Annotated in this window: 40 protein-coding genes, 1 tRNA gene, 1 pseudogene and 2 riboswitches (1 of these 44 running past the window's edge); of the genes and pseudogenes, 16 read left to right on the top strand and 26 right to left on the bottom strand. The window is 59.8% G+C overall.

Features of this window, described 5'->3' with window-relative positions:
- The 5 genes from CRI93_RS10985 to CRI93_RS10965 form a co-directional block, all read left to right on the top strand.
- Nucleotides 1-694 carry the 3' portion of a DUF6503 family protein gene (locus tag CRI93_RS10985; protein ID WP_098062688.1) on the top strand. It extends 146 nt beyond the left edge of the window, so only the last 694 of its 840 coding nucleotides appear in the window; its start codon lies off the left edge, out of view; it ends in the stop codon at nucleotides 692-694.
- 116 nt (nucleotides 695-810) lie between these two features.
- Complete coding sequence (locus tag CRI93_RS10980; RefSeq protein ID WP_098062687.1) at nucleotides 811-1,329, top strand: type 1 glutamine amidotransferase domain-containing protein; 519 nt, start codon at nucleotides 811-813, stop codon at nucleotides 1,327-1,329.
- 365 nt (nucleotides 1,330-1,694) lie between these two features.
- Nucleotides 1,695-3,482 carry an SLC13 family permease gene (locus CRI93_RS10975; protein WP_098062686.1) on the top strand — a complete coding sequence of 596 codons (1,788 nt, stop codon included), beginning with the start codon at nucleotides 1,695-1,697 and terminating at the stop codon, nucleotides 3,480-3,482.
- A 105-nt stretch (nucleotides 3,483-3,587) separates the two neighbouring features.
- Complete coding sequence (locus tag CRI93_RS10970) at nucleotides 3,588-4,574, top strand: ion transporter (protein WP_217992531.1); 987 nt, start codon at nucleotides 3,588-3,590, stop codon at nucleotides 4,572-4,574.
- A gap of 77 nt (nucleotides 4,575-4,651) precedes the next feature.
- Nucleotides 4,652-5,410, top strand: a complete 759-nt coding sequence (locus CRI93_RS10965; protein WP_098062685.1) for an ATP-binding protein — start codon at nucleotides 4,652-4,654, stop codon at nucleotides 5,408-5,410.
- Between the two features lie 41 nt (nucleotides 5,411-5,451).
- Here CRI93_RS10965 and yihA read toward each other — a convergent pair whose 3' ends face one another.
- From yihA to CRI93_RS10945, 4 genes are all read right to left on the bottom strand, one after another.
- Entirely contained in the window at nucleotides 5,452-6,036 is a 585-nt protein-coding gene (gene yihA / locus CRI93_RS10960) for a ribosome biogenesis GTP-binding protein YihA/YsxC (RefSeq protein ID WP_098062684.1), read from the bottom strand.
- A gap of 123 nt (nucleotides 6,037-6,159) precedes the next feature.
- The gene (gene sucD, locus CRI93_RS10955) at nucleotides 6,160-7,029 is read right to left on the bottom strand and encodes a succinate--CoA ligase subunit alpha (RefSeq protein ID WP_098062772.1); all 870 of its coding nucleotides are present in this window, start codon (nucleotides 7,027-7,029) and stop codon (nucleotides 6,160-6,162) included.
- A 119-nt stretch (nucleotides 7,030-7,148) separates the two neighbouring features.
- Nucleotides 7,149-8,705 (bottom strand): amidase family protein, encoded by a 1,557-nt coding sequence (locus CRI93_RS10950; RefSeq protein WP_098062683.1) that lies wholly within the window; start codon nucleotides 8,703-8,705, stop codon nucleotides 7,149-7,151.
- Between the two features lie 137 nt (nucleotides 8,706-8,842).
- The gene (locus CRI93_RS10945) at nucleotides 8,843-9,139 is read right to left on the bottom strand and encodes a Sec-independent protein translocase subunit TatA/TatB (protein WP_098062682.1); all 297 of its coding nucleotides are present in this window, start codon (nucleotides 9,137-9,139) and stop codon (nucleotides 8,843-8,845) included.
- 358 nt (nucleotides 9,140-9,497) lie between these two features.
- On the opposite strand from CRI93_RS10945, the gene add reads away from it, so the two are divergent.
- Together add and aroA are read left to right on the top strand one after the other, a co-directional pair.
- Nucleotides 9,498-10,580: an adenosine deaminase gene (add, locus tag CRI93_RS10940; RefSeq protein ID WP_098062681.1), complete on the top strand. Its 1,083-nt coding sequence runs from the start codon at nucleotides 9,498-9,500 to the stop codon at nucleotides 10,578-10,580.
- A gap of 47 nt (nucleotides 10,581-10,627) precedes the next feature.
- Nucleotides 10,628-11,920: a 3-phosphoshikimate 1-carboxyvinyltransferase gene (aroA, locus tag CRI93_RS10935; protein ID WP_098062680.1), complete on the top strand. Its 1,293-nt coding sequence runs from the start codon at nucleotides 10,628-10,630 to the stop codon at nucleotides 11,918-11,920.
- Here aroA and CRI93_RS10930 read toward each other — a convergent pair.
- A complete protein-coding gene (locus CRI93_RS10930; RefSeq protein ID WP_098062679.1) occupies nucleotides 11,876-12,259 on the bottom strand; it encodes an MGMT family protein in 384 nt (127 codons plus the stop codon). The two genes, aroA and CRI93_RS10930, sit on opposite strands and share 45 nt — an antisense overlap.
- Before the next feature lie 98 nt (nucleotides 12,260-12,357).
- Here CRI93_RS10930 and CRI93_RS10925 point away from each other — a divergent pair, with 98 nt between their 5' ends.
- Nucleotides 12,358-13,137, top strand: coding sequence for a hypothetical protein (locus CRI93_RS10925; protein ID WP_098062678.1), 780 nt, complete (start codon nucleotides 12,358-12,360; stop codon nucleotides 13,135-13,137).
- 6 nt (nucleotides 13,138-13,143) lie between these two features.
- On the opposite strand, the gene CRI93_RS10920 is transcribed toward CRI93_RS10925, so the two are convergent.
- The 4 genes from CRI93_RS10920 to CRI93_RS10905 all read right to left on the bottom strand — a co-directional run bounded on the left by CRI93_RS10920 (nucleotide 13,144) and on the right by CRI93_RS10905 (nucleotide 17,574).
- On the bottom strand, nucleotides 13,144-13,776 hold the full coding sequence (locus CRI93_RS10920) for a hypothetical protein (RefSeq protein ID WP_098062677.1): 633 nt from the start codon (nucleotides 13,774-13,776) through the stop codon (nucleotides 13,144-13,146).
- A gap of 142 nt (nucleotides 13,777-13,918) precedes the next feature.
- Nucleotides 13,919-15,016, bottom strand: coding sequence for a homoserine dehydrogenase family protein (locus CRI93_RS10915; RefSeq protein ID WP_098062676.1), 1,098 nt, complete (start codon nucleotides 15,014-15,016; stop codon nucleotides 13,919-13,921).
- Between the two features lie 33 nt (nucleotides 15,017-15,049).
- Nucleotides 15,050-16,132 (bottom strand): homoserine O-acetyltransferase MetX, encoded by a 1,083-nt coding sequence (gene metX, locus CRI93_RS10910; protein ID WP_098062675.1) that lies wholly within the window; start codon nucleotides 16,130-16,132, stop codon nucleotides 15,050-15,052.
- Nucleotides 16,133-16,212: 80 nt separating this feature from the next.
- Entirely contained in the window at nucleotides 16,213-17,574 is a 1,362-nt protein-coding gene (locus CRI93_RS10905; protein WP_098062674.1) for an O-acetylhomoserine aminocarboxypropyltransferase/cysteine synthase family protein, read from the bottom strand.
- 192 nt (nucleotides 17,575-17,766) lie between these two features.
- A riboswitch (SAM riboswitch) is annotated at nucleotides 17,767-17,880 on the bottom strand.
- 244 nt (nucleotides 17,881-18,124) lie between these two features.
- Between CRI93_RS10905 and CRI93_RS10900 the strand changes: the two genes are divergently transcribed.
- Together CRI93_RS10900 and CRI93_RS10895 are read left to right on the top strand one after the other, a co-directional pair.
- Nucleotides 18,125-18,197, top strand: a tRNA-Gln gene (locus CRI93_RS10900).
- 934 nt (nucleotides 18,198-19,131) lie between these two features.
- A complete protein-coding gene (locus CRI93_RS10895) occupies nucleotides 19,132-19,623 on the top strand; it encodes a GNAT family N-acetyltransferase (protein WP_098062673.1) in 492 nt (163 codons plus the stop codon).
- A gap of 4 nt (nucleotides 19,624-19,627) precedes the next feature.
- Here the strand turns inward: CRI93_RS10895 and CRI93_RS10890 are convergent, their stop codons facing one another.
- The 3 genes from CRI93_RS10890 to CRI93_RS10880 all read right to left on the bottom strand — a co-directional run bounded on the left by CRI93_RS10890 (nucleotide 19,628) and on the right by CRI93_RS10880 (nucleotide 24,199).
- The gene (locus tag CRI93_RS10890) at nucleotides 19,628-20,686 is read right to left on the bottom strand and encodes a peptidylprolyl isomerase (protein WP_098062672.1); all 1,059 of its coding nucleotides are present in this window, start codon (nucleotides 20,684-20,686) and stop codon (nucleotides 19,628-19,630) included.
- Nucleotides 20,687-20,874: 188 nt separating this feature from the next.
- A complete protein-coding gene (locus tag CRI93_RS10885) occupies nucleotides 20,875-22,062 on the bottom strand; it encodes an FG-GAP repeat protein (protein ID WP_176521834.1) in 1,188 nt (395 codons plus the stop codon).
- 139 nt (nucleotides 22,063-22,201) lie between these two features.
- On the bottom strand, nucleotides 22,202-24,199 hold the full coding sequence (locus CRI93_RS10880; protein WP_098062670.1) for an ABC-F family ATP-binding cassette domain-containing protein: 1,998 nt from the start codon (nucleotides 24,197-24,199) through the stop codon (nucleotides 22,202-22,204).
- Between the two features lie 498 nt (nucleotides 24,200-24,697).
- On the opposite strand from CRI93_RS10880, the gene CRI93_RS10875 reads away from it, so the two are divergent.
- Entirely contained in the window at nucleotides 24,698-25,594 is an 897-nt protein-coding gene (locus CRI93_RS10875; RefSeq protein WP_098062669.1) for a M50 family metallopeptidase, read from the top strand.
- Between the two features lie 130 nt (nucleotides 25,595-25,724).
- Nucleotides 25,725-26,729, top strand: a complete 1,005-nt coding sequence (gene lplA, locus CRI93_RS10870) for a lipoate--protein ligase (protein ID WP_098062668.1) — start codon at nucleotides 25,725-25,727, stop codon at nucleotides 26,727-26,729.
- Nucleotides 26,730-26,998: 269 nt separating this feature from the next.
- Here the strand turns inward: lplA and CRI93_RS10865 are convergent, their stop codons facing one another.
- A complete protein-coding gene (locus CRI93_RS10865) occupies nucleotides 26,999-29,005 on the bottom strand; it encodes a M1 family metallopeptidase (RefSeq protein ID WP_245850473.1) in 2,007 nt (668 codons plus the stop codon).
- 347 nt (nucleotides 29,006-29,352) lie between these two features.
- Here CRI93_RS10865 and CRI93_RS10860 point away from each other — a divergent pair, with 347 nt between their 5' ends.
- Together CRI93_RS10860 and CRI93_RS10855 are read left to right on the top strand one after the other, a co-directional pair.
- Nucleotides 29,353-30,096, top strand: a complete 744-nt coding sequence (locus CRI93_RS10860) for a hypothetical protein (RefSeq protein WP_098062666.1) — start codon at nucleotides 29,353-29,355, stop codon at nucleotides 30,094-30,096.
- 480 nt (nucleotides 30,097-30,576) lie between these two features.
- The gene (locus CRI93_RS10855) at nucleotides 30,577-31,122 is read left to right on the top strand and encodes a hypothetical protein (protein WP_098062665.1); all 546 of its coding nucleotides are present in this window, start codon (nucleotides 30,577-30,579) and stop codon (nucleotides 31,120-31,122) included.
- A 95-nt stretch (nucleotides 31,123-31,217) separates the two neighbouring features.
- Here CRI93_RS10855 and tenA read toward each other — a convergent pair whose 3' ends face one another.
- The 4 genes from tenA to CRI93_RS10835 all read right to left on the bottom strand — a co-directional run bounded on the left by tenA (nucleotide 31,218) and on the right by CRI93_RS10835 (nucleotide 36,205).
- Entirely contained in the window at nucleotides 31,218-31,949 is a 732-nt protein-coding gene (gene tenA / locus CRI93_RS10850; protein WP_098062664.1) for a thiaminase II, read from the bottom strand.
- A gap of 76 nt (nucleotides 31,950-32,025) precedes the next feature.
- A riboswitch (TPP riboswitch) is annotated at nucleotides 32,026-32,158 on the bottom strand.
- 45 nt (nucleotides 32,159-32,203) lie between these two features.
- Entirely contained in the window at nucleotides 32,204-33,787 is a 1,584-nt protein-coding gene (locus CRI93_RS10845) for an amidohydrolase family protein (RefSeq protein ID WP_217992530.1), read from the bottom strand.
- 138 nt (nucleotides 33,788-33,925) lie between these two features.
- Nucleotides 33,926-35,221, bottom strand: a complete 1,296-nt coding sequence (locus CRI93_RS10840; protein ID WP_098062662.1) for an ABC transporter permease — start codon at nucleotides 35,219-35,221, stop codon at nucleotides 33,926-33,928.
- Nucleotides 35,222-35,272: 51 nt separating this feature from the next.
- Nucleotides 35,273-36,205 carry an ABC transporter ATP-binding protein gene (locus CRI93_RS10835; RefSeq protein ID WP_098062661.1) on the bottom strand — a complete coding sequence of 311 codons (933 nt, stop codon included), beginning with the start codon at nucleotides 36,203-36,205 and terminating at the stop codon, nucleotides 35,273-35,275.
- A gap of 317 nt (nucleotides 36,206-36,522) precedes the next feature.
- On the opposite strand from CRI93_RS10835, the gene CRI93_RS10830 reads away from it, so the two are divergent.
- The gene (locus tag CRI93_RS10830; RefSeq protein ID WP_141491673.1) at nucleotides 36,523-37,203 is read left to right on the top strand and encodes a hypothetical protein; all 681 of its coding nucleotides are present in this window, start codon (nucleotides 36,523-36,525) and stop codon (nucleotides 37,201-37,203) included.
- A gap of 155 nt (nucleotides 37,204-37,358) precedes the next feature.
- Here the strand turns inward: CRI93_RS10830 and CRI93_RS10825 are convergent, their stop codons facing one another.
- The 9 genes from CRI93_RS10825 to CRI93_RS10785 all read right to left on the bottom strand — a co-directional run bounded on the left by CRI93_RS10825 (nucleotide 37,359) and on the right by CRI93_RS10785 (nucleotide 56,909).
- Nucleotides 37,359-39,461: a hypothetical protein gene (locus CRI93_RS10825; protein WP_098062659.1), complete on the bottom strand. Its 2,103-nt coding sequence runs from the start codon at nucleotides 39,459-39,461 to the stop codon at nucleotides 37,359-37,361.
- A gap of 482 nt (nucleotides 39,462-39,943) precedes the next feature.
- Complete coding sequence (locus tag CRI93_RS10820; protein WP_141491672.1) at nucleotides 39,944-41,416, bottom strand: RagB/SusD family nutrient uptake outer membrane protein; 1,473 nt, start codon at nucleotides 41,414-41,416, stop codon at nucleotides 39,944-39,946.
- Nucleotides 41,417-41,529: 113 nt separating this feature from the next.
- On the bottom strand, nucleotides 41,530-44,337 hold the full coding sequence (locus CRI93_RS10815; protein WP_176521833.1) for a TonB-dependent receptor domain-containing protein: 2,808 nt from the start codon (nucleotides 44,335-44,337) through the stop codon (nucleotides 41,530-41,532).
- A 1,207-nt stretch (nucleotides 44,338-45,544) separates the two neighbouring features.
- Nucleotides 45,545-47,032, bottom strand: a complete 1,488-nt coding sequence (locus CRI93_RS10810) for a hypothetical protein (RefSeq protein ID WP_098062656.1) — start codon at nucleotides 47,030-47,032, stop codon at nucleotides 45,545-45,547.
- A gap of 158 nt (nucleotides 47,033-47,190) precedes the next feature.
- On the bottom strand, nucleotides 47,191-50,088 hold the full coding sequence (locus CRI93_RS10805; RefSeq protein WP_098062655.1) for a carboxypeptidase-like regulatory domain-containing protein: 2,898 nt from the start codon (nucleotides 50,086-50,088) through the stop codon (nucleotides 47,191-47,193).
- Between the two features lie 709 nt (nucleotides 50,089-50,797).
- On the bottom strand, nucleotides 50,798-52,168 hold the full coding sequence (gene mgtE, locus CRI93_RS10800) for a magnesium transporter (RefSeq protein ID WP_098062654.1): 1,371 nt from the start codon (nucleotides 52,166-52,168) through the stop codon (nucleotides 50,798-50,800).
- A gap of 30 nt (nucleotides 52,169-52,198) precedes the next feature.
- Nucleotides 52,199-53,008 (bottom strand): 16S rRNA (adenine(1518)-N(6)/adenine(1519)-N(6))-dimethyltransferase RsmA, encoded by an 810-nt coding sequence (rsmA, locus tag CRI93_RS10795; RefSeq protein WP_098062653.1) that lies wholly within the window; start codon nucleotides 53,006-53,008, stop codon nucleotides 52,199-52,201.
- 57 nt (nucleotides 53,009-53,065) lie between these two features.
- Nucleotides 53,066-54,178, bottom strand: a complete 1,113-nt coding sequence (locus tag CRI93_RS10790; protein ID WP_098062652.1) for a vWA domain-containing protein — start codon at nucleotides 54,176-54,178, stop codon at nucleotides 53,066-53,068.
- A gap of 301 nt (nucleotides 54,179-54,479) precedes the next feature.
- Nucleotides 54,480-56,909, bottom strand: a complete 2,430-nt coding sequence (locus tag CRI93_RS10785) for a TonB family protein (protein ID WP_098062651.1) — start codon at nucleotides 56,907-56,909, stop codon at nucleotides 54,480-54,482.
- 409 nt (nucleotides 56,910-57,318) lie between these two features.
- On the opposite strand from CRI93_RS10785, the pseudogene CRI93_RS10780 reads away from it, so the two are divergent.
- Nucleotides 57,319-57,671 (top strand): annotated as a pseudogene (locus tag CRI93_RS10780) (hypothetical protein); the annotation flags it as partial.

Genomic DNA, 57,671 nt, shown 5'->3' with positions numbered 1-57,671 from the left:
TGCCCATGGCGGACTCGACACCTGGCGCAATCAGCGACAGATGCGGTATACGCTTGCGCGCATTGCCGGAAGCGACACCACGCGCGACGACCACCTCATTGATCTGCAGACGCGCAACGTGCGCATTACCAACGGCGATTTTGTGCTTGGCTTCGACGGCAGCGATGCATGGGTGCAGCCCTCGCTGGAGGCATTCCCGTACGACTACAGTCCACGCTTCTACACCAGCACGTACTTCTATTTCTTTGCAATGCCGTTTGTCTTGGCCGACGACGGCGTCATTGCCAGCGATGCAGGCACCGCCACGATCAACGGCACCGACTACCGCGTCACCGAAATCCGCTACGAAGACAATGTGGGCGACTCCCCCGACGACGTGTACATCGTCTACACCGAAGCCGACACCGGTGCGTTGGGCCTGGTGCGCTTCTCCGTAACCTACGGCGACCGTCCGCCCGATGCGCCGAACACTGCCCTCGTGTACAACGAGTTTGCTACCAACAGCGGCCTCACGCTACCCGTAGAAGGCCGCTACCACGCCTGGGCCGACAGTACGCTTGGCGACCCGCTCGGCCCGCAGTTTGCTCTGTCGGACCTTACGTTTGAGACCGAGGCTCCAGACTCTGCCCTGTTTGCCAAACCCGACAGCGCCGAAGTCGACCCGCTTCCCGGTTCTCGCGCCGATTCGGAATAGCATCGCCCCTGTCAGCATTGTTGCAGATGCGCGTTGCATTCGCCCTGTGCTGTGGCGTACGTTGCACCATAGACTGTTATTATCCTGCTGCTTCTCTCATTCAATCCACTGATGTTATGCGACTTCAAGGCAAACGTGTCGTTGTACTGCTGGAGCGCTCCTTCGAAGACCTGGAGTTCTGGGTTCCTACCATGCGCCTCCGCGAAGAAGGCGCCGAGGTCACCATTGCCGCCCCCGAAGCCAAGCGCACCTATACCGGCAAGAACGGCGTGCCCGCCACCAGTGAGGTCGCTGCGCGCGACCTGAGTGCCGACGACTTCGATGGCATCGTAGTCCCCGGCGGCTGGGCGCCCGACAAGCTGCGCCGCTACGAGGGCGTCACCTCGCTGGTTGCCAATCTGTACGCCCAAGAGAAACCCGTAGGACTCATCTGCCACGCCGGACTCGTGGGCATCTCCGCTGGCATTGTGGAGGGCCACCGGTCGACCGGTAGCCTTGGCATCAAAGATGACCTGGTGAATGCCGGTGCCACCTGGGTCGACGAGGCCGCCTTCCAAGACGGAGCCATCGTCTGGGGCCGCGTGGTGAAAGACATCCCCGATTTCTGCCGCGAACTGGTGGATGCGCTCGCCTAACACGCATCCACAACCCCTAACACGAACGAGCCGACCGGACAGGCGTCTGGTCGGCTTTTTCTGTGGAGGCTCAGGCTACCGATGAAATCACCACTCCAATGCGCGGCCTGACCTTGCTGGCAGCATGAAAGCGCGCCGGGCAATACGGAGATGCTCGCCTCAACATGAGAATATCGTCGTGAGAATGCCCCTGTGCCACGGATGCGCTCCGAGATGATAGGTAACGACCCTGCGCATTCGGCACACGCGTCCCAGCCCGTCGTGTACGTACATCAAGAATCATCGACCCGCCCACGGCACGTCCCCACGACACGTCCACCAAGGCGTCTGGCTGTTTTTCAGTTTCATCCACGAACCACACCCGTATGGACCCCCAGCTCCTCATCGTTCTCGGCATTCTGGCCGTCACTGTCGTTCTTATCGTCACCGAGTGGCTGCGGATCGACATTGTTGCCATTCTGGCGATGCTGGCCCTGGTATGGACGGGGAGCCTGTCTCCGGAAGACGCCCGCTCTGGCTTTTCCAGCAACGCCGTCCTGGCGATTATCGGGGTGATGATCATGGGCCGTGGCCTGTTTGCATCGGGCGTCACGGATAAAATTGCCGACTTCATCTTGCGCGTTGCCGGATCGGGGCGAAGGCGCATTCTGTCTACGGTGTCGGTCACTGTGGGCGTGATGTCTGGATTCATGCAGAACATTGGGGCCGCCGCGCTCTTTCTGCCGGTTCTGACAGGCATTTCCAAACGGGAAAACATACCCATATCGGGCCTACTGATGCCGATGGGGTTTGCCGCATTGATCGGAGGAACGCTCACGATGATCGGAACGAGCTCGTTGATCGTGCTCAACGACTTGCTCGCGAGCCGCGGAATCGAGGCGTTTTCGTTCTTTAGTGTGACGCCCATCGGCATCGTGCTCCTGATCGTCGGCGTAGCTTACTTTCTGCTCTTCAGCTCGTCACTGCTCCCAACAGGCCAGGCAACAGATCCGGAAATGACAGCAGGGGCAAAGATGCTCAACGTCTGGGGGCTTTCGGACTCCATTTACACGTTCCGCATTCCGGAGGAGAGTCTTCTGGTTGGGAAGTCTGTCGAAGAATCGCAGATGGGGGCCGCATACAACGTCAACCTGTTGCGCGCTTACGACAAGGACGCCGACGAGTACAAAATCTGGGATGACCTGCAGTTTGAAACCGATCAGCAACTGCTGGTGCAGGGCCAAAAAGAAGACATAGGAGAGTTTGCGCACGACAACGACCTTCGGCTCCTGGAGAAGGGCGAGAAGTCGGCACAAGATGCTGAGGTCGGCTACCTGGAGGTCGTTATCCCGGCACGATCGAGCCTGGTTGGCAAAACAATTCGCGACGTGGCCCTGCGCGATATGTACGATGCGCAGGTGATTCTCGTCTTTAGCGAAAGCCAGGTGATCGATAAAGATGTGGCGGACCATCTCATCCGTGCTGGGGACACGATCGTCTTGCAGGGACCATGGGAGAGCTTGCAGTTTTTCGAGGAAAGCGAAGACTTCATCACCGTCACGCCGCTGAAGAAGCGTGAAGAGCGCCGTCCCGAAAAAGCCATCTTTGCTGTCAGCAGCTTTGCCGCTGCCCTTGGGGCCGTGCTACTGCTCGACCTTCCGATCTCGATCGGCTTTCTCACCGGGGCCGTGGCAATGGTCCTGGGGGGCGTGCTCTCCATCGAGGATGCCTATCGGGCCGTTGAATGGAAGGTCATTTTTCTCATCTCCGGCCTCATCCCCATTGGCCTCGCCATGGAGTCGTCGGGCGCGGCCGCGTTCATCGCCGAGACGCTGGTGCAGAGTATTGAAGGGATCCACCCGTTTGTGATTCTGCTGTCGCTAGGTGTACTTACAACACTGTTCTCGCTCATGATGTCGAATGTTGCCGCCACCGTGCTGCTGGTGCCGTTGGTGCTTGAGTTAACGGGCATCGGCGGACTTCCTGCCAAGGTGCTCGTGCTTCAAGTGGGCATTTGTGCCGCGAACTCGTTCATCATCCCCACGCACCACGTCAATGCCCTGTTGATGACGCCAGGCGGCTATCGCGTCGCCGACTACTTGCGCGCTGGGAGCGTACTGTCGGTTCTGTTTGTCCTCGTGACTACCGCCATGCTCTATTTCTTTTACGTGTAGCTTTGTCTACGGGTAACCGTCTGGAGGTGCTGGGGAACCGGCTGCTTCGTTGGTTTCGTTTGCCGTCCCAACGTCCGCATTCTGTCTCGCTTTGCCCGCACGTTCATGGCTTCCACTTCTGATGCCGTTCAGCCCGGCGCCCGGCGCATCGTCTACGAACTCCTCTACCCTGCGCATGCCAAAACCGACGGCCTGCCACCGCTCGTAGACGACACCGAGGAGTGGCTGTCTGCCTGGAGCGCTCGTGCTGACGTGTTTATCATGACGCTCATCGTGCTGAGCGTGCTGGGTGTCATTTTGGAGTCGGTGGGCTCGCTGCACGAAACGTATAACACGCTGTTCTCGACGTTTGAGGCAATAGCAGTGGTCATCTTTACGGTGGAGTACGCGGGGCGACTGTGGGCGTGTACGCTCATTCCCCGCTTTCAGAATCCCGTTACCGGACGCCTGCGCTGGGCGATCACTCCACTGGCGCTGATCGACCTCATTTCTATTCTTCCGTTTTACTTGCCATTTCTGGGGGCCGATGCGCGCTTCCTCCGCCTCTTCCGGCTGATGCGTATCCTACGCCTCGCCAAACTCCGGCGCTACATGTACACGCTGCGGCTGTTTGGACGCGTATGGCACAGCAAGCGCCACGAAATCATCTTTACCACTGCGCTGATGCTGATGATGCTGCTCGTATCGTCATCGCTGATGTACTACGCTGAACGCGCATATCAGCCTGATACATTTGGCAGCATCCCGCAGGCCATGTGGTGGGCGGTGGCCACGCTTACCACAGTGGGATATGGGGACGTAACACCCGTTAGCGGGCTCGGACGCATCTTGGCCGCCGTCGTAGCTATGATCGGAATCGGGCTGTTCGCCCTGCCGACCAGCATTCTCGGATCTGGGTTTGTCGAGGAACTGGAGAAGGACCGCGAAATCGAAGATGAAATCGAATCGGAACTGGGGGAGTCCAGTCCGGTGAATGAGCCCGCATCGCCCCCGCGCCCGTCTTCCACATGTACCTGCCCGCATTGCGGCGAGTCATTTCGCATCACGTTACAGACCAGTTCTACGGATACTGAGGGGCCTACGTCTCCATAACCCCCCTGGGCAGATGCAACGTTTGTGCAGATATGACGTAGATGATTTGCACGCTTTCCCAGCCCTGCGCACGCCCCATGCCGCCTATCGACACCCTCAAGGCCGCGCGTCGTCTGCAAGAAGACGGCACATTCAGCCCCGAACAGGCTGAACGCATCGCTGAGGTATTGGCCGATGCCGACGCCATCAGCGTCACTAAAGCCGATCTCAATGAAGCTGAGTCGCGCTTGAGTGCACAGATTGAAGAGACGGACGAGCGCCTTACTGCACAGATCAAGGAAACCGACGAACGCCTCACTGCGCAGATCGAGGAAACCGAGGCGCGCCTGAATACGCGCATCGACAATCTGGGCGCCCGTCTCGATGCTCGTATCGGCAACCTGGAGGCACGATTTGAGGAGCGGTTTGCCTCTGTTGAGTCGCGCATCGATAACCTGGAGGCACGGTTTGAGGAGCGGTTTACCTCTGTTGAGTCGCGCATCGATAACCTGGAGGCACGGTTTGAGGAGCGGTTTACCTCTGTTGAGTCGCGCATCGATAACCTGGAGACGCAACTCAACGCTCGTATTGACAGCCTGGAGGCGCAGTTTGAAGAACGGTTTGCCTCCATTGAATCACGTATTGACAGCTTGGAGGCGCGCTTTGAGGAACGATTTGCCATGATCGACCGGCGGTTCGAGAGCCTGGAGGCCACGTTCGATGCGCGCTTGCAGGCCCAAAGCGAACAGCTCTCCAAACAGCTGGAGCAGATGCAAACGCGCCTCTTACAGTGGATGCTCGGCGGATTCGGGGCCGTGGCCGCGACTGTGTCGCTGCTCAACTATCTCTTTGGATAGCTGCTGTTTGCGGGCGTCAATCCGTTCACGCACCTACGATCTTACGTGAGCGTGTCAATCCACCGGAGCAACTCGCCCAGTCCGTCGCCTTTCTCGGCAGAGGTGAGCATCAGCGGCACATGCAGCCCAACTTCTTCAAGCTGTGCTTCGACCTCTCCCTTCCGCGCCCGGCGCTCATTGCCCGAGAGCTTGTCGGCTTTGGTGAGCACCACCAGTAGCGGAGCCGCTCCATCACGTATCATGTCGATAAGCTCGCGGTCGAGGTCGGTGAGCGGATGGCGGCTGTCCATCAGATGCACGACTGCTTTCAGCGGCTTACGCTCGCTCACATACCGAGCAATAAACTCGGCCCACCGTACCCGCTTTTTCTTCGGGACTTTTGCGTAGCCATAGCCCGGCATGTCAACCCAGTACTGCCGGTTGTTGATGCGGAAGATATTGTATTCCTGCGTCTTCCCCGGACGCTTACTGGTGCGCGCCAGCTTCTTCCGGCGCGTAAGCGCGTTCAGCATGGTGCTCTTGCCCACATTCGAACGTCCCAAGAACACCACCTCGGGCCGCCCATCTTTCGGGAGGCCGTCCCAACTGACCGCGCCCTTCACAAACTCGGCTGATTTCACTTTCATGGTGCGGTACGTGGCAAATTATAGGGGATGCGACGTCATGTATGATGACATATAAAAGCCCCGCACAATCCCACCGGGAGTGCACGGGGCGCGTGTTGCGTTTTCGTAGCGTGGGGAAGATGCTTAACCCAGGTGCTCGCTCACCGTCTCGCCAATGAGCGCAGGGTTCTTCACCACGACCGCGCCGGCTTTTTCGAGCGCGGCGAACTTTGCCTCGGCCGTGCCCGATCCGCCCGACACAATGGCTCCGGCGTGGCCCATGCGGCGCCCAGGAGGCGCGGTGCGTCCGGCAATGAAGCTAAAGACGGGCTTGCTCATGTGCGCCTGAATGTACTCGGCGGCTTCTTCCTCGGCGCTTCCGCCGATTTCGCCAATCAGAACGACCGCTTCGGTGTCGGGGTCGTCTTCAAAGAGCTTCAGCGCATCAACAAAGCGCGTGCCAATGACCGGGTCGCCGCCAATGCCCACAGCGGTGCTCTGTCCGTATCCGGCGCGCGTGAGCTGGTCCACAGCCTCGTAGGTTAGGGTACCTGAGCGCGAGATGACCCCGACCGATCCCGGCTCAAAGATCATAGCGGGCATAATGCCGATCTTGGCTTGGCCCGGCGTAATCACGCCCGGACAGTTTGGCCCGATCAGGTGTGCGCCGTGGCGCTGCACGTAGTGGTAGGTGGACTTCATGTCTTTCACCGGAATGCCCTCTGTGATGCAGATGATCACTTCAATCCCGGCTTCAACCGACTCTTGAATGGCGTCGGCGGCAAAGGGCGGCGGCACAAAAATGACGGAGGTGTTTGCACCTTCCTGTTCCACGGCTTCAGCGACCGTGTTGAAGACAGGGCGGTCGAGATGCGTTTGGCCGCCTTTTCCGGGCGTAACACCGGCCACCACATTGGTGCCGTAATCGATCATTTGCTCGGCGTGGAAGGTGCCTTCCTGGCCCGTAAAGCCCTGAACGACCAGGCGAGTGTCAGAATCTACGAGAATGCTCATGCGATCAGTGCGGCGTCGATGGTCGGTAACGGCGGAGATGCCTCGCGGAGCGGCGCGGGGCATCGTGAAGGGATATGCACAGGGTACAAGGCCAACGGGCAAACCGCAACGCTGCGCGCTTACGCGGGCACGTTTTTCATCAAGGCATCGCCCACGTGCAGTAGGCCGGCTTCGTCGAAGGGGGCGGCCAAAAGCTGTGCGCCGACGGGCAGATGCGGAGCGTCGGGATGTGTGCCAATGGGCACCGACAGCCCCGGCACGCCCGCCAGGTTGGCCGGCACGGTGTATACGTCGCTCAGGTACATCTGGAGCGGATCGGCTGTCTTTTCGCCACGCTGAAACGCGGGCGTGGGGGTCGCGGGCGTAAGCAGCACATCGACATCCTCGAACGCTTGCAAGAAGTCGTGGCGGATGAGCGTACGCACGCGCTGGGCTTTCTCGTAGTACTTGTCGTAGTGGCCCGCCGATAGCGCGTAGGTGCCCAGCATAATGCGACGCTTGACCTCATCGCCAAAGCCCTCGGTGCGCGACTGCACGTACAGCGCCCGAAGCAGATCGCTCTGGGTGTCGAGTTGATCTTGCAACTGGGCCACCCGCTCGGCATCTCCATTCGACTGTGCCGTACCCAACTGCTCGTGCAGCGCCTCGTGCTCTTCTTTGATGGCGGCCTGCATGGTCTCAAGATCGGCGCGGTGGCCGTAGCGCACGCCGTCGTAACGCGATAGGTTGCTGGAGGCTTCGGCGGTTGCCAGCACATAGTACGTGGCGATGCCATACTCGGTATGCGGCAGCGACACCGACTGCACCTCGGCGCCCTGATCGCGCAACTGCTCAACCTGCGCCTCAATCATACGGCGGATGTCGGGGTCGAGGCCCTCGGCAAAATATTCTTCGGGGAGGCCAATGCGCACGCCCTCAACCGAGCGACCCAACGCACGCGTGTAGTCGGGCACCTGCACCTCGGCACTGGTCGCATCGCGCGTGTCGGGACCGGCCAGCGCATTCAGGAGCAGTGCTACATCCTCGACCGAGCGGCCCATTGGGCCAATCGTGTCGAACGAGGAGGCGTACGACACGAGTCCATAGCGGCTGACGCGCCCATACGTCGGCTTCAAGCCAACCACACCGCAGAACGCTGCGGGCTGTCGTACCGAGCCACCGGTGTCGGTACCAAGCGCGGCGTGGCACATGCCATCGGCCACCGCGGCGGCCGAGCCGCCCGAGGAGCCGCCGGGTACGTAGTCTTCGTGCTCGGGGTGCTGCACCGGGCCAAAGTACGAGGTTTCGTTCGAGGAGCCCATCCCGAACTCGTCGCAGTTGGTCTTGCCTACGAAGATCGCCCCCGCCTCCCGCAGCTGCTCAATGACGTGGGCATCATAGAGCGAAGTAAAGTCCTCCAGCATCCGCGACCCACAGGTGAGCGCCTGGTTCTTGATCGCGATCATGTCCTTCACCCCCAGCACGAGCCCGGCCAGCGGACGATCATTGCCGCGCTCCAGCTGGCTGTCGAGGTAGCGCGCATGGTTGAGTGCGCCATCGCGGTCGACCGTCAGAAACGCATTCACCGCGTCGTTGCGCGCCTCAATCCGCTCTAAATACGAAGAGACCAGCGCTTCACAGCTGGTCTCGTCATTGGACAGGGCCGCGCGGGCCTCCGCAAAGGTGGAGTAGCTCATGTAGGGCAGTAGTCAGGCAGTAGGAGGGATGCGAACAGGCGAGGTGCACAAGCACAGCGAACATACACAGCGAAACGCGTGGACTGCACCGTACCCAGTCCTACAGATCGATGCACATGTCCACGCGCTCCGTGCCGTTACGATGCTGACTCAGACGACGAGCGTGCTTCGCTGTCGGCATTGCCCTGCGACGAGGGCTGCGCCGACGATTGCTGGCGGGGCTGCGGCTGGCCCTGGCTTGGGCGGCGGGGTCCGTCGATGCGGTCACGGCGCTCTTCCACGTCGAGCTCGCGGCTGAATTCGCTGGTGGCATCCTTAAACTCGCGGATGCCTTTGCCGACGCCACGAGCGATTTCGGGAATGCGCTTGGCGCCAAAGATCAGCAACACCACCAGGAAGATGAGAATCATTTCAAAGGGTCCGGGCATGCCCATGGCAGTGTAGGGGGTTGGGGTACAGCAGAAGATCCGTTGCCAAAGCCCACCTGCCTGCGCATCGCCAAACGATGTATCGCCAAACAGTGCATGGCAACAACTGAGTGTCGGGCGGAGGTCTGCGAACAGACGACAGGCTGGGAAGCTTGGGATTCGGCTAAACAGGGGCTCTGTTTTTCAGTTCCCCCTGCATCCGGCTCCGGGGGCGGTAACGGGGTAATTCCCCGCAAATGATCACGCGCTCATCACAGGACAAGCCATTTAAGCCCGAAACAGATCCGGAAAGGCCCGTGTTGATTGCGGCAACCGGTTTGCGCCGGGCCTCTTCGCCGCTTTTCCTGTGTCTTCTTCCCACCGTATGCCTACCGCTTCGACATCCGAATCTACGCTCTCGCGCAATGACATCGCTGCCTGGCCCAAGGCCGAGCTCCACTGCCACCTCGACGGCTCGCTCCGGCTGGCCACCATGCTCGACCTGGCCAAGACGCAGGGCAAGATGAACGTGCTGCCTGCCGACTCCGTCGAGGGCCTGCGCGAGATTCTGCGCTCCATCGACGACTCGGAGACGCTGGAAGCGTTTCTGGCGTGGTTCCGCTACACCATTCCCCTGATGCAGACGAAAGAGGCGCTGCATCGCATTGCGTACGAGTTGGTCGAGGACAACGCGCAGGAGAACGTGCGCTATCTGGAGGTCCGCTACGGGCCTATCTTGCACACCGAGGAGGGACTCTCGCTCGAAGCGGTCAACGAGGCCGTGCTTGCCGGTATGAAGGAGGCCGAGCGCGACTACAACATCAAGACGTCGCTGATTATCTGCGGATTGCGCGACCGATACGAAAGCGCCTCCATGCGTCAGGCGGAGCTCGCGGTGGCGCACCGACACAAGGGCGTGGCCGCGTTTGATCTGGCCGGGGGCGAGGCTGGGAATCCGCCCAAAGGCCATGTGCATGCGTTCTATCATGCGCGCAACCACATGATGAACCTCACAATTCATGCGGGGGAGTCGTGGGGCCCCGATTCCATCCATCAGGCGCTGTTCTACTGCGGCGCGCATCGCATTGGGCACGGCATTACGCTCCAGCAGGATCCGGAGCTGATGCAGTATGTGATTGACCATCGCATCCCCCTGGAAATCTGCCCCACGAGCAATGTACAAACGCATGTTGTGCCGGGATACGAAGCCCATCCGGTGGCGTACTATGCAGAGAACGATGTAGCAGTGACCATCAACACCGATAACCGGTTGTTTAGCCGCACGAGCATGACCGAGGAGCTGTGGCGCACGCACGACCGCTGCGGCGTGCCCGCCGACCAGCTGCGCGAGATTGCACTGAACGGCTTCCGCTATGCCTTCTTGCCGCACGCCGAGCGCCAGGCACTGCTCGAAACCGTGCTCAACGACTTTCCCATGCCGCCCACCGACGAAACGCCGGTGTGGTAGCGCAGTGTGCTTCCTCCCTTTATATTCTGCTTTCCCCGCTCGTTGATATGTCCACGCACACCGTTTCGCAGGTCACTTCGCTACAGGGCACCGCCTCGGTGCCCGCCGACAAGTCGGTGAGCCACCGCGCGGCGCTGATGGCGGCGCTGGCTGACGGACGCTCTACCCTGCATGGCTTCCCCCAAGCTGCTGATCCGCAGTCAACCCTTTCCTGCCTGCGCCAGCTTGGCGTATCCATTGAAACCGAGGGCGACACGGTACACATCGAGGGCGTAGGGCTGCACGGGCTGCAAGCGCCTGCCAACCCCATCGACTGCGGCAACTCGGGCACCACCATGCGGCTCCTGGCGGGCATTCTGGCCGGGCAGCCGTTTGAGAGCACGCTCACGGGCGATGACTCGCTGCGGGCACGGCCCATGGCACGCATCGCCAACCCACTGCGCCAGATGGATGCCGAGGTCACCCTCACGGGCGGCACGGCTCCCATCCACCTGGGCGGACGCTCGGAGCCACTGCATGCGATGACCTACCGCCTGCCGATGGCGTCGGCCCAGGTCAAGTCGTGTGTGCTACTGGCCGGGCTCTACGCCGAGGGCACCACCACGGTCATTCAGCCTGTGCCATGCCGCGACCACACCGAACGGATGTTGAATTTGCCCATCGAGGTGGATGATGAGGGCGTGCAGCACATTCACATCACATCTGACGACGACCCCAAGGCGAGCGTGTGGAATCCGCTGCCCGGCGATTTCTCATCAGCGGCGTTTCTGCTCGTGGCGGCTACGCTTGTACCCGACAGCGAGGTGACTATATCCAATGTGGGCCTGAACCCGACCCGCACCGGACTGCTCGATGTGCTGCAGGCCATGGGGGCCGACCTTACCGTGACCGACCGCACCGAAACCAACGGCGAGCCGATGGGCACCATTACCGCCCGCCATGCCCCGCTGAACGGCGTAACGGTAGAAGGCGACGCCATCCCCAACCTGATCGACGAGATTCCGGTGCTTGCCGTGGCTGCCGCCGCCTCCAACGGACAGACGGTCATTCGGGATGCGGCGGAGTTGCGGGTGAAAGAGACGGATCGACTCACGGCCATTGCCGAGGTGCTTACCCGCCTGGGCATTGGCGTGAGCGAGCAGGAAGACGGCCTCACCATCAGCGGCGATCGCGACGCGCTACGTGGCACCACGGTGCGCAGCTTCCACGACCACCGCATTGCTATGGCCGCCGGGGTAGCTGGATGCGTAGCTCGCGGCGAAACCACGATTAAAGGCGCCGACAGCGCCCGCATCTCATTTCCCGGATTCTGGGACGTCCTCGACCGACTCCAGCGGTAGTGGCGTGCCGGGCGGCGGCAGTTCGTCGAGCGGCACCCAGCGGTGGGCATCGAGCGCGACCTGATCATCTCCTGTAAACTGCACATCCTCGCTGCGCAGGCGCTCCTCCATTACGGTCGGCGTCTCGAAGAAGCGCTTGCCCGTGAGCACCCCGTTGCGATTTACGACCCGATGGCACGGTACAGCCGTTCCGGCAGCGGCGTTCAGGGCCCAGCCTACCGTGCGGGCAGCGCTGCGACGGCCCAGGTACTCAGCAATGTCGCCGTACGTGGCCACGCATCCGGCTGGAATGCGCTCTACGACCGCCCAAACACGTCGGTAGAAATCCGAATCCGCCATATGTACGGTATAGGGTTGATGATCGGAGGACGCATGCGTTTATTGGATGTCCACGCCGGATACGACATCCACCGTGCCGAAGTTGTCTGCCCTCTGCTATGCCGCATCGCCCCTTTGTCTCCCCTGTCTTTGCCCGCGGCCTGTGGGTCGCGCTCGTGCTTACGATGAGTGCCGGATGCGCAGGTCTGCTCGGCTCCAGCGAACGGGCCCCGATCGACATTGCCACGCGCTTTTTGCCCGTACCGGCAACCGTGCCGCCTGTGGATTCGCTGCACCATGTGCAGTTGCAGCCTGAGGCAGAGCGGATTCGAATTCAATCGGATACGCCGCTGGGACACCTCAAGCAGGTCTGGTCCTCTGGCTACCGGGCGCGGCGCGGGAACGATGGACTCCTCGAAGCCGGACGCATGCGCAGCTTCGCCACGCTGTGGAGCCGCGAACTCCGGCTGTTGGCCCTCAATGGGCAGATGTCCATCGGGGCGTATCCACGAGAGGACGCCGAGCAGTTGATTGCACGCCGCGTAGATGCACCGCACGCCACCTCCATCCTGATCGACGTGCATGTGTATATGGACCGGGCGCGGCAGAACAACTACGGCGCCACGAATCTGCGCAGTGCGCGCTGGGATATCTTCTTGCGTACAGACAGCGGGGTCGAGATCGCTCCCGATAGCATCGATGCAACATGGGCGCGTCCCATGACGTGGTCAAACGACGAGCGTGCCCAGTACCGCCATAACACGCTCTACTTCCCACGCACTAAAAACGACACCGCGGATGTGCTGCACAGCGTAGAGACGCTGGAGCTGCACATCCGCGATGCTACGCTCGCTACCGACCTGCTCTTCGGCTGGCGGTTCAAGGAAACGCGTTCTTAACGCCTCCTAAAAGTCTACATCGTCGGGGATGAAGAACGGCGCGCTCGCTGCGTCAAAGTTGCCCTCGATCGACACCTCTTCTTCATTTGCCCCTGTCCCGCTGAAGGTAAGGGCTGTGCCAGTTATATCAAACGAACCAGCGACCCGACTGCTGTTTGATGTGGTGAGTTCGATCGTGCCTCCACTTGAGAGCACAATGCGCTGATCTTGGGTGCCAACCCCTTCGAAGTAGACGAACCCGAACTGATCTCGCAGTACGTCATCACTGTCGTTAAGCTCAAGGTCGGCAAAGGTATATGTACCCGTCTCTGGGCGGGGACTGAGGCGTCCGATAATCCCAAATGCGTTGCCTGTTTGGAACGACCCACTTCCTGAAAGGTCGTCAGCCTCCGTAAGATAGATCAAAAACCCTTCCTCGTTAGTCTCTGGATCGGTACCTGTCGCGAAGAAGGCATTGAGCTCAACATCGGTGCCCCCAATCGACATGTTGACTGTTTCTGGAGGCGTGCTGCCGTTGTCGTCATCATTGCTACCGCTTGAGTCGCAGGCGGTCAGTCCCAGAACGAGCGCCAGCGCCAGAAGGAGTGTGCCGAATGCTCGTTTGCTGTGATATGAGGGTACAGAGAGAAGCTGTTGCATGGTGCTCACCCGGAGTTATAACACAAACACGAAGTAAGGGATGCGACATGCATCACCGTCGTGTTGTGTAATGCGCAAGTCCCCGGCATAGGCGGACACCAACGCGTCGTGTTTTTTCTGGACTGCACATCCGGACTGCACATTAGGCCTCCGTGGCCAGCACATCGGCCAGGACGCCTGCCGCCGTCACTTCCGGGCCGGCTCCCGGCCCACGAATGGTAAGCGGCGATTCTGCATAGCGATTGGTCGTAACCTCGAACAGGTTATCCTGCCCCTGCAGGCGCCCAAAGTCAGAATCAGCAGGCACGACCTCGACCCCGACCCGAATTCCCGACCCGGGCGTCCACCGGCCTACGTACTGCAGCACCGCATCCTGGGAGGCTGCCGTCTCGGCGCGCTCGCGCCAGGCGTCGTTGGCCTTGTGGACATACCGGCGAAACGCCAGGTGCGGCAGGTCACGGAGCGACTCGGGCACGAGCGACTCCACCTCAATCTCATCGCGCTCGATAGACGCCCCCGCCGTGCGCGCCAGAATCAGAAACTTGCGGGCCACGTCCTCCCCCGACAGGTCGTCGCGTACATCTGGCTCGGTGTAGCCTGCTTTAATAGCTGTCTGCACGGCCTCACCGAAGGAATCGCCCTGGCGCATCCGGCTAAATACGAAGGTGAGCGTGCCCGACACCGCTCCACGAATGGTATGGATGCCGTCGCCGGTAGCTCGCAGATCGCGCACGGTGCGCACGACAGGCAGTCCAGCCCCAACGGTTGTTTCGTAGCGATACTGGACGTTGTGCTCTGCGGCAATTGCATGCAGCCGGTCGAAGTGCTGCTGCGAGCGGGTGTTGGCCAGCTTGCTCGGCGTGACGACGTGAATGCCCGCATCCAGCAACGTCGTGTAGTGGTCAGCCACATCTGGATGCCCCGTAGCATCAACGAAGACAAGCGGGCGCGGCGCGTGCTCGATGAGTCGCTCCAGCACGGCGGGCCAGTGCAGTGTGCTCCCGTGCTCAAGATGGTGCTTTACCGCGCCGGGCGTGGGGTGCGGCGGCGTCCAGGCCGCATGGGTCGAGGTGCAGGCCCCAATCAGACGGGGACGCTTCGCATCTCCCTGAAACTCACTAAGCTGGTAGAGCAGCGCCGTGCCTACCGACCCCACACCGGCCAGGTAGAGCGAGAGCGATGGGACAGCAGAGCGTGAAGTAGTTGGGTTGGGCGAAAGAGTAGCCTGAGATACGGACATAAGAATGTGGAGATAAGTCAGGTAAAATGAGAGTCAGCGGGCGGTGGCAGAAGCAACATGCGTGTTCTTCCACTGAACGATGATGGCGTTGAGGGCCTCCTGCTCAATCAAGAACGCGTCGTGGCCGTGCGGCGACGCCAGCACTTGCAAGTCGGCATTCGGCAGATGCGCGGCAAGCTCGTCCTGTTCGGCCAGCGGATACAACACGTCCGAGTCGATGCCGATGACCAGCGCAGGTTGCGTAATCTGTCGTAGCACATCGGAATAGGCCCCACGATTGCGGCTCACGTCGTGTGTGTCCATCTGCTCCGAAAGCTGCACGTAGCAGTTCGCATCAAAGCGGTCGACAAGCTTCTGCCCGTGGTAGCGCAGGTAGCTTTCGACCGCAAAAGGCGCATTCGCAGTGCCGTTCTGGGACGTGCCATTCTCCGACTGACGTTCGCGCCCAAACCGCTCCTGAAACGACGCATGCGAGCGGTACGATACCATCGCCATGGTGCGGGCCGCGGCGAGTCCGTCGGCGGGCGGATCATCGGGGGGATAGGCCCCGCCACGCCACTTCGCATCGGCATAGATAGCCTGGCGCTGCGCCTCGCTCCAGCCAATCTGCCACGGCGTATGGCGCCCGCCCACCGCAATGGGCACAAGGCGCTCCACCAGCGGCGCGCCCGTATCGGTGCGTTCGAAAGCCCACTCCAGCACCTGCATTCCGCCCATCGACCCGCCGATGGCACAGCGCACGCGGCGCACGCCCAAATGATTGAGCAAATGGCGGTGCAGCGCCACCGTATCGCGCGGCGTGAAAGCCGGAAAGTCCGCTCCATAGGGTGCCCCCGTCTCCGGGTTCGTGGTTATGGGGGATACCGAGCCATACGGCGATCCGGGCACATTGGCGCAGATTATAAAGTCTTCTTCCGTATTGAGCGCCCGTCCGGGACCGAGTAGGTCCGTCCACCAGGCACGAACATTCGCATCTCCCGTAAGCGCATGGCCCACCAGCACGGCGTTCGTGCCATCGGGGTTGAGGCGGCCCCACGTACGATACGTAATGGGGACGTCATGAATCGTGACCCCGCCTTCAGTGGTGAAAGCGGGCTGCATGTAGGTTGAAGGCATGGGGGTAGTGTGCATGAAGGGAAACAACACCACAGCGGAGCAGCCCAATTGTGGCAGAGCCGCCCCGCTGCGTCTGCGCGTTACGCCGAGACAGGGAGCTTAGCCAGCGCCTGCTCAAAGTCGGCAGTGATGTCGTCGATGTGCTCGATGCCCACCGACACGCGCACCAGGTCGGGCTCCACGCCCGAGGCTTTCTGCTCTTCCTCGGTAAGCTGCTGATGCGTGGTCGACGCGGGGTGGATGACGAGTGTCTTTGCATCCCCCACGTTGGCAAGGTGACTGGCCAGTTCCACGTTCTCGACAAAGGTTTTGCCCGCTTCGGCACCGCCCTTTACGCCAAAGCTGAGGACCGCGCCGTATCCGTTTTGCAGATAGCGGTTGGCGCGCTCGTGGTACGGGTGGTCTTCAAGTCCGGGATAGCTGACCCAGTCCACGGCGTCGTGGTCTTGGAGCCAGCGGGCCAGCGCCAGAGCGTTGTCGGCGCTACGCTGCACACGAAGCGAGAGGGTTTCGAGGCCTTGAAGCAGCAAGAAGGAGCCAAACGGGTTCTGCGCCGGACCAAAGTCGCGCAGCCCCTCCACACGAGCGCGGATGGCAAACGCGACGTTCTCGCCGAGCACGCCGTCGGGGCCGAACGTCTCCCAGAACTTGAGTCCGTGGTAGTTTGGGTTGGGTTCGGTGAACTCGGGAAACCGCCCGTTATCCCACGGAAAGGTGCCCGCATCCACAATAACGCCGCCAATGGTAGTGCCGTGACCGCCGATCCACTTGGTGGCGCTTTCGGTGACGATGTCGGCGCCATGGTCGATGGGACGGCACAGGTAACCGGCTGCGCCAAAGGTGTTATCGACCACGAGCGGCACGCCATGGTCATGGGCGATGTCGGCGATGCGCTCGAAGTCGGGGATATTGAAGCGTGGGTTGCCGATTGCTTCGAGGTAGACCGCCTTCGTGTTCTCGTCGATCAGCGCGGCGATGGACTCGGGGTCGTCGCCCTCGGCAAAGCGCCCTTCAATGCCCAGCCGCGGCAGCGCGTTCTTGAGCTGGTTGTACGTGCCGCCGTAGAGATAGCTGGTGGCTACGATGTTGTCGCCTGCCTTGGCGAGCGCATTGAACGTCAGGAACTGCGCCGACTGTCCGCTGGCCGTAGCCACGGCAGCAACACCTCCTTCAAGCGCCGCCACGCGCTTCTCGAACACATCGTTTGTGGGATTCATGATGCGCGTGTAGATGTTGCCGAACTCTTTGAGAGCAAAGAGATCGGCACCGTGCTCCGCATCGTCGAAGGTGTATGACGTGGTGGCGTAGATGGGGACGGCACGGGCGTTTGTGGCCGGGTCGGGCTCCTGCCCGGCGTGCAATTGCAGCGTTTCAAAGCGCGGCGTGCGCTTGGGAGTAGATTCAGCGTTGGATTCGGGGGTAGAACGTCCGTTCGAACTCATGGCTCTGGAAGTTAGGGTCGAGAAAACGAGCCATCCAGAAGGCCAGAGCGAGCGGTACGGGCACGTTAGGTGCCGGGGTTGGAATCGGATTCGGGATCTGCCGATGCGGCGGGAACTGAAAAATCCCCAACCGCACAAGGCAGATGGGGAATCGCACGCATCTCTGTCACAGGTATGCAGAGAAGCGCATTCCACTCATCTTCCCTCGCGGTATGCGAGGTAGGAGGTAGCACCTTTCCGCAGCCGAAGCTGTGGCGGTTGCCAGGGTTTCGCAGGGCCTACTCCCTCCACCCTTCTGGATGAATGTGCTAACAACAACAGTATGTCATAGTGCTTCATACAGTACCTTACGCGATGTGGCAATGTCAAGCTGTACAGTGTGAAGAAACTGACACGGATCAGCGTGTCAGATGGTACCGGGCATGCATGAATCTGGTGGATGCAAAGCGCAGGAGCATCGCCCCATGAAACATCCATCAACCCCACGGGCCAGGGCATGGCTCCGGAACCGTGTGTGGGCCCTGTGCTTACGGTACTCTTGCAAAAACACTGCCCCGTGGCTCAATTGGCAGAGCATCTGGTTCTGGTCCAGAGGGTTGATGGTTCGAGTCCATCCGGGGCAGCACGCTTTTCTCTTTTCGCGGATCGCTCGTCCGCGCACCGCACGCACTGTCACAGCGTGCTTCTATGCCCCCCTTGTGTCCTACAGCATTGCTGTAAATTGCGCGGGATGCCGTTAGCCGGTACGCGCTTCGCCGCGTCATCCGCCATTTCCTGCGTAAAGAACGGGCGGCGTGTCGAGACGAGATGCCGGGTGTGCCCCCAACTGCATCTGTCCTCCCCACAATGCTGTAACCGTATTTTGATATAAGAACCTGTTTTGATTTCTTATTTTGGGCTCCGAGCGGCTCCGCTGGGCTGGGGCCGAAGGTCATGCACCTGGTGCAAATTGCCCCTAATCTCGGCCCGTAGCCCCGGGGGCCTTTAGGTCATGCCTCTGGTGCTACGAACCTCGATTGGGGGCTAATTTTCGCCTCAGCGGCCCTCGCTCTCGCCGTCAAACCAAAACCCAAACAGGTTCTAAGGCTACGCGTGGAAGGTCTGGCTACTCACCCCAGCCCATCCGATCACCAATGCTATGGCAGCAGCTCCCCTTCCACGCGTAATTTCGTCGTTCTTTATGTATTCACTTTGCATCTGTCAGACGGTGAATCGATAGGAAAAAAGACGTCCAGAAGCCGCGTCCAATACGGTGCTTTGGAGATTTCTGCCTACGATCCGTATCTAACATACCGCCTTATTTAGACCTATTCCAGATAAGGTCGTGTAAAAGCGGTGAAAGCTTCCCCCAAATGCTATGCATCTGCCGGTAGTGGTTCAATGCGAAGTGATGGAAGGAATGGGCCTGTAGCCGGAGACAGGGGGCACCCGCGCACGGACGTCTCCGGAAGAGACGAACAGGGGATCGTTCGCCTCAAGGTTTTATCAAGAGAGCTATCACTTAACGTCTATCCACTACCCCCCGCTCCTTTTGACCGTTTTGTCTCCCGTTTTGCTATGTCTGTAACCATCCGCCCGATTGCCGACAGCGACGCTATGGCTGCGGCGCGGGCCATTCGCAAAGCCGTGTTCATTGAAGAGCAAGACTGTCCGCCCGAAGAGGAGTGGGACGGCCATGACGCCACTGCGCGGCATCTGCTGGCGCGGATCGGCGACGGCACAGCGGTGGGCACCGCCCGATGGCGGGCAACGCTGCACAACGAAATGCCGGTAGCCAAGCTGGAGCGCTTTGCTGTGCGCAAGGCGTACCGTGGGGACGGCATTGGCACCGAACTCGTGCACGCCGCCATCGCCGATGCGGAGCAGGCCGGGTTCAGCACACAGAAGCTCCATGCGCAGGCGCACCTTGAAACGTACTATGCCCGCTTCGGCTTTGGCTCGACGGGCGAGCACTTTACCGAAGCGGGCATACCACACGTAGCAATGGTGCGATCGTCAGATGCGCCGGGCGCACCCTTGGATCGCACCGATGAAGCTGCTGGTGCGTAAGGGCTTAGCCCTCATCCGATTCGCTCTCGGTGTCGCTTTCCTCAGCAGATAGCGTAACCACATCGGGGTTGATGCTCACAGTCACTTGCTGTGTAAGGTCGCTGAGCGCGTTCTGGTACGCCTCCTGCTGACTTTCTTCGACGAGGGCGCTCCGGGCTTGCTCAGTGTCCATCGGTTCGCCGTAGTCGGTTAGCTGGATGACGTGGTAGCCGAACTGCGTGCGTACGGGTTCCTGTACGATCTGGCCATCTTCTTCCAATGCGAACACCGCATCGGCGAAGGGTTCGACCATGCGGTCGCGGGTGAAGGAGCCCAGGTCGCCACCGCGATCTGCCGTCGGACCGTCGCTATATTCGCGAGCCAGCTCGGCAAAGTCGGCACCGTCATTCAGCTGGGTGATGAGCTCTTCCGCCTGTTCACGGGCTGCGGTGGCGGTGCTGTCGTCAGCGTTCTCGCCTACCTGAAGCAGGATGTGGCGAGCACTCACGCTACGCTGCTCTGCAGCATACTCGTCGACCTCGGTATCGGTGGGCTCTTCAACAGCGTCGGAACCGATCTCGTCGCGGAGCTGCTGTACGCGTACCTGCTCGGCGATCAGCGTGCGTAGGGAGTCGAGCGTGAGCCCGGCGTTCCCCAGTGCGTCTTGGAACTCTTCTTCGCTGGAGAACTGGCCACGCTGCTGCTGTAGCTGCTGCGCCACCGTCGCCGTGTCGGCTTGCACATCGCGCGCCTCAGCTTCACCTCGCAGCACGTGGTTGTTTACATACTGGTCAAGCATCATCTGGTGGATGCGGGCCATGCCGCCTTGCTGGTTCGGCGGCATGGACTGTCTCGCAAACTGCAGTTGCTGCTGAAACTCAGCGGTGCGCAGCGTATCGGTACCGTAGTCCGACGATACCACCGCGGCTACGTTTTCATCGCTGATGTCGCGCTGCACGGTGTATGAGTCGTCACCGTCGTCGTCTTCGCCGTTGGCTCCACCGCATCCAGCAAACACCAGAAGCACGGCCAGCAGGGCGCCATATAGGCTCCACGAGCGATGTAAGGAACGTAAAGTAGTCATAGATTGATCGTTGCAACAAAAGAGTACGAACCGGGCGTGTGCGGCATGGCACACGGATTACAAAACAGTTGCATGCACGCCAGGAGGGGCCCAGTGTTTCTATGCGGCGCCCCTTGCATGCTCTATCGTGCAACGATGTATCGATTGGAGACTGCGCACTCACCGAGCGGACGTGAGCGCCAGCCCAGCTACTGAAGTGTAACGGCGTACACCAGGCCGTTGCCTTGCGCTCCCACCCAGCTAACCAGCGCTATATCTTGGTCGAGGTCCAGGGCCGTGCCAAAGCCTACACGCCCCACATCGATGATGGTGTGCTGCTGCCAGGTCCCTGCGTCGTTGCGGCGGAAGACATACACCACGCGGTCGATGTTTACGTCTTGCTGCAGTTGCTCATCGTATCCGGTTACGAGGGCCCACGGGCCGTGCACCGCAACGGCTGAGCCAAAGGCCCCATCGGCAAAGGGGCGGCGTGGCACAAGCGTGGTGCCCTCTGTCCAGGCGCCTGCCTCGGCACGTGTGTACAACGTGGCCTGCCCCGATTCGTCGTCTCCTGCACGGCGCTCGCCCACCAACAGTTGGTCGTTATCCAGCGACAGGGGGATGAAGAAGTCGTCGAACCCGGTAAGCACGGTGGTCGCATGCCAACGAGCCTCTGCATCCCGCTCAAACACGTACACCGATCCGGGGGTGCGCTCAAAATATGTAGGCGCGGCCGCCACAATGCGTGTGTTGGTGGCTTCAAGCTGCCCCCCAAGACGTCCGGGGCCCGAGCCGTTAGCACTGGTGAGGCGTGCCTCGCGGCCCCACGTGTCGGCCTGCGCATCATACCGAAACACGTATACGGCCCCGCCAAATTGGCCCTGAAAATCGCCCGTGGTGGATACGAAGGCGCGTGTGTCGGTAAGGACCAGATCGGCACCAAAGGGACCTTCTTGCTGGTCCAGATCGCCAGTGAGCGTGGCCGTTTGCGCCCAGGTGGTGTCGGTCGTCTGCTCAAAGACGAAGGCCGCGTTCGACTCGGGCGTAGCGAAGAACTCGCTGCTTGCGCTGATGAGCACGCGGCTGCCGCGTATATCTACTGCGCTGCCAAAGAACGCATTTTCGCGGCAGGGCTCGGGCGTCAGGCGCGCTGTGGCCGTCCACTGCCCCCATTCGGGGTCACGCTCATAGATGTAGGCGGCGCCGGACTGTGGACCGCACACGTCTTCGCCCGGTGCGCCGACGATAGCGCGATTGCCATCCAGGGCCAGCGCTGTGCCAAAGGAACGGGCGTCGACCGAGTCGGGCGGAGCGAGCGTGGTGATCTGTGCGGCCAGTGGTGGCCCAGCGTGCAGGCTCAGCACGATGACCAGCAGCGCGACCCTCTGGAGATGCATTCTGAACATGCTACGTGGGGTTTAGCTTAACGAAAAGAGGGCGTGCCGCATTGACAACTCTTTGCTTCTACGTTGCTGCCGCGCTCAAACGCTGCATCGATACGCTGTATCCCTCTGTATCCCGATTCGTGCTGCCCGCTTACGCGTCCTCAAGAGCCATGACGTGCTCGGTGAGCGCCTCCCAGGTGGGATAGAGCTCGGCCAGCTCCGCTTCGAGGGCCTGGTAGTCTTTGGTGAGCGATCGCATGGCGCCGTCTTCGAGTGCAGCGGGATCGGCCATGTCGGATTCGAGCTCCTCTTTCTGCGCCTCCAGCTCCATGATTTTCTCTTCGGTGGCCTCCATCTTCTGGCGCACCTCGTACGAGTTCAGATCAGCAAAGGCGTCGTCGGGGCGAGGCGCGGTGCCGTTTGTGGGTGTCGTATCGGACTCCGACGTTTCATGGGCGGTGCTGGCCGTGCCATTTGAGTTGTTCGACGATGCATCGGGCTCAGGGTCCAACGCAGCAGCGGTGCCGTGCTCGACCTGCCACTGCATTTCGGAGTAGGGGCCGTGAAAGATGCGCACGTCGCCGTTGCCCACGCGCCACGTGTGGGTGCTCACTTCGTCTAAGAAGTAGCGGTCGTGGCTCACGATGATGCAGGTGCCGGTGTACTGCTGGATGGCTTCGATGAGGACGTCTTTCGACTGGATGTCGAGGTGGTTTGTGGGCTCATCGAGAATGAGCACGTTGGCGGGCGAGAGCAGCGTGCAGGCCAGCGCCACGCGGCTTTTCTCGCCACCTGAGAGCACCCGAATCTCTTTGAACACGTCGTCTCCGGTGAAGAGGAACGCGCCCAGCAGGGTGCGGAGCGTGGTGTCGGGCGTGCTGGGAGAGACGCCGCGCACGGTCTGCATGATGGTCGCATCCATAGGTAGTGCGTCGGCCTGGTGCTGGGCAAAGTGGGCCAGCTGCACGTTGTGCCCTTCGCTCCGCTCGCCCTCGAAGGCTTCGGTGCCCCGCAGCATGCGCGCCAGCGTCGACTTCCCGGCGCCGTTGGGGCCGACCAGCGCAATGGTATCGCCGCGTTCTACGGCCAGCGGACCCGCGTTGTCGAACACCTGCACGGGGCCGTTCTCGCCTGCGTAAGTCTTCGAAAACGACGACAGTTCCAGCACCACGCGTCCAGAGCGTGGCGGGTCGGGGAAGCGAAAGGAGATGCGGTCTTCGGCATCGGGGGGCGGCGGGATGCGCTCCATCTTCTCCAGCTTCTTGATGCGGCTCTGCACCTGGGCCGCCTTCGAGGCGTTGTAGCGGAAGCGCGAAATGAACTCCTCGATCTCATTAATGCGCTTCTGCTGGTTCTCGTACTCGGCCTTCCACTGCGCGCGGCGCTCCTTGCGCTCTTCGAGGTAGTAAGAGTACGAGCCGTCGTAGAGGCTGAGCCGCCCCCGCGTGAGCTCGGCAATCTGCGTGACCATGCGGTCGAGCACGTAGCGGTCGTGGCTCACGAGCACCACGGTGCCGCTGTACGAATCGAGATAGCTCTCCAGCCAGGCGATGCTGTCGATGTCGAGGTGGTTGGTGGGCTCGTCAAGCAGCAGCACATCCGGGCGCTGAAGCAGGAGCTTGGCCAGGGCCACCCGCATGCGCCACCCCCCCGAAAACGACTTCAGGGGCCGCTCCATGTCGTCGGGCTGGAAGCCGAGTCCGGCCAGCGTGGCCTCGGTCTGCGAGCGGATGCGGTGGGCATCGCGGGCGTTGAGCTGCTCCTGCACGCGGTTCAGGCGGTCAAGGAGCTTGGCGTAGCTGTCGCTCTCGTAGTCGGTGGCCCGCTCCAATTGGGCAGTGATCTTTTTCTCGCGGGCCTCAAGCGTCAGCACCTCGTCGAACGCCTGCAGGGCGGCCTCGCGCACGGTGGCGTCGCCGGGCTGCTCGTTCAGGCTCTGCTCCAGGTAGCCCACCGTGGTGGCCCCGCGATCTACGCGGCCCGACTCCACCTCCTGGTCGCCCGTAATCACACGTAGCAGCGTCGACTTGCCCGCGCCGTTCGGCCCCACAAGGCCAATGCGCTGCTCTTCGTCGGGGATGGCCCACGACAGATCGGTAAAGATGGGCGTCCCGCCGAACATGACCGAGACGTTTTGCAGATGAATCATGACGCGCAGATGGCGTTAGGTGCAGCAACGAGCATCAGAAAAACCCCACCCGTCAGCCAGAAGCCACGAGTGGGGCGCAAGGGAAGCAAGCAGCATCTGCGGACGACCAGGGGAGAAGAACCTCTTCTTCGACAATGTGGGTAGCCGCCCAGAGCCTTTCGACGTCCACTGTTACCTGTGCACCTTGCGGTCCTCTGATGCACAGCCGCCGGGGCGCGATGAGGAGGAATCTCCGCACGCCCTGCGGTGAGGCCTGCCGGCCAGTCCTGGAGGTAAGCTCCCTATGGTATAGGTTGCAGATTCTTCTTTATCCAGATGTCGCGGCGCAGACCGCTGCTTGCTGGATCGTACTGTACCTACGCCCTATGCGGACGTTTCGACGCCGCCGATAAGGTTCTATGCAGGCGGCGCGGCACATCCGCGAACCCATGGGGTTTGTGCACAACCGCGCTACGGCGCACCATGCCTCCAGCATTTGCTCTTTAGCCTCCTTCTGCCATGACCTCTCGTTCTGCTCAGACGCTGCTCGCGGCGGCTGTTGCCGTGGTTGCGGTATGCATGATGGTGCCGTACGGCATGTGGCTCATCTATCCGTTCGACCTCGTCGGCACGTTTATCCACGAAGCCGGGCACGCCCTGGCTGCAGTAGGCACCGGCGGCTCCGTAGAGCAGTTCGTCATCCGCCTGGATACGAGCGGATACGTCAGCTATCGCGGCGGGGTGCGCCTGATTGCAACGCCGGCCGGCTACCTGTCGTCGGTGGCGGTGGGCGCTGCGCTTCTTGTAGCTGGCACGCAAGCAACCCGTGTGCGCACGGCGCTGTGGTCTACTGCAGGCGGACTGCTTGTCGTGACGGCGTTTTTTAGTGGATACGGAGCTTCGTTGCTGGCTTTCGGAGCGTTCATCTCGGGCCTCCTGATGTGTGCCTTCGCCCGAACATCCGGCTCGCAGGCACAGGCCGCACTTCATAGCACCGCCGGTTCCGCGCCCCGCAGGCCGGCGCGCTCGTGGCCCCGCCGCCTCGCGCTGTTCGCCGGGCTTGCACTCATGGGCGGGGCGCTCGTCTACATATTCATCACGGGAGGCCTCCTGGCCTGGGCGGTGGGCGGACTCATGGCGCTGGTGCTGTGGAGCGTGGCCGCGTACGCCCCGCCCCGCTGGCAGCAGGGCACTGTCATCTTCCTGGGCGTGCAACTCGCGCTCGACGGACTCAACAGCATCCTGACGCTGTGGACACTCACCCGCTCGGACCATGCCCACAACGACGCCGCCACCATGGCTGGGCTCACTGGGCTACCTGCGGAGTTCTGGGCCGGAGCATGGGGACTGCTCAGCCTACTCGTGATTGCTGGCGCGCTACGCCACTACGGACGCACCACGCAAACGCCTGCTTGATGGTGCATGAGGCGCGGTGTGAAGGAGTTGTCGCGACACGTCCTCGTGGAAACTGTGCGCCTGTGTATCCATCCATGTACGTGGTAATCTGGCGTTCACTATTGTGCAACCGATTTCCTTCGCCTCCCCTATGCGCTACCTGGATACAACGCCCGTACACGACCCTACGCTCAACCTGGCGCTCGAAGAACACGTGCTGCGCACGTTTCCCGATGATGAGGACTACGTGCTCTTTTACGTGAACGAGCCGTCGATTATCATTGGGCGCAACCAGAACACGCTTGAAGAAATCAACGCGGCATATGTGGACGAGAACGACATCCATGTGGTGCGGCGTGTGTCGGGCGGCGGGGCCGTCTACCACGATCCGGGCAACCTGAACTTCAGCTTCATTACCGACTACGCGCCCGACCGCCTCAACAACTTTACGCACTTCACCAAGCCCATCATCCACGCGCTGAACGACCTGGGCGTACCCGCTGAACTGAAGGGCCGCAACGACATCGTGGTGAACGACCGCAAGGTGTCGGGCAACGCGCAGTATTCGACCGGCACGCGCATGTTCAGCCACGGCACGTTGCTCTTTGATAGCGACCTGAGCGAGGTAACCCGCGCCCTCGACGTAAAGCAGAGCAAGATTGAGTCGAAGGGCCACAAGTCGGCCCGCAGCCGCGTGGCGAACATCGCGGAGTTTCTGGACGACGACTTTACGGTGGATGACCTGCGCACGCATCTGCTCGACACGTTCAAGGCAGAGCAGGATGTGACCGTCTACGAACCGACCGAATCCGATTGGGCGGCCGCCGAAACGCTTGCGGAGACGAAGTACCGGGCGTGGGACTGGAATTACGGCGCTTCGCCTGCGTTCGATGTGCAGCGCACGCGCCGCTTTGACGATGTAGGCGAGGTCGATGTGCGGCTCTCGGTTGATGACGGGCGCATTACCGAAGCGACCATCTACGGCGACTTCCTGGGCCACCGCGACGTGGACGATCTGGAAGCCGAACTCGAAGGCGTACCTTACCGTCCGGACGCCCTGCACACAGCCCTCGCGGAGGTGGACGTAGCGTCCTACTTTGGCGGTCTCGACCGCGACCGGTTTGTGGCGCTGGTGTATGCCAGCGATGAGGCATAGCTTCCATCGCGATCTGCATCGTGCTCGTCCACACACGTGCTTTCCGCTTTGGCTGCTGGCCTGTTGCTGGCCGTGTGCCTTGTGCTGCTCGTTCCGGGTCAGGTAGAAGCGCAGCCCCCTCCGACTGCTTCTCCCGAAATGCTCCATCCCGTCATTCGCGCTGTAGCGCCGGTGCACGCATTGGGCTGCAACGAGCCCCACGAGGGCACAGGCCCAACGCCTCCCCCGAACGACTCCGAGGGCAACCTTGACCATGCAGAGCCGTCCGGCTACTCACTTGGCGTCCAGGCGTTGTTGGAGCGGTCTACATCTGGCAGCATCTGCTGCGGGTCGATGGTGATGTGGTCGATGGTGCGTTCTTCATCCCACGAAATGGTATGCGTATCGCCTGTAGCAAACGCCTCGGTGGGCACACGCACCATCTGCGTGCTGCCGTCATCGAAGGTTAACTCCACCGGCACGGGAAGCAGCAAGTCGGTTTGCTGCGCAATGGTGGCAGTGGCTGCGTCGACGTTGACCTCCGCCACCGCCGGGTCGGCTCCTTCAGTTTCGTAGAACCAGCCGCGCCAGAACCAGTCGAGCTCCTCGCCCGCCACGCTCTCAATGGTGCGGAAGAAGTCTGACGGCTGCGGATGCTTGTACGCCCACCGGTCGATGTACGTCTTAAACGCTGCATCAAAGCGGTCGGGCCCCACCACATGCTCGCGTAGCAGCGCCAGTCCAACAGCGGGTTTGCGGTATGCCAGCATCCCCAGCGCCTGGCGCCGGATGTGGTCCGCCTGCGTCATGATGGGCTGGTCTGCCAAAGACGACTGCGCAAACCGAGCCGCCTGCTGACTGCTCTGCCGAATGACGCGCTCAATGTCTTGCCCGTAGAAGTCGGCGGTGGAATACAGATTCATGAAGGTGTTGAGCCCCTCATCCATCCAGGCCCAGCGCCGCTCGTCGGAGCCCACAAGCATCGGAAACCAGGTGTGCCCAAACTCGTGGTCGGTAACACCAAAGAGACCGCGCCCGCGTGCATCCACCGAACAGAACATGACCTGCGGATACTCCATCCCGGCCACAATGCCGCCCACGTTTACGGCATTGTCGTACGGATATGGCGTGTAGCGCTCCGAGTAAAACTCAACCGAGTGCTGCACATACTCGGTCGACTCTTCCCAGCCCGGCGTGCTGTTTTCACCTCCGCCCAATCCTTCAGCGGGATAGAGCGACTGCGCCAGCACCGTGTGGGTCCCAGCATCGGCCCGGGCCGCATCCCAGATGAACGAGCGTGAGGCGGCCCATGCCACGTCGCGCACGTCATCGGCCTGGTACTGCCAGGTGAGCGTGCCGCTGCTTACAGGACGCGTGTCGGGATCGCCCACCTCCTCGTCTGCGATGATCGTGACAGGCGAGCGGCTCGCTCGCGCATCGGCCAGCCGCTCCTGCTGCGTATCGGTGAGCACCTCGTCCGGATTCTGAAGCGCACCGGTGGCTGTCACGATGAAGTCGTGCGGTACGGTAATGTCAAGATCGAACTGGCCGTACTCCAGGTAGTATTCGCCCTGACCCAGATACGGCAGCACGTTCCAGCCGCTTACGTCGTCGTACACGTACATCCGCGGGTACCACTGCGCAAGCTGATAGACGGTGCCTTCTTCGGCATCGAACATCCCCATGCGGTCGGCGCCGTAGTCGGGCAGTTCGAAGCTAAAGTCCATTGTTAGCGCGAGCGAGTCGCCCTCAGCTGCCAGTGGAGCATTCAGATCGACCCGTAAGCGCGTGTCGTCGATGACGTACTCGGGGGTGTACATCGTGCCGTTATGCTCGATGCGCAAATTGGACACGTCGTAGCCGCCGCCTTCAAAGAAGCCACTGAACCGTGCATCGGGCGGCACCACGGCCTCCCCCCGACTGCCCGGCGCAAAGAGATTCTGGTCCATCTGCACCCAGAGGAAGTTCAGTTCCGACGGCGCGTTATTCGTGTAGGTGATGGTCTGCGTGCCCTCAATTCGATTTTCCTCGGGCAGCAGCTCTACATCAATTGCATAGTCGGCTTCTTGCTGCCAGTAGAGCGGACCGGGCCGCCCGTCGCCGGTGCGGTAGGCATCTGCATCAGGCAGGTCGAGCACTTCAAATGCCTCCAGATTGGGCTCGGTGGGTGCCTGAGCCGGGGCTTCAGCGGGTCCCATGGTCCATGCAAAAAGGCCAAGGAGCAGTGCTACGCCCCATGCCTCCCTAAAAACCAACCGTATGAACAGATGCGAAAGCGAAGCAACCCCGGTAGACATACGCAGCAACAGATCAGTGGCACAACTATCTTGTTACTACATGTATGAAGAGCCGTGGTGCAGCGACCCGTACCACGCACGAATTGAACATGAACTCTGTTGTTCATGCGGCAGCGAGCAGCCCCCGCATCCGTCTGGTGGGAGGCACAGGCAAAGCGCCCGTCCGTTCGTCATGCAGCTACATGTTACGCAGCATGCTCGTTTGGCGGCCTGTTGAAGTGAACACGTGCTGCTTCCTCTCGTGCAGATGCAGCACCACTATTGCGATCTGCAACGCTCTCTGCTATTCCCCAAACATGTTGCCTGAGCTTATGAATACCCCACTTTCTCGCATACTCCCCCTGTTTTTGCTCGCTTTTGCGGTAGGGCTGGCTGGATGCGACTCGACCGACTCGAACAACACGAATTCCGAGGCCCGCCTGAGCCTTGCTTTCACCACAACAACCAGCGCAACAGCAGCGCTCACCGCTCGCTCCACCACGCTCTCCGACTCCGGCAACAACGAGCTTACGATTGACCGCGTGCAACTGGCGATTAGTGAATTGGAGTTGGATCGCTCCGATGATGATGGCAACGACGATAATGGCGAGCGCGACGACATTGAACGCGGTCCGATGGTTATAGACCTGCCGCTTGCGGGTGAAGGCCCCGTCACGTTTGCCGGTGGTATCGTCGAAGCCGGGTCGTGGGACGAACTGGAGTTCGAAATCGATCGTCTCGAACGCGACGATGACGATGAAGCCCGCGTGCTCGATGAAGCCAACTTCCCCGAAGACACGAGTATCCGCGTAGAGGGCACCTACACGCTCGCGGGCGGCGAAGCGCAGCCGTTCGTGTTTACCACCGACCTGGAGGCCGAACAGGAGCTGGAGTTTGAACCGCCGGTTACGGTGTCTCCCGAATCGGAAGAGCAGATCACGCTCTCGGTTCGGCTCAACGACTGGTTCCGCCAGAGCGACGGCACGCTTATCAACCCCGACGATGCCAACGCGGGCGGTGCTTTTGAGGACAACGTCGAAGACCGCATCCAAGACTCCATCGATTACGAGGAGGACGATGACGACAGTGACGACGATGATGACGACAGCTAATGACACAGCACGCGTTCTGTAGTCATCGTCCCTCGCGATGTGCTACGCGCGATTATACCTGAAACGGGCTTCGGCATTGGCTGGAGCCCGTTTTTGGGTTGTAGGCAGAGCGCTGGTCTACACAAAAAACGTAGGCAGCGGTTCAATGATAAGTGATTGTCATGTAGGCTACATCATCGTAGTCTGTCCCAACCCCCTCTGTCTGCCGACATCTCCCCCTTGGAAAAGGGGGAGAAACCCGAAGGGAGAGGGGGGTCGAACAAAACGAGGGTTCGGTGTCCCTTAGCTTTATCACTTAGCGTCTACCCACTACCAAAACGTAGTAGGGTGGTCTTACGGAACGCTCTTCTCTCAATCTTATAATTATATCTAAAGAGAACAGCGGGGGGTGTCATTTCGAAGTACAGCGTCTCTCTGTTGCTCTGTTTTCTCCACGCAGCTTCTTTCCAATCAATCATGTAACCAACCCCTTCTACTGCCATGCCCAACCTCACCCCGACGCGGCTGCTCAACTGGGCTGCGCTCCTACTTCTCGTTGGACTCATCACCGGATGCGACACACTCATTGGATCGGGCGGAGCTGGAAATGCAGACGAACTCCCCATCCCCGGCAATGCAACCCGCGTATCCATTAATGAGCTTGATGTCTATCTCGTTACCCCCGACACGGTGTCGGTAGGGGAGGCTTTTGAAGTTCGTGTCCTGGTCGAGAATCAGACACGCCGCAATGTCGTGGTGCAGACGTCAAGTGGGTGCCTCGTGGTGCCCAGCGTATTTGAGGCCGGTGGGGAGCGTGTACCGTTTAGAGGATCAGGGATCGTCTGCACTGCCGCCGTTACAAACCACGATATTCCCAGCGGCGAGACGATAGAGCGCACCTTTGACGTTCAGGCCGCCCTGCGAACGGAGGAGGAAGACGTGCCAGCGTCTCCTGGTACGTATGAGGTACGCGCCGATCTGGACTGGGGCATTCAAGGAGACTATTCTTCTCGTACCCTCCAGCGGCGATTCCGCGTGCAGCCCTAATTGCCCGTTCTCCCCTTTGAGCCCCACGAACACCGTAGGGACACGGCGCGCCGTGTCCCTACATATGGTGTACAAAAGGCCAGCATTACAGCTCCCTACACCGGCCACGCCTGTTGCGTCCAGGCCTGCTGCCAGAACATCCACTCGTAGCGGATGCTGGCCTGGAATGCGGTCTTGGCACGCTCACGGGCAGCCTCATCAGCCGCATCAGCGAAGCGCTGCAGCCGCTCCAGCAGATTCGCCATGTAGTCGTTGAACTCCGGATCGCGGTACATCGCGAGCCAGTCGGCGTACGGATGGTCGTCAGGGATCGCTCCCATCTCCGCTTCCATGCGCTGCCCGAGTTCAATGTAGAGCCAGGGGCACGGAGTGAGCGCGGCTACCGCCTCCACCAGCGATCCGCGCTGTGCGGTGCTAATCATGTGGTCCTGATACGCACGGTTGTTGGGCGTGAGCGTAAGTGCGGCGATCTCGCTGGCATCGTAGCCAAGCTGCTCGCCGTATCCGGCATGCAGTTCGCCCTCAACCACAAGCGCCATGCGGGCTGCGTCGATGAACCAGAGCTTATCGTCGGGATCGGGGCAGCGGGTCGAGATGAGCGCGGCGGCATCCGAAAAGGCTTCGAGGTAGCGGGCGTCTTGCATCTGGTAGAAGCGGAAGCGCTCTGCCTCCAGCGTGCCCGCAGCCAGAGCGTGCACAAACGGGTGATCGAACGACGCGCCCCAGCTTTCGCGGGCGGCGTCTACGCAGGATTGCGCAAATGGCGGCACCGGGTAGGCCCGATCCACAGAAACGTCAGCAAAGGAAAGGTCGGTGGTTGTAGACATAGGGCTTGCTTGCGGGTGGATGCAAAGGAATAACGGCAAGCGAAGCCAGAAATGTGCAGCGCCCATGCGTGACGCCCCGGGTGCTAAGAAGCTTCCTTCCGCCGGTACAAACCGGATCAAGTTCAAGGGATCATCTCAGCCCAGCCGTCTGCGCAGCGCGGTTAACTACCACCATCTGCTGCCACAGCCGGGCACTCCCAGCTTCGCTCATTTCCCAACGTAGGCATGCTGCTGATCAGATGCAAGGCAGCACACTATTCCTCTTCTTCCTCCCGAGCCGCCTCAACCATCGCCCGCACGTCGGCGCGGAGGCGGTCGGCGTCGTAGACAATGCCGTCTTTGACGGTGTAGGTCACACCACCCACGCGCTCCACGGTGTCGGTGTCGTCGTTCAGGCGCAGGGCCCCGGTGCCGTAGAGCACCTTCAGGTTGTGCAACGGATTCTCGTCTACGATGACCAGGTCGGCGCGCTTCCCAACTTCGACGCTGCCTCGGTCGTCGTCGAGGCTGAGGGCTTCGGCGCCGTTGAGGGTAGCGGCGCGGATCACCTCCAACGGGTGGAAGCCCGCTTCGTGCAGCAGTTCCAGCTCGCGGATAAAGCCAAAGCCGTACACCTGGTAGATGTAGCCACTATCGCTGCCGGTGGTCACGCGTCCGCCTCGGTTTTTGTATTCATTGAGGAAGGCCATCCAGCGGTCGTAGTTGCGCTTCCACTCCACCTCGCGCGTGGTCGTCCAGTCGAAGAAATAGGATCCGTGATCTTCGCGGCTCGGGGTAAAGAACTCTTGCAGAGAGGGCAAGGTGTAGTCGGCGTGCCAGTCGGCATTGCGGGCGCGCATCAGGTCGCGGCTCGCGTCGTAGATGTTAAGCGTCGGGTTGAGGGTGAAGTCGAGCGCGAGGAGCGAGTCCATGACCGCGTTCCAGTGCGCGGTGCCGGGGTCGGCGGCCTGCTGCCACAGGCGCCCGGCCTCGCGAAAGCGATCTTGCTCGTTGTTGTAATTGTAGTCGGTCGGGTAGTCCTGCACGGTGCGGTCGTCGAAGAGCGCCTCCGGCAGGCCGTACCAGTGCTCCATCGTGGTGAGGCCCCAGGTGGCGGACTGCAGTGCATCGACGCGGGTGACGTTCAGCTGCGCGTGGTGCATGGCGGTGCCCAGATCCTGCTGGGCGGCTTCGTCGAGGGCGGCTTCCATGATCGCCGGGCGTGCTCCGAAGAACTTGATGCCTTCGGCCCCGCGCTCGGCCACCTGACGCACCCAGGTACGGGCCTGCTCGGGCGTTGCAATGGGCACATCGCGGTCCTGGCCAAAGCCGACATACGCCACCAGATGCGGCGCCACGATTTCGTTGGCAGCGCTGCGGTCGCGGTGGTTAAACGTCCACTCGGTGCCGTTGAAACTGCCCGGCTCGCGGACGGTGGTTACGCCGTGGCCCATCCACAGCTTGAGCACGTACTCGGCCGGCGTGCCCTGCGCGGTACCGCCCAGGTGGCCGTGCATATCGATGAATCCCGGAAGGATGTAGTGTCCGCTCAGGTCGATCTCGCGGTCGCCGCCCTCGGGACGTGCGCTTTCGTCGATGGGTACGCCGGGATAGCCGACACTGGCGATGTTGGTGATGCGGTTGTCTTCGATCACGATGTCGACCGGGCCGCGGGGTGGGGCGCCGGTGCCGTCGATAAGAGTGGCCCCGCGCAGCACCAGACGCTCGTAGGGCCCGTCGCCCTCATCGGTGCGGTCGGGGGCGGGAGCAGGGGCGTTTTGCGCCCGGACGATATGGGGCGCGCAGGCGATACTGATGAGTACGAGGCTCCCAACAAGCCAGCGGGCGAGCAGCGACATAGGCATCCGGACGATATGTGGGCAGGGCACGGGCCTCGGCATCCCCCTATATGTGTATAGGTTGGAGACTACGCATTTTGGGGGATGCGAAGGGCCTTCCATGATACAACGCGCAGCCTGCAGGGTCAACCCGCGCTGCTATGGACGGTAGCGCGCCCACCGGATCAGTTCGCGCAGGCTGGGGGGTTTGCCGTACATGAAGATGCCGACGCGGTAGATGCGGCTGGCCACCCAGATGGTGCCGACGAAGGTTGCCATCACCAGCAGCCACGACAGGGCCAGTTGCCAGAACGCGACATCGGTGAGGGCGGAGCGCAGCACCATCAGGATGGGGGCGAAGAACGGGATGAATGACAGCACGGTGGACAGCGTGCCGTTGGGTGCTTCGATGACGACGCCAATCACCAGCAGGGGGATGAGCAGCGGAATGAACACGGGGTACATGAGGCTCTGGGCGTCTTGCACGCGCTCGACCGCGGACCCCACGGCGGCAAAGAGGCTGGCGTAGAGCAAATAGCCCGCTACGAAGAACAGGAGCGTCCATACCAGAAGCGAGAGCGGCAGCGACGGGATGGTGATGCCTGCGGCTTCGAGCGCGGCTTCTTGCGAGGCATCGGGGGCGATGTCGTAGGCCGACGGGTCCATGAACAGCATGAAGATCGGTCCGGCGACGGCCAGGGCCCCGCTTACGAGCGCGCCCCAGGTGACCATCTGCACGAGCCCCATGGCGCCGATGCCCAGCACTTTGCCCATGAGCAGCTCGAACGGACGCACGGAGGAGACGACGATTTCGACCACGCGCGAGCTTTTCTCGGCGATGACGCCCTGCATGACGTACTGCCCGTAGATGAACACGGCAAAGTAGATCACAAAGGCCAGCATGTAGCCGATGGCCGAGTAGATGAGCGTGGCATCGGCCTGGTCGCCCTGTTCGGTAATGCGGCGCATCTCCAGCGAGGGTGAGGCCGCCAGGATCGACTCGACGGCATCGGGCACGTCTTCGTTAGCCAGACGCACATCGCGCACGGCCCGCTCTACGACGTTTTGGATGCGATTCTGCGTGCCGAGTCCGCCTCCGCTACTGCGATAGAACGAGGCGGTGCCTTCTCCTTGCAGAAGCGTTTCGGGGAGGACCAGGTAGCCGCTGTAGACCTCGGCGCGCACCGAGTCGGCCAGGGCTTCCTGGTTCGTATTGGACTGCACAAACGTGAAACTGCTGGACTGCTCTTGCAGGTGGGGAAGAAGCTGTTCGGTGGCATCGACCACGGCCACGGGCGGCTCGTCGCCGCTATCTGCCGCGAAGAAGGTGAGCAGTCCGGGCAGCGCAAACAGGGCAACGATGCCTATGGGTGCCAGTAGCGTAGCGAGCACAAATGCTTTAGACCGTACGCGGCGCCAGAACTCACTTTTGAGGATGATCCAGATGGGATGCATGGGGCGTCGGTTCGTTCAAAAGAAGAGGCAGTGCAAGAGGAATGGAGCCCGCTACGACGCAGCAGCCTGGGCGGCATTGGCCTCGCCGACGACCTCCACAAAGATCTCGCTGAGTGGGGGCTCGGTGCGCTCAAAGTGGTGCAGCTCGTCAACGGTGTCGAGGGCAGCTTGCAGCACACGGCGGGCGGGCGTGTCGTTGAGCAGGCGCATTTCGGCACGGTGGGCGCTGCGCGCATGTACCCGGACAGCGCCTTCAGATTCAAGGTCGTCGATGAAGGCATCGGAGCCGTCGAAGCGTACGATAACGGTGTTGGTGCCAAAGCGCTGCTTCACCTCGCGCAGATCGCCCTTCAGCACGACCTGTCCGTTGGCCATGAGGCAGATGTCGTCACAGAGCTGCTCCACCTGCTCCATCCGATGCGAGGCGAACAGGATGGTGCGGTCGGTGCGACGCAGCTCCAGAATGATGTCGCGCAACACGTCGGAGTTGATGGGGTCGAGACCGCTAAACGGCTCGTCGAAGATGAGCAGTTGCGGGTCGTGCAGCAGCGTAGCGATGAACTGCACCTTCTGCTGCATGCCTTTGGAGAGCTCCTCAGTCTTCTTGTCGACCCAGTCGAGCGCCTCAAAGCGTTCCAGCCAGTGATGCACGCGCTCGGTGGCGGCATCGGCAGAAAGGCCCTTGAGCTGCCCCAGGTAGACGAGCTGCTCCTTGACACGCAGGTCGGGATAGAGGCCACGCTCTTCGGGCAGATAGCCCATGCGCCGCTGGCTCCACGGTCCCACCGGACGCTCATCGTAGCGCACGGCCCCTGAATCGGGCTGTGTGATGTGCGTAATCATGCGCAGCGTTGAAGTTTTGCCCGCGCCATTGGGTCCCAACAATCCAAGAATGCGTCCAGGGGCGGCAGAAAACGACACGTCGTGCACCGCCTTTGTATCTCCATAGGCTTTGTGCACGCGGTCGACGGAGAGGGTGGGCATGATGGAAAGTAACTACAGTCGCGAAACTACGATGAAGCCACGGTCATACTAAGCATTGAGCGGGCTTGATGCAAACCGCTTCTTCGTGCATACCGGCTCTGGAAAATTGCCTCTACATTCTCTCGCGCCGCAGTAAGAGGATTTCAGCAGGCGTTGTGCGGGTTCGTTTTCTCATCAGGCATCTCTCTGCCTGCTTTCTTCTTGTTTCTGGTACCGTGCCCATGCGTCCCCTCGCTTTTTCTTTATCCCTTCGGAGCTGCTTAGGCCTTTTCGGCGGACTCTGTCTGCTTGCGGGCTGTGCGGCCTTGCAGGGCAGCGTGAGCAACGAAGTCGATGTGGCGGCCCACTTCCTGCCCACCACACGCTCGGTTACGTCCTTCGACAGCCTACAACACGTATCTGTTGCCCCCAACGAAGACGGTCGGCTGAAGCTGGAAAGCGAGCGGGCATTTGGCGACCTCTGGGTCGACTGGTCCGCGCGCCACCGGCAGACGCAGGGGCCCGAGCTATTTGAAACGCGCCGGTTCTCCAGCTTCGCCACGCTCTGGGGACGCGAGTTCCGGCTTGCCTCCCTGAATCGACGTACGCCGCTGGATGCGTACCCGCCCGACCAGGCTCGCGCCACGATTCAGCAGGAAGTCGACTCGCTCCACCAAGACGCCATTCGCATTGATGTGTACCTGTACGTGCCCGAGCGCGTCAGCGAGGCGTTTCAGTACACGAGTATCCGCCACATGGACGCGCGCGCCTTCTTGCGAGTTGACGAAAGTGCCACCGAGTATTCCCCGAAGCAGGTGGCCACCGACATCGTTCGGTACACCTCACGCAGCGGTGAGGGAGTGTTCTACCGCCGCAATACGTTGATTTTTGCGCGTCAGCCCGAGGACGACATCGATATTTTGGCGGATGCGCAGCGTCTCACGTTGTACGTACGCTCCGTCTCGTTCCCCCGCGCTCATCTCCAGTTTTCGTGGGAGCAGGACGTGTCGAGCAGATAATGATAACAACGATCTGACAGGTCTCCAAAGACCTGTCAGATCTATTCTCCCCCTCATTGTCATTCCGTATAAGGCCCCCTATCGCCGCAGAGCCGAACACGAACGCAGTGCGGGAATGGGGAATGCGAACCCTTGTATTTCGCTTATCTCATAACCTATTCCTCATCACGTACGACTGAGAGCGTCAGGTCGCGTTCTACAGACGCCCCGCTCACTTCGTCGGTGATGCGCACGGTGAGGGTCACGTTCTCGTTTTCAGCAGCGTCTTCCCATGCTTCCACATCCAGCAAGAACAGTTCGTTTGTGCGACGCTGCGTAGTTTCGTTTGTCGTTGTCGTGGTTGTTTGCAACTCTTCATCACCGCGTACCCACCGCGCCACACCGCCACGCGGCTGCACGCGGTCCACGTTAAGGTCAATCGTGTAGCGCGCCCGGTCATTCTCATCAAACATGAGGTGGTAGACCTCGAAGTAGATGCCGAGGGGCGTGTCTTCATGGACTTCCTCACGCGGATATGGAGGGAGCGCTCTGCCATCTATGTCTTCAGCAAGTGCATCCGGATTCGCCTCCACGAGCTTTACGTCGCTCATTTCAATGGAGGATGCGTCGTTGCTCAACTGCGCGAGCGTGTCGATGCGTGTAGTAGAGCGCCGGAGCAACAGATTCCCTGCAGACTCGGCGTTCTGTCCCAGACGCTGGTCCCACTGCACACCCAGGTGAAATGGGGTCTTATCTGAGCGTATGGCAATCGTTTGTGCAGGAAACCAGTTGCTCTCCACAGACTCCGGCACATGCGCTTGCTTGTTGGCCTGGAGAGCGGTGCGGTGCTCACTATCTTCGAGACGTGTGTTCGCAATGATCCGCGAGGCCCCTGTTATCGACTCCGCATCGACTTCCATGTCTTCGACGTCCAGTGCATCGGTATCGACAGCCGTGCGGGGATCAAGCAGGTCGGCTGGAGCGGTCCAGTAGATTTCGGTGCGTGTGGTGCCATCGTCTTCCAGAAACCGGGCCCACCGCGTCTGTACATCCAGACCGGGATAGCTGGCATCTACGTTCGACTGCGCAGCGCCTACCGTTTCGCGGCGTATACGCTTCAGCCGATGGTCTTCCATCGTATTGCGCTGGTTCACCTTCGTCGCCTGTTCACCCGGTGTTGCGAAATTAATACCGCCGCCTGTGTTGTAATACGCAATGTAGTTTTCAACTTCGGCGTAGCGGCCCATATACCGCGGATTATACACCGAGAGCTGGCGCAGCGCCACCTCCATGCTGCGCAGATAGGCATAGGTGTTTGTGCTACGTCCGGTAAAATTGCGTCGGATGTGCCGTGGAATCATATCAGTTACGGTACCAAGCTCGTACGTATCTCCTTCATCAGACTCCAGGAAAAGGAAATGGGCTTCGGTGCCTAATTCGTCGTATTCCCAGTAGATACCAGGCGAAAAGTCGAACGATGTAACGTTAGTCTGGCGCCGAATAATTTCGCGCTGGATGACAGGGTAATCGGCAAACGTCACCTCAAGCGTGATTGGCGGCGGTCCGAGCCGGATGTGTACCCGACCGCGTGCGTCGATGTATTCGTCGTGCATGTATGATGCACGCGCATCCGCAACACGCGAAAGGTGCTCCACGAGTCGCTCGTTCGATGCACTTGCTACGCTCCGGTCTTGCTTGCGCCACCATGCAGCAAGAATCTCACCAGCGGACGCATTGAGCGTTAGGTCGGAGCGGTGACGGATAGTGCGGCTCGGGTCCAGCCCGATGCGACGCTTTACATCATCGGGCAAGACGAATGCAGTTTCGAGCACATGCTGCTGCACAGCTTCACGTATCGGTTCGGGAAACGCACTTGTGCGTCCCGCCCGCTCAATGAGTGTCAAGTAGGTCTGAGCTGCAACGCCCTGATAGTCCAACGTATTGGTCTCAAACGTAGCCCGCACGAATGCATCAGCAGTGAGGCTCCAGGCTGCCGATTCTTCGTCGAGGGTGCGCAGGGTTCGGTGCCAGGTGTGCAGTGCGTTTCGTGCAGTGTGTGCCTCCAGTAGCGATTTCCCCAGCCAGTAGCCGATCGCATTGTGGTCGGGCACCACGTATCCGGCCTCCTGCTGAAATAGAGGGATGAGCAGCTCAATGCTGCTTCCGTAATCGCCGCGCTTTGCCGCCTCAATACCAAGCGTAGCCACCGTGTCATCAATGCGCAGATCAGCCACATTCGTGAGCGGCTCCTGCGCCTGACTGATCTTAGACGGCACCACACATCCAAGGATAACAGCTGCTATCCCTATCTGAAGAAGAGTCGTAACGCGTTGTATCCACTTGTTTCTCATTGTGCTGTCGTTGTTTTGACGGCGCCATCTAATACCAACGCGACGAGTAGAGATGATTCTATCAACTCTTGCGCGCTATACGTAACGATAGGAACGCAAAAAACTTCTTTACGCTGTGTGCACATTTTATATACTCATCGTAGCAAGTCGTTTCGATAACCGATGTCACAAGCTTTTACCCTCAGCCCTTAGCATCGGACAGAAGTGAGTGGTCGGGATCTCTTTGTGGATTCTGCTGAACAGGCATTCTCGCCATCGCTTGGCGAATCAGTATCTTCTACAATTGGGCTTATGCCTCAAACAACAGCGGCCCCCTCCCAGGATATGGGAGCGGGCCGTTGTCTCTCGCAGAACAAGTCTGGAGAAAACCAGATGCTCAGTTTGTGCTGAGCTATGCTATGAAGCGCCAGTTAGGGCAGCTCCGTAGGCAGGTTCGGGTTGTTGTTGCGCTCGGCGAGCGTGATCGGCAGATACCACCAGAGCAGTTCATCTGCGTTTTCGAGATGCCATCCGTGCGTGTCCAGATCAAGCCCGTCAGCATTGAGCCCGTTTTCGGTAGCTCGGCGCTGATCGACCAGACGGATGCCCGTTGTGAACATCTCTTTATCGCGCTCGGTGAAGATGGTGTTCATGCCGTCATAGTCGGCGGACTCCAGTGCCGAAATGCCGTGCGATTCGCGCACTTCGTTTACGAGTGCGAGCGGATCGCCCGAGGCTGCACCGCGCTCGATCGCTTCAGCCTGAATCAGATTCATCTCCTGCCAGGTGATGAAGTCGATGTTGGCTCCCCGAGTAGGGTAGCGTCCCTGCATAGGAAGCACAGGCGCGTCTCCATCGGAGAGATTCACCGGGAAGCGGAGCGGATGTTCAGCATCCCGATTCGCGAGAATGAGGTTCCCGTCATCATCTGTTTCTACGTTACCAGAGTCAATCGTGTAGCCCACGACATCAGGATCGAGCAGCGGAATCCGGCCGGACTCGGCTGCTTCGTAGTCTTCATTCAGATAGTCAGGGCTATAGAAGAACCGGGGCGCCGGCACGGTCTGTGCGCGTCCGACACCGCCTTCCGTATGCCAGTTGTTGGCCTGGTTTCCAGAACGATCAAGATACTGATTCTGGAACGCGGCATCGCCCGGTGCCAGGCCGCTTTCGGCAAGCGTAGCTGCCTGACCAGGGTTATTCCGGAAAAGCGCAATGCGTGCTTTCACCGAGTTGATGACTTTGGTCTGATACTCGGATGCAAACGGAAGCGCGGCATCAAGTTTCTGAATCGCCAGGTTGTACATCTCATCTGACGGAATAAACTCAGAGCGCTCCGGATCAGCGGGGCTCTCGAGGTCCGAAATTACGCCCCCACCGCTACGCTGCGTTTCGCCGAAGTAGGTCGCCCAGTAGTAGCGCGCAAGGCCGCCGTGAAAGTTGCCAGCAAAATTTGCATTGACCCAGCGTGGATCGTCGGTACCGCCAAAGGCGTCTGCGCCAAGCTCTTCGACTCGGCGAAGCAGGTCATCAGCGAGAAAGCGGTACTGGCCCAGGTGGCTCTGCGTACCGTCCACTGAGTTGTTATTCAGTGGGTTGGTGGCTGCCGGAAACGCCTGCATCAGATCGCGGAATGTCGGGAACGTAGCGCCCCCGCCATTGGCTCCGCCAAAGATGAACTGATCAGACATCAGGCTGGCTTGCACCGTAACGTTTTCCTGCACGTTGTTGCCCCGTGCGCGGATGCCATTGATGAGGAACTCGACCTGATCAGGGCTGCTCAGCGCCTCACTACCTGCGCTGTCAATCGGGTCTGTGGTATCCTCCACGATGGAGTCGCAAGCGGTGAGGCTTGCAAGCAACACAAAGGCTGCAAGGAAAGAGAGTAGTCGTATACGTTTCATATCCAAATCGGTTGATACAGAGGAATGCTTGGTCAGTCGACAAGCGCCGGTGCCGTACCGGTTGTACGGCACCGGATTCGCTCATCAGATTTAGGCTTCAGGGTAGAAGCTCTTTAGAAGCCAAGCGTGACACTCACCTGGAATTGACGCGACTGTGGCAGCGTCAGGAAGTCTTGGCCACGAATCAGGCCACGCGATCCGTCAAAGTTCACCTCAGGGTCAGGACCCGAGTACTTGGTGAACGTGAACAGATTGCGGCCTGCGAGTCCCACCGTAAAGTTGTTGATGGGCGTGGTGCCTGTAGCGTTCTGCAGCAACTCCGTGAAGTTGTAGCGGATCGAGACTTCGCGCAGCTTGAGCCAGTCGGCGTCTTCGAGGAAGTTCGCATCGAAGTTCGTGTTCGTACGAGCGTAGCGTTCAGCTACGTCGATGTACTCAGCCGAGCCCGGCGTAAGCTGATCCAACTGAGCTGCAAGCTCATTTCGGATCGGATAGCCACCCGTACCGGCGCCAAATCCTGCGGTGCTATTCAGCACCTGATGTCCTGTAGCGTATTCAGCGAACGCGCTAAGACTCAGGTTTTGGAACAGCGTCGCGTTGAGGCGAACGCCGCCGGAGTGCTTCGGAATCGGCTGACCAAGCTCTTGACGCTCCCCAACTTCCGGCCCCAGGTACTCGCCGTCGTCGTTGAAGCGGGCGCCCACAATGGGAGGCAGGAAGAAGGCCTGACGGGGTAGTCCCGGCTTAAGAACATTGGCGTTGAATCCGCCAAAGATCTCTTCGCGGTTCGGTCCCAGATCCTGGACTTCCGTCCACTGGTAGCCATACGTCACGTTCAGGTCGACGCGAGCCGTTTCCGAAAGGATCGGTGTAAGACCCAGCGTCAGTTCCACACCCTGGCTTTCAATGCTTCCTACGTTTGAAGGAAGCGCCTGGAAGCCAAAGCCTGTGGAGGATGCCAGCGGGGCATCAATGATTGAGTCATTGGCCCAATTGTACCAGTACGTTCCCTGGAAGGAGTACCGGTCCTGAAAGTCGGCATCAATGCCGAGTTCCATTTCGCGCACCCGTTCCGGTACAATGTCCGGGTTCCCAACAGTACTAATTGACGCACCTGCACCAAAGTCGGCTACCGTGGCAGCAAAGCGCAGCGGTTCGCCATCCAGCACACCGGGAAGTTGACCGGTTTCGCCGTAGGCCGCACGCACAGCCAGGTAGCTCAACGTGCTGGGCACAAAGTCGAAGTTCGAGAGCGTCACCGAACCGGTCACACTCGGGTAGAACACGTCCGAAACGTTGGCACCGAGCGCAGTCGACACATCGCGACGCAGCATACCCGTTAGCGTATACGTATCATCGTACACAAGCTCTTGCTGTACGAAGAGACCGCTGCTACGTACATTCGTGAGCCCCTCTCCAATGTCGAAGAGCTCATCACCCGCACCAATGTCGGTGATCAACTGGTTCCCGAATCCGCGTGTCGTACTGAACGATGTACGACGCGTGACGTCGGTGTACTGCCCGCCAACAAGCGTCGTCGCTTGCAGGTCCGGCACAATACCGTAGCTATAGGTGGCCTGGGCATCGAAGTTGTAGTTGTCATTCTGACGAATGAAGATATTGCGCTCACCATCGGTGCCGATACCAGAGTATACGAACCCGGGCGGACGGGTGCGATCCTGGCGGCGTGCCGAGCTATCGAATCCACCTGTCGCCTGCAGCGACAGATTTTCAATCGGTGACCACGTAGCACGCAGCGAACCGTTGAAGCGGTTCACTTTCTGCACATCGTTCAGATTCGCAATGGCCAGACTGTCGGTAAAGTTGTAAGACACGGGAAGCAACAACGTATTTCCGAGCCATCCCTGCACGTTATTATCGTTATCGGGACGTTGGAGGGCATTCAGCGTGTAGCCTGTGCTGGCCCGGATCGAGAAGTCATCGCTCGGGAACGCTTCGAAGTTGGCCCGCATGTTCGTGCGCTCTCCTTCGTTATTCGCGATGGCGCCTTCGTTAATACGGTGGTTGATGGACGCATAGAAGCGCGCAAACTCTGCACCACCGGAAACAGCCACTTGATGATCCTGCAGTGCCCCTGTTTCAAAGAGCGCATTCGCATCATCTGCCGTCACATGGTTACGGTCGGAGTACTCACGGTTCTGCTCACTCCATCCGGCGGTACCACGGTACTCAACGTTGACAGTCGGTTCGTTCGAGAAGGAGCCCGTCTTGGTTGTGATGAGCACCACGCCGTTCGAGCCATCCGTTCCGTAGATCGCCGCGCCAGCAGGTCCACGAATGATGTCGATGTTGGCAATGTCGGACGGGTTGAGGTCGGCCAGTGGCGAAGTGCCCTGCCCCCCTGCTCCAAACCCAACAACCTCTTGATTGTCGACACGCGTACCATCAATGTAGATCGCAGGCTGGCCGTCGCCGCCCAGTCCGCCACCGCCACGAATGTTAAAGCGAATGCCGCTTCCGATATTTCCGGAGGAGGCACTGGCGCTTACGCCTGCAACGTTACCGCTAATCAGCTGCGACACATTGTCGAAGCTGGCATTTTCAGCGATATCGTCGGCGTTAACACGTCCCACCGAAACCTGACTGCGGCTTCGATCCTGGCTGAGGCCAAGACCGGTAACCGTAACCTGACCCAGTTGCTCAGCAGACACTTCGAGCGTAAAGTCGGCGGTGACCGTCTCTCCGGCAGTTACTTCTACATCGCGTTCAATGGGGCTGTACCCTACGAAGGTAACCGAAAGCGTGTAGGTACCGGGTTCAACGCTAACTGTATATTCTCCGTTAGCATCGGTAGCAGCACCAACACCAATGGATGGAATCTGCACCGTGGCGCCGGGGAGCGGTTCGTCTGTTTCACCGTCCGTCACCGTACCGGTGATGGTTCCATCCTGTGCAAACACGAGCCCGGGTGCCAATAAAAGCACTGCAAACCCGCACAGGAGCCTTGTAACTATTTTTTTCATGATGTAAAAATCCTCTATCTAACCGAAAAACGATGGATACGCAGCCGTTGACGCTGCGGGATACAAACACAAGATTCGCAGGCCCTACAGAACGCCGGGGCAAAAATGCCAGGGCTTATTCTGATCACCTGATGCCTCCTGTGCAAGCACGTGGGGCTTTCTTTAGTAACATCCGGGGGTGTATCGCGACGGCCGCGCCGCTTACGATAATTGGGGGAATATGTGTCTCGCAACGCACATGCAGCCATCACTCAAGCCATCATGCATCACGAGGACACAACCAATTACCGTTTGCAGCTTGCCATCCTTGGTGGTAGGAAACCGGATCAGCCCCCTATCACAATATCGTGCACAACGTCACACACGGTGCTTCAGTACGCAGACACACGACATAGCAGACTGTGCTTTGACTGAAGCGATTATGTGTAGTGACGTACCAGCACTGACCGATGTAGCCTCCTGCTCGTAAGCCAGTATAGCTTCAACAGGAAATAAGTCTGATGCCGGTACTATGTACGTTGCAGTGCACATGTATCTCGTTACAGGAAAAACCAACTACTACTTACAGCAACTTGCGTTTCCTGTAAAATCACAAGCACAATACTTTGATGTAATCGTAGTGTTGTGCACATGTGACCCTCATGCTAAGAAGCAATGCACTCGTTGTCAAGGATTGGTGCGAGTCTACTCTTAGACTAAGGGGGGCGTATACATGCTTTCACGTTTACCAAGCATTTAGTTCACGCTCAATTCTTTTTTTGGGATACGGTTGCTTATCTTCAGTAGTGATTAGAAGGTTAGTGATCGCTGCAGCCCTCATCCGCAGGTCATGCTTGTCGTGCTCCTGAAGGAGGCAGAACTCCGCGACACGATAACGAGGGTGAGGCCCAACTGCATATGTCGTCACCGTAATGTTGCAACCGGATTTGGTGCCATTCCAGCCCCGCTCTCCCAATAATAATCTTTCCTGGGGTGAACGGTCCCCCCTTCGCTCCCGTCAGCCCTGCCGGAGACATCCGCGCCGGAAGCGTTCGGAGCAAGTTCTCTGGCTTAGGCCAGGATAGCCAACAAAAAAGCAGGGCGACCTCCTAAATAGTGGAGGCCGCCCTGCTGCGATACGTGGTGCGTATGCGTCAGTCTGTGGTTAGAAGTTCGGGTTCGGCTCCGTCTCAGCTCGTGTGAGCTGCAACCACTGCGCCGTCTGCTGGCCGCCCACCTGATCCTTCAGGTGCCACTCGACCACATCCATTCGGCGCTGGTCGGGAAGACGGTGGCCCGTGGCGAACAGCGTACGGTCCCGCTCAACAGCGAGCCGCTCCAGATCGATATCGCTGAGGCTGCTGAGTCCGTAGCTGTCCCGGACGGTGTTTACCAGCGCAAGGGCTGACTCGCCCCCCGCATCAAAGCCGCGCAGTTCGAGCTCGGCACGGATCAGGAAAAGCTCCTGCCAGCTAACGAAGGGCATGTTGGTGCGCTGCTCCCATTTGCCCTGGCCCCATTCGATGATATCTTCTCCCTCGTCGCCAATAAGATCACCAATAGGATCGGCGTCACCATTGGGCTGCCAGGCATCAAAAATCGTAGGGAAGAGATCGTCTCCCAAAGCCTCGCTCTGCAGGTTTTCCGGGAGCGCGCCGAATCCGCCAAGGGTTGTCCCACCATTGTTGATGATTGTGAGCGGAATCCGGTTCAACTCGTCTGGATTGTTGGCAACCGTCTCAATGTGGCTTCGGGCCACCAGTTCGCCAGTGTCTTCGTCAGCCACGCGGTAACTCTGTGAGGGGTCTGGAGAGCGCGTCGCGAGTTGGTTGAAATTCCCGTCCTGCACAGCCAGCTGCAGGCGTCCGGCTCCGGCCTGAAAGTGGTAGTCATTCCCCGTATTCAGGTCATAGGCTACGTCCCACGACTCACCCTGCTGAAGTCCTTGGCGGGCATACTCAGCTGCCGCTTCAAGCGCTTCTTGCCCCTGGAAGCCGCCCGAATCTTGGAAGTCATGGGTTCCAGCATAAAGCGCTGCCCGTGCGCGGGCCGACTGGATCTGGCGCTGTTGCAGCCCACTCTCCAGGGCCTCTGCCTCTGCCAAGGCCGCAGCGTACTTGTCGTCAGCCTGCTGGTAAAGCTCAGGCGATGGGATGAACGCGGAGGTATCAATTGTGGCTCCGCCCCGGCGCGGGTCATCCGGGTGCCCAAAGTACGTGGCAAGGTAGTATCGGGCGTTTGCGCCGTGAACGTTGGCAACAAGGCGAACCTGTTCTTCCGAAGCCGTAGCTGACGGATCCGACAGGTCAAACCGCTCGTCTTCTTCCACACGACGAAGCAGGTCGTCCGCCAAGAACCGGTATTCCTGAAGGTCATTCAGTGCGCCGGTGATGCTGTTGTTATCGTCTGCAATGATACCCGCATCAAGCTGAGCAAACGTCGGGAAGGTTGCATCCCCATTGATCCCGAAGCGAAACTCGTCGGAGAGTCCGTCGGCAAGATCCGTTACGCCGGAATGCGAATCAGCCCACTGGGCTTGGACCCCTGTAATTAGAAACTCAGCCTCAGCCGGATCACTAAACTGATCGCTTCCCGCCTCGTCAACCGGCTGGTCAACGTTTGCAACAAATGAGTCGCAAGCTGCAAACGTCACAGCGAGGACTAAAACGGCACCGAGTGCCGAAAGTCGTTTAAGTGTAGTTCGGTAACTACTCATAGGTCAATTCAAGCTATGCGTTAAAAACATGGAGGTAAGTGGTGGATCAGGAAACGGGGAGTGGGGCTGTCTCTCCCACTCCCCATGCGGTTGACTTAGATGCCAACCTGAAGGGTGAACGTGTACTCTCGCGGATTCTGAAGCGTGAGAAAGTCCTGTCCACGCGTCACACCTCGCGAGCCACTGAAGTTGACTTCCGGGTCGGGGCCAATATCGTAGCTCGTGATCGTAAAGAGATTCGATGCCGAAAACCCAAGCGTGAAGCTTCGGACCTGGTCCGTTCCGGTTACCGAACTGAGCAGGTCGGATGCGTCGTACCGCACGCCAACGGAGCGGAGCTTCAGGAAGTCAGCATCTTGCAGGAAGTTGTCAATTTCGCCACTTCCCGCGCCGGGATTGGTTCGAGCCAGGCTATTGGCCACTGAACGGTACTCCTCGGTGCCGGGCTGGAGTCCAGAAAGCTCTTGAGCGAGCTCATTCCGCTGCGCGTTAGCACCAATCAGCGTCAGGAAGCGCGCTGTGCTTCCGTATGTCTGATGCCCCAACTGGTACTCGGCCTGCGCATTAATCTGCAGGTCCTCAAAGAAGGTTGCCGAGAGCCCAAATCCACCGAAGTGGTCAGGCACCGGGTTCCCAAGCTCAACGTTTTCGTCACCGATGTCGGGCCCAAGGTACGTTCCGTCATCAGCAAACAACGCTCCGTTCACTCTGGGGCCGTAGAAGCTAAAGGGTGCGAGACCTTCCCGAATCACGTTGCGCTGGAAGCCTCCGAAGATGGTTTCGCCACCGAGTTCGCGCACTTCTCGGTCTCGGTAGCTGTAGTTTGCGTTGAGATTGAGCGAGTGCTGTTCGGTCTGCAGCACCGTCACGCCAAGATCCATCTCAATGCCCTGTGCAAAGATCTCACCGACGTTGCGGGGCACGGTCTGGTTGCCGAACCCGGTCGACGGAGCGACCTGGAAGTTTACGATCGAGTCTTCCGTGTTTTGGCGGTAGTAGGTGAACGAGAAGGAGTACCGCTCATTGATGCCGAGGTCGAAGCCTCCTTCAATCTCATTCACCTGCTCCAGGCTTAGGTCTGGGTTTCCAACGTTACCAATCGTTGCGCCCGTTCCAAAGCCACTGGACTGTCCATTAAGGCGCACCAGTTCGCCGTCAACCAAGTTGGGCAGCGAGCCGGACTGTCCCCAGGAAGCACGCACGTTGAGGCGGCTCACGATGTCGGGGAGGAAATCGCCAATCTGGGCGGATGCGCGGGCTGCCGGATACCACTCCTTAAACGAGCCCGTTTCTCCGCCAACGAGGCGTGTAGACCAGTCGCGGCGGACGGAGAACTCAAGCGAGTAGCGGTCCAGGAATTCGAGCTGCTGGCGTCCGATGATTCCAGCGCTGCGCTCATTCGAAAGCCCCTCGCCGATCGCATCGAGCTGCGTGCCTGCGCCAATGTCGGTAATCAAGTCTGTTCCGATTTCCGAAGACGTGGCATTTACGAACCGGTCCGACTCCGTGAATAGCTGACTACCAGCCGTCGTCGTGGCACTCACATTAGACGTGAGGTCATAATCGTACGTGGCTGTGAGGTCAGCGTTAAAGCGGCGCCGGTCGGAGTCGAGCGCATTTCGCTCTCCTCCAGAGGACGGATAAATACCTGCGTACTGGTTCGGCCACGTCTGGTCATTGCGGCGGGCCGTAATGTCGGCTCCGCCCTGAGCGCGAAGCGTGAGCCCCGAAAGAGCTTCAGGATTGTAGGTAAGCTGCACCGACTGCTGAAACTTACGGACTCGCTGCTGGTCATCGATCGCGAAGAATGCTGAGCTGTCCCGCTCCGTGAAAGCACCAAACGGTGCATCCAGCGCAAGCGCTCCAAGCACTCCAAAAATGTTGTTATCCGATTGGGGGCGGGTGTAGTAATTGAACGCCAGCGTAGAGCGACTGCTCACCGTAAACGACTCAGTTGGTCGTGCCTCGATGTTAGCATTGAGGTTGTTGCGCTGTCCCTCTCCCGTCGGAAAGATGCTTTCCGTGTCTCGGTGCGAGTAGGCGAGCCGGTAATTGACGTCCTCAAAGGATCCCGAAACGTTCACCCGGTGTCCCTGAATGGCCCCTCTACGATGAATGTCATTGAGGCGGTCTGCGGTCGGGTAAATCTCGTCGTTATAGTCTTTCTGTTTTACCGCCGACCCCAGGGTGCCTTGATAACCCACCTGGAGGTCTTGACCTTGCTGTCCGCTCTTCGTCTCGATCAGCACGACGCCATCGGTGCCATCGGTGCCATACAGCGACGTAGCGGCCGGACCTTTCAATATGTTGATCGACTCGATATTATTCGGGTCAAGGTCTGCCAAGGGCGATCCTGTTGGCTGGCCCCCGACGCCAAATCCAGTTGCTGGATCCTGTGCGATACGCGTGCCATCAACAAAGATGAGTGGCTGGCCATCGCTGTTCAGGCTTACACCGCCTCGTACATCGAAGCGCAGTCCCGCACCCACGTTGCCAGACGAACGAGATATCGTAACCCCGGAGGTTCGGCCCTGCAGGAGATCGGTTACGTTCTCGAACTCCGATGTTTCGCTAAGCTCTCCCGCATCAATGCTGGACACGGACACGTTTGCCTCGCCTCGGGTCTGTTCTACGCCGAGTCCTGTTACGACGACCTCTTCGAGCTGAGCGGCGTCGGGAAGCAGTTCAACATCCAACTCCGTAACCGATCCGGCTTCAACTTGCACAGAGGTTCGTTCCACTTGGTATCCGATGAAGCTGACTCGAACCTCATATTCGCCAACCGGAACGTCTTCAAGCGTATACGTTCCGTCGACTCCAGAAGCAACACCGACTCCGAGTTCGGATATTTCGATGTTTGCTCCGGGAAGGGCCTCTCCGGTCTCTCCATCTGTTACCGTACCACTAATGGTTCCCTCCTGCGCAAACACAAGCCCGGGTGCTAAAAGTAGCACCGCAAGCCCGCACAGGAGCCGTGTAGCTAATGTGTTCATGGCTCCGTTTTCTATCTGACAAAAAATGGGTGAGCAGTAACGGGTTGTCTACTGTCCATGAGCACCGTGACACCAAAAACGCGAAAGCATACATGCAGAAGCCCCGCTTCGCTACTTTCTTCTGGATTGCTCTTTCCACACGGTTCCTGGTGATGTCCTCTCTCACCTTACTACGGAGAGGATCTTATCTTGCCATGGTTGAGCCAGCACAGGGCCCAACGTGCCTCGGCAATGTCACACTGAAACAGTACAACATGATATACTGGCACAGGCGAAGAGTATGGGCAATCGACAGCCCAATTTGACTATGCAACGAAGTGTAGGGGCGCGTTTCATCCGTAGTTATGTCCCAATTGCTTCGTCACTAATCCAGATCCTGTATATTTTCTTCAGGACGACTGGGCTACGATGCTGGGATACTTCAACGTTATGGAAGTATTGCGCTCATGCGACAGTTACGTTAAGAGGTGATACGTACGTTTTCAAGTCAATGACCTGCTGAAACCGGCAACATAACGGGGAAAACCGACTATTTCCATTTCCTTAACAGAATAATTGGGACTACAGATTGAGAAGCTCCCGTCGCTGGATTCTTTTCTCCCAATGAAAACGGCACGCCAAGTTTTGCTAAGCCAAGTAACGCTGGCTGGTCCGAAGCTCAAGTACCCTGCACATGCTTCTTTCTTTTGTGTCGGGATGAGATGCTTGCTCACAGGTAAATAAGCGTCGCATACATGAAGTAGATGCTCAGCCCAATGATGTCGTTTAGCGTGGTAACAAACGGCCCCATTGCACTGGCAGGGTCAATGCCGAGCCATTTCAGGGCGAACGGCACCAGTGCACCGTTCGTGGTCGCTACCAGAATCACGGTAAGCATGGTTGAGGCCAAGGTAGCAATCAGAAGCTGCACATGGCCCACATTCAGCACAGCAACCGCGCTGCAGAGAAGCAGAGACAAGACGATTCCGTTAAGAAGCGCAACACCCATCTCTTTCAGGATACGCCGTCCCAGGTCATCCATCCAGATGTCGCCCGAAGAAAGCCCTTGTACAGCAATGGCAGCGCTTTGCACTGCGACGTTACCTCCCATGGCTGTTACGATGGGTATGAAAGTGGCCAGTACCACCGCTTGCTCCAGAGCAACCTCGAATCCACCGATCACAGACCCCGAAAGCCCGGCGCCAAACAGCCCCACGAGCAACCAGGGGAGCCGCCCCCGGCTCACGGCCCACACGGTGTCGTCGGGCTGCTCGATGCCCGAGCCCCCGCTCATGATCTGAATATCTTCTTCGGCCTCCTCCCGAATCACATCGACGACATCGTCAATGGTTATCCGCCCGACCATTCCGCCGGTGGCATCGACCACGGGGAGCGATACCAGGTCGTAGCGCTCCATGATGCGCGCAACCTCTTCGCGGTCCATGTCTGTGCCTACAGTGATGACGTCGCGGTCCATGACTGTGCGCACGGGGCGGTCAGCGGGCGCCAGCATCAGGTCTTTGAGGGAGACGACGCCTTCGAGCTGGTCGTTGGCTCCTACCACGAACACCGCGTAGATGTCGTCAATGTCAGAGGCATGTTGACGCACAGCTTCGATGACGTGTTCGAGCGTCCATTCGGGCGGAACGGACACGAACTCGCGTGCCATGATGCCGCCTGCGCTCTCCTCGTCGTACTCCAGCAGCGCGGCAACGTCGTGGGTGTCGGCCAGGTCGGGCAAGACGTGCAGCGCCTGGGCGTCGCTCATATCGCTGAGCACATCGGCGGCGTCGTCGGTGTCGAGCGCATCGATAAGACGTCGCAGACGCTCGGGCTGCAGGGTGTGGAGCAGGTCGCGACGCTGGCTGTCGCTCAGCTCCAGCAAGATCTCACTGGCCTGCGCGTCAGGGAGCCAGCTAAACGCGGTGTGAGACTGCTCGGTAGGCAGACGCGCCATGAGCAGGGCCAGGTCGGCAGGATGCAAGTCGGCCGCCAGGTTCAACACCATGCCGCGCTGCCCCGCTTCCACAAGTACAGAAACGTCGTCGACAAGCTGGGCGTCAAGGTCGAGTACGCCGGGGCGCTGCAGAGAGTCGGGCATGGCACACGGAACCAGGTAGACGGGGAGCGGTCATTCAGTGGCGGAGCGCGGAGCGGCCTGTTCATCCAAATACGCCGCCAGATCGATGTATGTACTGGGCGATAGGGCTTCAGCGCGGCGGCGGCCCCAGTCGTTCGGAAGCGTCAGATCCTGGTCCTTCGTCCACAGGCTCAAGCTGTTACGCAGCATCTTACGACGCTGGTTGAAGGCCGCCCGCACAAGCGTGCGCATCCAGTCGAAGTCGACCTCGGGCTCGTCGTCAACCGCGTAGGTGCAGCGCACGGCGGCGCTTGTCACGTTCGGCTGCGGCGTAAACACATGACGCGAGACGCTGAACAGGTACTCGGGGTTGGCATACAGCTGCATGAGTACGCTGAGGATGCCGTAGGCTTTTGTGCGGGGCTTGGCTACCAGACGCTCAGCCACCTCTTTCTGCATCGTAAGCACCGCTTCCTGCACGACGGATCGCGCATCCAGCAGAACAAATAAGATTTGGCTCGTCAGATAGTACGGCGTGTTGCTAATGACGTACAGCGGGCCGCCTTTCTCTTCGGCCAGCGCGGCCCAGTTTGCTTCCAGCGCATCAGTTTCGCGGACATCTACAGCGGGTAGATGTTCGTTCAGATACGCGACGGCTCGCTGGTCGATTTCAAGTGCGGTAAAGGTGTCGTAGCGCTCGTTCAGCAATCCTGTTAGCGCCCCGGTGCCCGGCCCAATCTCAACGACGTGGGCATCGGGCGGCGCCTGCAACGCCCCGACAATCTTGCGAATCATGTTCGGGTCGTGCATAAAGTTCTGCCCGAGACTTTGCTTCGGGCGAAATGGGGCGCGCTCGGCCATAGGCTAAACGAGTGGATACGTAAAACAGAACCAATAGAAACCGTGCAGTTGCTTGTGCTATCGCACATGCGTGCGGCGATTGCGCACGTAGTCTTCGAAGAGAAACGAGCCCAGATCGTCGAGCGAGGCGTAGTAGGCGCGACCGTGGTTCGTTTCTGTTAGGTCGCGCACGAAGTCTTGCAACTGGGGGTTGCGCGCCAGCATAAATGTGGTGATGGTAATGCCCTCGCGGCGGCACATCATACCCTGATCGAGCACCTTGTTCACAATGCGGCGGTCGAGCCCATACGCGTTGCGATACATGCGTCCGTTTTCGATGTGGCAGCTGGGCTTGCCATCCGTGATCATAAAGATCTGCTTGTTGCGGTTTTTACGGCGGTGCAGAATATCGCGAGCACGCTGCAAGCCGGCGCGCGTGTTAGTGTAGTAGGGCCCCACTTCCAGATACGGCAGGTCTTTCAGGTCGACCTCCCACGCCTCGTTTCCAAACGCCACAATGTCGAGTGTGTCGTCGGGATAGCGCGTCTTGATAAGCTCGGCCAGCGCCAGTGCGGTCTTTCGGGCAGGCGTAATGCGATCTTCCCCGTACAGCACCATCGAGTGCGACAGGTCGATCATGAGCACCGTAGCCATCGTGGATCGATGGTCGGTTTCGTGCACACGGAAGTCGTCCTCGCTCAGGTGCCAGTCGGATCCAATGCCGCTGCGCCGAAACGCATTCGAGAGCGTGCCCGTCACGTCGAGCCGGTTGATGCTATCGCCAAAGGCCCAGCGCCGCGTCTCGGGCAGCCGCTCGTCGCCTTGCCCCGCATAGGGCGTACGATGTGTGCCGCGCCCGTCTTTCTGCAGGTTGTCAAAGATCCGATCCAGGGCTCGTTCACGCAACGCCCGCTCGGTGCGGGCCGTAATCTGAATGGACTGCCCCTTCTCGCCTTCCTGGAGATACCCACGGCGCTTCAGCTCTTCAATGAAGTCGCCAATCCCCTCATCATGGCCTTCGGTCAGGTCGTACTGCTCATCGAGCTGTGTAAGCCACTCCAGCGCCTCGTTGGCATCGCCCGCAGTGTGTTGCAGCAGCTCCTGAAAGAGCTCGTTGAGCTGCTCGAACAGCGGACGCTGATCGCCGTGGCGCGCCTCGTCCCACGCGGTATACTCAAAAGAAAAAGCCATGCGTCCGTCGGGTTGGTAGCAAAAGAACACGACACAGAGCTTCAACGCTTCAGGTAAGGGCGGTGTTCAGGGGATACCAAGCGCATGATGCTGCGGTGCACACACCCTCGCATCCCCAAGACGCACCGTGTTTCTGAAAGAACGATGGAGCCCGCGTACAGCCCGGGTACATGCATGACAATCGAACGCCCGCCCTGACACACAAGGTCAGAGCGGGCGCACGGTGTGTCGTATCAACCTGCTGTAGGCTGTTCCAGCTTAAAACTGAGCTCCGGGGAAATCGGAGCCGAAATATCGTTTATCAGTCACCGCTCAAGCTAAACTGTACCCACACTGTGGTACGCGAGGCAACAGCGCGTCCGCTTACCTGGGCCGGTTCAAACTCCGCCTCGCGCACAACGCGAAGCGCCTCGCGGTCGCATCCGTACCCGATGCCGCGAATCAGTTCGGCTTCGCGCACGCTACCGTCAGCATTGACGACTGCCTGCACATACACGCGGCCTTCTACTCCTCGACGAGCCGCACGCTCCGGATACGACGCGTTCTGCGTAAGCGCAGCCAAGCCGCCAACGGGGGCGGGTTCTTGATCAACGACTGTGTAAATGCGCTCCCCCGTCTCTTCGTCTTCTTCGCTGCGCTGCTCCTCGCGCTGCTGGCGCTGGGCGGCCATCTGCATCTCCTCGTACTCGCTCTGTGCACGCTGCAGACGCTCTACGACCTCGTCGCTATCCGGGTTAATCTCGTAGGCCTGACGATAGAGCGAGATGGCTTCCTCGTAGTTGCCTTCTTGCAGGGCGTTGTCAGCCTGCGTACGCAGCTGATCGAAGCGTTCATCTTGCTGCTGCTGCTCGGCCAGTAGCTCCTCGTTCTGGCTCATCATTTCTTGCAGCTCTGCATTATCCGGGTTGAGCTGCACGGCCTGTTCCAGAGCATCCTGGGCATCAGCATAGTTCGAGGTTTGCATGAGACGCTCAGCCCGGTCGATCAGGTTCTGGAACTCTTCCTCACTCTCCTGCTCTTCGAGCTCTGCATTGATCGTTTCAATGCGTTGTTCGGCATACGGGTCACTCGACCGGTATTCCAGCGCATCCTGGTAGCTACCACGTGCGGCGAGCAGGTTGCCTTGTTCATACTGACGCTCCCCTTCCTCAATGAAGAAGTCGTAGAGCTCCTGCGGCCCGAGCCCGCCGTCTCCTCCGCCCGACGATCCGGCTCGTTCACGTAGCATGGCGCGCTGCTGCTCCTGAATAGCAGCGATGCGCCCTTCGGCCTCTTCGGTGCGTGCGCTGTCTGGGCTCAGATCGACCGCGTTGTAATACGCTGCCAGTGCCTGTCCGTACAGCGTGTTGGCTTCTTCGTAATTGTTGTTCTCATAAAAGTTATTGGCTCGTTCCGACAGCTCTTCGCCACGCTCCACCTGTTCCACATAGCGCGCTTCGGCACTTTGGGCCTGCTCCTCGCTGATGCTACGGAGCTGGTCAAGGACGTACTCGTCTTCTGGACGTACTTGCAGAGCCTGGTTGTAGAAGCTCTCCGCTTCATTGTATTCACCTTCGCCATACAACGAGTCAGCCTGGGCACGGTAGTCCGCGTACGTACCGGCGGGTCCTGAGTCCCCTGAGGCAAACCAAAGGCCTCCGCCAATGCCTAACAGCAACAGCGGAATCCCGACCAGTAGCACCGTCGACAGCGACGACTTCTCCTCGGGAGTACGCTGCGCACGGGCCGGTCGGTCGCCACTGGCCGTGGTCAGTACTTCGATTTCGTCGTCTTCATCTGCATCGCCTGCTTCACCGTCAGCGCTTTCCTCATCTTCGACCGAGATGATCGCGTAGGCGGCCTCGGTGCTGTCGTACCGCTCTGACGACTCTTCGAGCGCGTTGCGCAACGCATCAACCGACTGCAGGCGCTTTGATGGATCGACAACCAACGCCTCAATAAGCGCCTCGCGCACGCCGGGCGAGAACGATACTGCGGCGTCTTCAAGCAAGGCGTGCAGGGGGTCGTCTCCTTCGAGGCGTTCGCTCGCCTCGGGCATCACCTCCCCTGTCACCATAGTGCAGATCGTTGCCGCTGCTGCGTACACATCAGTCCACGGCCCCTGATTGGCGCGAGGCGTGTACTGCTCGATAGCACTGTACCCGGGCTGGCGAATCTGATCGAGCTTGTCCGCTGAACGAGCAAGCTGAATCTGCGCGCCGCGGAAGTCCGTCAGCAGCACATCGCCGCCTTCAAGCAGCCGCACGGTCTCGGGGGAGACCCCGCCGTGGTAGAGGCCCGCTTCATGGGCCACATGTAGTGCCTCTAAGATGGGCACCATGATCATCAGCGCCGCCTTCTCTGAGAGCTGCCCCTTGCTGGCAAGCCCCTTTGCAAGCGTTGTACTGGCCTGGTTTGGGCGTGCCCGGTAACATGTACCGTTGGCCTCGAACACATCCAACTGGGCAGGAAGAGCATCATGCTCCAACCCGGCGAGCACCTCCGACTCTTTGCGGAAGTACCCAAGCCCCGACTCGAACAGCGACTCGGCTTCTTCTCCACCCGTCACTTCGATGGAGGTCTTGCCCGATTCGCGCTTCGCCACGTCAACCGGAAAATACTCGCGGATGACGAACGGCTCCTTCGAGTCTACGTCTTGCCCTAAGTACCTGATGTCAAAGGGTCCAGGATCGCCAAGCGTACGCTTGATCGAATACTTTTTATTGAGAACGGTGAGCGGAGCCAGCTCCATAGCGTGCGCTCGAATGCATGAAAAGGGCGGCGAGTGCAGTGGGCGAGGGGGCAGCAACCGGTTTCAGCGGGGATGATGTGATGCTGTGTGCCCTGCGCCACTCGTTTACGGCTTTCTCATAATACAGGATCGCCCAACGTGATGCAAGACGGCAGGTTTCTTTTTTGTAACACTCCTCCAGAAACCCAGCATTCGTCGTGTGATGCGCCTCGTGTTTGCATCGGCGGGTAGTGCGCTTCGCAGTGCCGTGAACTGGGTAAGACGTCTCCAGAATACAACGGCTCTGAGAACGGGTTGTGCCATAGGCTGAAGGCCATACAAGCGGGTTAAAACAGAAACAGCAGAGGCAGTTTGCCAGTCACGAATGGGTCTTCACACTCATCCGACCGGCGCTGCTCCCTCTGCTGTTATGACCGAATCCACCCCGAATACCGACGAGTTGTTCCTGATTCTCTACTGCATCATCGATGATCTCTATCTGGAAGTGGCCCCCGATGAGGTCCGGTTCCGGAACGGAACCGGTCGTATGAAGATGACAGACGCGGAGATTATTACGCTCTCGATTATGCAAGAAGGGCATTCGAATGACTCGGAGCTCAGTTTCCACCGCGTGGTTCAAAAGGACTACCGTCACTTGTTTCCCTGCTTGATCAGTCGCTCACGCTATCACCGAAGACGCAAAGCGTTGATGGGTATTCAGCGCGAGATGCTTCGTCTTCTGATGAACCGGCTGCGGCGGCTGGCGATGTGGCTGGCCTTGGA

It is taken from the genome of Longimonas halophila, from assembly GCF_002554705.1.
Taxonomy (GTDB): domain Bacteria; phylum Bacteroidota; class Rhodothermia; order Rhodothermales; family Salinibacteraceae; genus Longimonas; species Longimonas halophila.
The sequence above is the reverse complement of the archived record's forward strand: the minus strand, read 5'-3'. Positions and strand labels throughout refer to the sequence as shown.

Excerpts from the sequence above, each read along its gene's own strand:
- CRI93_RS10980 (WP_098062687.1), top strand. The coding sequence starts at position 811 with ATGCGACTTCAAGGCAAACGTGTCGTTGTACTGCTGGAGCGCTCCTTC.
- CRI93_RS10975 (WP_098062686.1), top strand. The coding sequence starts at position 1,695 with ATGGACCCCCAGCTCCTCATCGTTCTCGGCATTCTGGCCGTCACTGTC.
- CRI93_RS10970 (WP_217992531.1), top strand. The coding sequence starts at position 3,588 with ATGGCTTCCACTTCTGATGCCGTTCAGCCCGGCGCCCGGCGCATCGTC.
- CRI93_RS10965 (WP_098062685.1), top strand. The coding sequence starts at position 4,652 with ATGCCGCCTATCGACACCCTCAAGGCCGCGCGTCGTCTGCAAGAAGAC.
- yihA (WP_098062684.1), bottom strand. The coding sequence starts at position 6,036 with ATGAAAGTGAAATCAGCCGAGTTTGTGAAGGGCGCGGTCAGTTGGGAC.
- sucD (WP_098062772.1), bottom strand. The coding sequence starts at position 7,029 with ATGAGCATTCTCGTAGATTCTGACACTCGCCTGGTCGTTCAGGGCTTT.
- CRI93_RS10950 (WP_098062683.1), bottom strand. The coding sequence starts at position 8,705 with ATGAGCTACTCCACCTTTGCGGAGGCCCGCGCGGCCCTGTCCAATGAC.
- CRI93_RS10945 (WP_098062682.1), bottom strand. The coding sequence starts at position 9,139 with ATGGGCATGCCCGGACCCTTTGAAATGATTCTCATCTTCCTGGTGGTG.
- add (WP_098062681.1), top strand. The coding sequence starts at position 9,498 with ATGCCTACCGCTTCGACATCCGAATCTACGCTCTCGCGCAATGACATC.
- aroA (WP_098062680.1), top strand. The coding sequence starts at position 10,628 with ATGTCCACGCACACCGTTTCGCAGGTCACTTCGCTACAGGGCACCGCC.
- CRI93_RS10930 (WP_098062679.1), bottom strand. The coding sequence starts at position 12,259 with ATGGCGGATTCGGATTTCTACCGACGTGTTTGGGCGGTCGTAGAGCGC.
- CRI93_RS10925 (WP_098062678.1), top strand. The coding sequence starts at position 12,358 with ATGCCGCATCGCCCCTTTGTCTCCCCTGTCTTTGCCCGCGGCCTGTGG.
- CRI93_RS10920 (WP_098062677.1), bottom strand. The coding sequence starts at position 13,776 with ATGCAACAGCTTCTCTCTGTACCCTCATATCACAGCAAACGAGCATTC.
- CRI93_RS10915 (WP_098062676.1), bottom strand. The coding sequence starts at position 15,016 with ATGTCCGTATCTCAGGCTACTCTTTCGCCCAACCCAACTACTTCACGC.
- metX (WP_098062675.1), bottom strand. The coding sequence starts at position 16,132 with ATGCCTTCAACCTACATGCAGCCCGCTTTCACCACTGAAGGCGGGGTC.
- CRI93_RS10905 (WP_098062674.1), bottom strand. The coding sequence starts at position 17,574 with ATGAGTTCGAACGGACGTTCTACCCCCGAATCCAACGCTGAATCTACT.
- CRI93_RS10895 (WP_098062673.1), top strand. The coding sequence starts at position 19,132 with ATGTCTGTAACCATCCGCCCGATTGCCGACAGCGACGCTATGGCTGCG.
- CRI93_RS10890 (WP_098062672.1), bottom strand. The coding sequence starts at position 20,686 with ATGACTACTTTACGTTCCTTACATCGCTCGTGGAGCCTATATGGCGCC.
- CRI93_RS10885 (WP_176521834.1), bottom strand. The coding sequence starts at position 22,062 with ATGCATCTCCAGAGGGTCGCGCTGCTGGTCATCGTGCTGAGCCTGCAC.
- CRI93_RS10880 (WP_098062670.1), bottom strand. The coding sequence starts at position 24,199 with ATGATTCATCTGCAAAACGTCTCGGTCATGTTCGGCGGGACGCCCATC.
- CRI93_RS10875 (WP_098062669.1), top strand. The coding sequence starts at position 24,698 with ATGACCTCTCGTTCTGCTCAGACGCTGCTCGCGGCGGCTGTTGCCGTG.
- lplA (WP_098062668.1), top strand. The coding sequence starts at position 25,725 with ATGCGCTACCTGGATACAACGCCCGTACACGACCCTACGCTCAACCTG.
- CRI93_RS10865 (WP_245850473.1), bottom strand. The coding sequence starts at position 29,005 with ATGTCTACCGGGGTTGCTTCGCTTTCGCATCTGTTCATACGGTTGGTT.
- CRI93_RS10855 (WP_098062665.1), top strand. The coding sequence starts at position 30,577 with ATGCCCAACCTCACCCCGACGCGGCTGCTCAACTGGGCTGCGCTCCTA.
- tenA (WP_098062664.1), bottom strand. The coding sequence starts at position 31,949 with ATGTCTACAACCACCGACCTTTCCTTTGCTGACGTTTCTGTGGATCGG.
- CRI93_RS10845 (WP_217992530.1), bottom strand. The coding sequence starts at position 33,787 with ATGTCGCTGCTCGCCCGCTGGCTTGTTGGGAGCCTCGTACTCATCAGT.
- CRI93_RS10840 (WP_098062662.1), bottom strand. The coding sequence starts at position 35,221 with ATGCATCCCATCTGGATCATCCTCAAAAGTGAGTTCTGGCGCCGCGTA.
- CRI93_RS10835 (WP_098062661.1), bottom strand. The coding sequence starts at position 36,205 with ATGCCCACCCTCTCCGTCGACCGCGTGCACAAAGCCTATGGAGATACA.
- CRI93_RS10820 (WP_141491672.1), bottom strand. The coding sequence starts at position 41,416 with ATGAAACGTATACGACTACTCTCTTTCCTTGCAGCCTTTGTGTTGCTT.
- CRI93_RS10805 (WP_098062655.1), bottom strand. The coding sequence starts at position 50,088 with ATGAACACATTAGCTACACGGCTCCTGTGCGGGCTTGCGGTGCTACTT.
- mgtE (WP_098062654.1), bottom strand. The coding sequence starts at position 52,168 with ATGCCCGACTCTCTGCAGCGCCCCGGCGTACTCGACCTTGACGCCCAG.
- rsmA (WP_098062653.1), bottom strand. The coding sequence starts at position 53,008 with ATGGCCGAGCGCGCCCCATTTCGCCCGAAGCAAAGTCTCGGGCAGAAC.
- CRI93_RS10790 (WP_098062652.1), bottom strand. The coding sequence starts at position 54,178 with ATGGCTTTTTCTTTTGAGTATACCGCGTGGGACGAGGCGCGCCACGGC.
- CRI93_RS10785 (WP_098062651.1), bottom strand. The coding sequence starts at position 56,909 with ATGGAGCTGGCTCCGCTCACCGTTCTCAATAAAAAGTATTCGATCAAG.